The organism is Candidatus Allofournierella merdavium (assembly GCF_944382735.1).
Classification (GTDB): Bacteria; Bacillota; Clostridia; order Oscillospirales; family Ruminococcaceae; genus Allofournierella_A; species Allofournierella_A merdavium.
Genome location: NZ_CALWND010000003.1, coordinates 1 through 57,671, shown reverse-complemented (window position 1 = coordinate 57,671; position 57,671 = coordinate 1). Strand labels below are relative to the sequence as shown.

General features: G+C 67.6%; 50 protein-coding genes (1 of these 50 running past the window's edge). 31 read left to right on the top strand and 19 right to left on the bottom strand.

All coding sequences use genetic code 11. The features are described 5' to 3' along the window. The 7 genes from malQ to ACH2A7_RS02740 form a co-directional block, all read right to left on the bottom strand. Positions 1-799, bottom strand: the 5' portion of a protein-coding gene (gene malQ / locus ACH2A7_RS02770; protein ID WP_394959848.1) for a 4-alpha-glucanotransferase. 680 nt of this gene lie to the left of the window's left edge; 799 of the gene's 1,479 nt are visible here — the first part of the coding sequence; it begins with the start codon at positions 797-799; its stop codon lies off the left edge, out of view. Beyond that, on the bottom strand, positions 796-1,644 hold the full coding sequence (locus ACH2A7_RS02765; protein ID WP_394959845.1) for a carbohydrate ABC transporter permease: 849 nt from the start codon (positions 1,642-1,644) through the stop codon (positions 796-798). Before ACH2A7_RS02765 ends, malQ begins: the two co-directional genes overlap by 4 nt. Then, positions 1,641-2,492 carry a carbohydrate ABC transporter permease gene (locus tag ACH2A7_RS02760; protein ID WP_394959843.1) on the bottom strand — a complete coding sequence of 284 codons (852 nt, stop codon included), beginning with the start codon at positions 2,490-2,492 and terminating at the stop codon, positions 1,641-1,643. The genes ACH2A7_RS02765 and ACH2A7_RS02760 overlap by 4 nt, the downstream gene beginning before the upstream one ends. Before the next feature lie 84 nt (positions 2,493-2,576). Further along, the gene (locus ACH2A7_RS02755; protein WP_394959841.1) at positions 2,577-3,905 is read right to left on the bottom strand and encodes an ABC transporter substrate-binding protein; all 1,329 of its coding nucleotides are present in this window, start codon (positions 3,903-3,905) and stop codon (positions 2,577-2,579) included. Positions 3,906-3,975: 70 nt separating this feature from the next. After that, positions 3,976-4,983, bottom strand: coding sequence for a LacI family DNA-binding transcriptional regulator (locus ACH2A7_RS02750; protein WP_394959839.1), 1,008 nt, complete (start codon positions 4,981-4,983; stop codon positions 3,976-3,978). A gap of 324 nt (positions 4,984-5,307) precedes the next feature. Further along, the gene (locus ACH2A7_RS02745) at positions 5,308-5,961 is read right to left on the bottom strand and encodes a hypothetical protein (protein WP_394959837.1); all 654 of its coding nucleotides are present in this window, start codon (positions 5,959-5,961) and stop codon (positions 5,308-5,310) included. Continuing rightward, positions 5,958-6,308, bottom strand: a complete 351-nt coding sequence (locus ACH2A7_RS02740; RefSeq protein WP_394959835.1) for a hypothetical protein — start codon at positions 6,306-6,308, stop codon at positions 5,958-5,960. Before ACH2A7_RS02740 ends, ACH2A7_RS02745 begins: the two co-directional genes overlap by 4 nt. A gap of 467 nt (positions 6,309-6,775) precedes the next feature. Between ACH2A7_RS02740 and ACH2A7_RS02735 the strand changes: the two genes are divergently transcribed. Beyond that, positions 6,776-7,378: a hypothetical protein gene (locus ACH2A7_RS02735; protein ID WP_394959833.1), complete on the top strand. Its 603-nt coding sequence runs from the start codon at positions 6,776-6,778 to the stop codon at positions 7,376-7,378. A gap of 68 nt (positions 7,379-7,446) precedes the next feature. Here ACH2A7_RS02735 and asnS read toward each other — a convergent pair whose 3' ends face one another. After that, positions 7,447-8,832, bottom strand: a complete 1,386-nt coding sequence (gene asnS / locus ACH2A7_RS02730) for an asparagine--tRNA ligase (RefSeq protein WP_394959831.1) — start codon at positions 8,830-8,832, stop codon at positions 7,447-7,449. A 429-nt stretch (positions 8,833-9,261) separates the two neighbouring features. On the opposite strand from asnS, the gene ACH2A7_RS02725 reads away from it, so the two are divergent. Next, positions 9,262-10,086 carry a hypothetical protein gene (locus ACH2A7_RS02725; RefSeq protein ID WP_394959829.1) on the top strand — a complete coding sequence of 275 codons (825 nt, stop codon included), beginning with the start codon at positions 9,262-9,264 and terminating at the stop codon, positions 10,084-10,086. A gap of 4 nt (positions 10,087-10,090) precedes the next feature. Here ACH2A7_RS02725 and ACH2A7_RS02720 read toward each other — a convergent pair whose 3' ends face one another. Then, a complete protein-coding gene (locus ACH2A7_RS02720) occupies positions 10,091-10,870 on the bottom strand; it encodes a hypothetical protein (protein ID WP_394959827.1) in 780 nt (259 codons plus the stop codon). Between the two features lie 206 nt (positions 10,871-11,076). On the opposite strand from ACH2A7_RS02720, the gene ACH2A7_RS02715 reads away from it, so the two are divergent. The 15 genes from ACH2A7_RS02715 to ACH2A7_RS02645 all read left to right on the top strand — a co-directional run bounded on the left by ACH2A7_RS02715 (position 11,077) and on the right by ACH2A7_RS02645 (position 28,632). Beyond that, the gene (locus ACH2A7_RS02715; protein ID WP_394959825.1) at positions 11,077-13,035 is read left to right on the top strand and encodes a hypothetical protein; all 1,959 of its coding nucleotides are present in this window, start codon (positions 11,077-11,079) and stop codon (positions 13,033-13,035) included. Between the two features lie 79 nt (positions 13,036-13,114). Beyond that, a complete protein-coding gene (locus ACH2A7_RS02710) occupies positions 13,115-14,191 on the top strand; it encodes an ABC transporter substrate-binding protein (protein WP_394959823.1) in 1,077 nt (358 codons plus the stop codon). A 34-nt stretch (positions 14,192-14,225) separates the two neighbouring features. Further along, positions 14,226-15,209 carry a FecCD family ABC transporter permease gene (locus ACH2A7_RS02705; protein ID WP_394959821.1) on the top strand — a complete coding sequence of 328 codons (984 nt, stop codon included), beginning with the start codon at positions 14,226-14,228 and terminating at the stop codon, positions 15,207-15,209. Continuing rightward, entirely contained in the window at positions 15,193-15,969 is a 777-nt protein-coding gene (locus ACH2A7_RS02700; RefSeq protein WP_394959819.1) for an ABC transporter ATP-binding protein, read from the top strand. Before ACH2A7_RS02705 ends, ACH2A7_RS02700 begins: the two co-directional genes overlap by 17 nt. A gap of 99 nt (positions 15,970-16,068) precedes the next feature. Beyond that, a complete protein-coding gene (locus ACH2A7_RS02695; RefSeq protein ID WP_394959817.1) occupies positions 16,069-17,469 on the top strand; it encodes a uracil-xanthine permease family protein in 1,401 nt (466 codons plus the stop codon). Positions 17,470-17,577: 108 nt separating this feature from the next. Beyond that, a complete protein-coding gene (locus ACH2A7_RS02690; protein WP_394959815.1) occupies positions 17,578-18,369 on the top strand; it encodes an FAD binding domain-containing protein in 792 nt (263 codons plus the stop codon). Between the two features lie 3 nt (positions 18,370-18,372). Further along, the gene (locus ACH2A7_RS02685; protein ID WP_394959813.1) at positions 18,373-18,843 is read left to right on the top strand and encodes a (2Fe-2S)-binding protein; all 471 of its coding nucleotides are present in this window, start codon (positions 18,373-18,375) and stop codon (positions 18,841-18,843) included. A 46-nt stretch (positions 18,844-18,889) separates the two neighbouring features. Then, positions 18,890-21,139: a xanthine dehydrogenase family protein molybdopterin-binding subunit gene (locus tag ACH2A7_RS02680; protein WP_394960136.1), complete on the top strand. Its 2,250-nt coding sequence runs from the start codon at positions 18,890-18,892 to the stop codon at positions 21,137-21,139. After that, positions 21,132-21,728 carry an NTP transferase domain-containing protein gene (locus tag ACH2A7_RS02675; protein ID WP_394959810.1) on the top strand — a complete coding sequence of 199 codons (597 nt, stop codon included), beginning with the start codon at positions 21,132-21,134 and terminating at the stop codon, positions 21,726-21,728. The genes ACH2A7_RS02680 and ACH2A7_RS02675 overlap by 8 nt, the downstream gene beginning before the upstream one ends. Positions 21,729-21,951: 223 nt before the next feature. Further along, the gene (locus ACH2A7_RS02670; protein WP_394959808.1) at positions 21,952-22,764 is read left to right on the top strand and encodes a MurR/RpiR family transcriptional regulator; all 813 of its coding nucleotides are present in this window, start codon (positions 21,952-21,954) and stop codon (positions 22,762-22,764) included. A 162-nt stretch (positions 22,765-22,926) separates the two neighbouring features. Continuing rightward, entirely contained in the window at positions 22,927-23,640 is a 714-nt protein-coding gene (locus ACH2A7_RS02665) for an N-acetylmannosamine-6-phosphate 2-epimerase (protein WP_394959806.1), read from the top strand. Positions 23,641-23,705: 65 nt separating this feature from the next. Then, complete coding sequence (locus ACH2A7_RS02660; protein WP_394959804.1) at positions 23,706-24,785, top strand: extracellular solute-binding protein; 1,080 nt, start codon at positions 23,706-23,708, stop codon at positions 24,783-24,785. Between the two features lie 38 nt (positions 24,786-24,823). After that, entirely contained in the window at positions 24,824-25,939 is a 1,116-nt protein-coding gene (locus ACH2A7_RS02655; protein WP_394959802.1) for an ABC transporter ATP-binding protein, read from the top strand. After that, positions 25,939-27,609 carry an ABC transporter permease gene (locus tag ACH2A7_RS02650; protein ID WP_394959801.1) on the top strand — a complete coding sequence of 557 codons (1,671 nt, stop codon included), beginning with the start codon at positions 25,939-25,941 and terminating at the stop codon, positions 27,607-27,609. The genes ACH2A7_RS02655 and ACH2A7_RS02650 overlap by 1 nt, the downstream gene beginning before the upstream one ends. Positions 27,610-27,792: 183 nt before the next feature. After that, on the top strand, positions 27,793-28,632 hold the full coding sequence (locus ACH2A7_RS02645) for a sugar nucleotide-binding protein (RefSeq protein WP_394959800.1): 840 nt from the start codon (positions 27,793-27,795) through the stop codon (positions 28,630-28,632). A gap of 103 nt (positions 28,633-28,735) precedes the next feature. Here ACH2A7_RS02645 and ACH2A7_RS02640 read toward each other — a convergent pair whose 3' ends face one another. From ACH2A7_RS02640 to ppdK, 8 genes are all read right to left on the bottom strand, one after another. Further along, positions 28,736-30,493 (bottom strand): aryl-sulfate sulfotransferase, encoded by a 1,758-nt coding sequence (locus ACH2A7_RS02640; protein WP_394959798.1) that lies wholly within the window; start codon positions 30,491-30,493, stop codon positions 28,736-28,738. 16 nt (positions 30,494-30,509) lie between these two features. Next, the gene (locus ACH2A7_RS02635) at positions 30,510-31,277 is read right to left on the bottom strand and encodes a sulfite exporter TauE/SafE family protein (protein WP_394960134.1); all 768 of its coding nucleotides are present in this window, start codon (positions 31,275-31,277) and stop codon (positions 30,510-30,512) included. A 456-nt stretch (positions 31,278-31,733) separates the two neighbouring features. After that, positions 31,734-32,372 carry a hypothetical protein gene (locus tag ACH2A7_RS02630; protein ID WP_394959796.1) on the bottom strand — a complete coding sequence of 213 codons (639 nt, stop codon included), beginning with the start codon at positions 32,370-32,372 and terminating at the stop codon, positions 31,734-31,736. Continuing rightward, positions 32,369-33,220, bottom strand: a complete 852-nt coding sequence (locus ACH2A7_RS02625; protein ID WP_394959793.1) for a metal ABC transporter permease — start codon at positions 33,218-33,220, stop codon at positions 32,369-32,371. Before ACH2A7_RS02625 ends, ACH2A7_RS02630 begins: the two co-directional genes overlap by 4 nt. Continuing rightward, complete coding sequence (locus tag ACH2A7_RS02620; protein ID WP_394959790.1) at positions 33,217-33,933, bottom strand: metal ABC transporter ATP-binding protein; 717 nt, start codon at positions 33,931-33,933, stop codon at positions 33,217-33,219. Before ACH2A7_RS02620 ends, ACH2A7_RS02625 begins: the two co-directional genes overlap by 4 nt. 12 nt (positions 33,934-33,945) lie before the next feature. Next, positions 33,946-34,938, bottom strand: a complete 993-nt coding sequence (locus tag ACH2A7_RS02615; protein WP_394959788.1) for a metal ABC transporter substrate-binding protein — start codon at positions 34,936-34,938, stop codon at positions 33,946-33,948. A 111-nt stretch (positions 34,939-35,049) separates the two neighbouring features. After that, the gene (locus tag ACH2A7_RS02610) at positions 35,050-35,346 is read right to left on the bottom strand and encodes a hypothetical protein (RefSeq protein WP_394959786.1); all 297 of its coding nucleotides are present in this window, start codon (positions 35,344-35,346) and stop codon (positions 35,050-35,052) included. 210 nt (positions 35,347-35,556) lie between these two features. Then, complete coding sequence (ppdK, locus tag ACH2A7_RS02605; RefSeq protein WP_394959784.1) at positions 35,557-38,190, bottom strand: pyruvate, phosphate dikinase; 2,634 nt, start codon at positions 38,188-38,190, stop codon at positions 35,557-35,559. 241 nt (positions 38,191-38,431) lie between these two features. Between ppdK and pth the strand changes: the two genes are divergently transcribed. The 11 genes from pth (at position 38,432) to ACH2A7_RS02550 (ending at position 53,896) form a co-directional block, all read left to right on the top strand. Next, positions 38,432-39,025 (top strand): aminoacyl-tRNA hydrolase, encoded by a 594-nt coding sequence (gene pth, locus ACH2A7_RS02600; protein WP_394959781.1) that lies wholly within the window; start codon positions 38,432-38,434, stop codon positions 39,023-39,025. Positions 39,026-39,226: 201 nt separating this feature from the next. Next, positions 39,227-40,252, top strand: a complete 1,026-nt coding sequence (locus tag ACH2A7_RS02595; RefSeq protein WP_394959779.1) for a WG repeat-containing protein — start codon at positions 39,227-39,229, stop codon at positions 40,250-40,252. Positions 40,253-40,512: 260 nt separating this feature from the next. Beyond that, complete coding sequence (gene mfd / locus ACH2A7_RS02590; protein ID WP_394959777.1) at positions 40,513-43,965, top strand: transcription-repair coupling factor; 3,453 nt, start codon at positions 40,513-40,515, stop codon at positions 43,963-43,965. A 90-nt stretch (positions 43,966-44,055) separates the two neighbouring features. Then, positions 44,056-44,835, top strand: coding sequence for a hypothetical protein (locus ACH2A7_RS02585; protein ID WP_394959774.1), 780 nt, complete (start codon positions 44,056-44,058; stop codon positions 44,833-44,835). Next, positions 44,832-45,320: a hypothetical protein gene (locus ACH2A7_RS02580; RefSeq protein ID WP_394959772.1), complete on the top strand. Its 489-nt coding sequence runs from the start codon at positions 44,832-44,834 to the stop codon at positions 45,318-45,320. Before ACH2A7_RS02585 ends, ACH2A7_RS02580 begins: the two co-directional genes overlap by 4 nt. Positions 45,321-45,529: 209 nt before the next feature. Further along, complete coding sequence (ftsH, locus tag ACH2A7_RS02575) at positions 45,530-47,500, top strand: ATP-dependent zinc metalloprotease FtsH (protein ID WP_394959770.1); 1,971 nt, start codon at positions 45,530-45,532, stop codon at positions 47,498-47,500. A 164-nt stretch (positions 47,501-47,664) separates the two neighbouring features. Continuing rightward, a complete protein-coding gene (locus ACH2A7_RS02570) occupies positions 47,665-49,005 on the top strand; it encodes a D-alanyl-D-alanine carboxypeptidase family protein (RefSeq protein WP_394959768.1) in 1,341 nt (446 codons plus the stop codon). Between the two features lie 194 nt (positions 49,006-49,199). Next, on the top strand, positions 49,200-50,969 hold the full coding sequence (locus tag ACH2A7_RS02565) for an efflux RND transporter periplasmic adaptor subunit (RefSeq protein ID WP_394959766.1): 1,770 nt from the start codon (positions 49,200-49,202) through the stop codon (positions 50,967-50,969). A gap of 5 nt (positions 50,970-50,974) precedes the next feature. Beyond that, complete coding sequence (locus tag ACH2A7_RS02560) at positions 50,975-51,679, top strand: ABC transporter ATP-binding protein (RefSeq protein ID WP_394959764.1); 705 nt, start codon at positions 50,975-50,977, stop codon at positions 51,677-51,679. Further along, on the top strand, positions 51,672-52,922 hold the full coding sequence (locus ACH2A7_RS02555; RefSeq protein WP_394959762.1) for an ABC transporter permease: 1,251 nt from the start codon (positions 51,672-51,674) through the stop codon (positions 52,920-52,922). Before ACH2A7_RS02560 ends, ACH2A7_RS02555 begins: the two co-directional genes overlap by 8 nt. Before the next feature lie 128 nt (positions 52,923-53,050). Further along, complete coding sequence (locus tag ACH2A7_RS02550) at positions 53,051-53,896, top strand: hypothetical protein (RefSeq protein WP_394959760.1); 846 nt, start codon at positions 53,051-53,053, stop codon at positions 53,894-53,896. 68 nt (positions 53,897-53,964) lie between these two features. Here ACH2A7_RS02550 and ACH2A7_RS02545 read toward each other — a convergent pair whose 3' ends face one another. Further along, complete coding sequence (locus ACH2A7_RS02545) at positions 53,965-54,417, bottom strand: DUF3021 domain-containing protein (protein ID WP_394959758.1); 453 nt, start codon at positions 54,415-54,417, stop codon at positions 53,965-53,967. Between the two features lie 10 nt (positions 54,418-54,427). Continuing rightward, positions 54,428-54,868, bottom strand: a complete 441-nt coding sequence (locus ACH2A7_RS02540) for a LytTR family DNA-binding domain-containing protein (RefSeq protein ID WP_394959756.1) — start codon at positions 54,866-54,868, stop codon at positions 54,428-54,430. A gap of 171 nt (positions 54,869-55,039) precedes the next feature. On the opposite strand from ACH2A7_RS02540, the gene proC reads away from it, so the two are divergent. From proC to ACH2A7_RS02525, 3 genes are all read left to right on the top strand, one after another. After that, a complete protein-coding gene (gene proC, locus ACH2A7_RS02535) occupies positions 55,040-55,849 on the top strand; it encodes a pyrroline-5-carboxylate reductase (protein ID WP_394959754.1) in 810 nt (269 codons plus the stop codon). After that, the gene (locus ACH2A7_RS02530; protein ID WP_394959752.1) at positions 55,846-56,676 is read left to right on the top strand and encodes a Cof-type HAD-IIB family hydrolase; all 831 of its coding nucleotides are present in this window, start codon (positions 55,846-55,848) and stop codon (positions 56,674-56,676) included. The genes proC and ACH2A7_RS02530 overlap by 4 nt, the downstream gene beginning before the upstream one ends. A gap of 115 nt (positions 56,677-56,791) precedes the next feature. Continuing rightward, a complete protein-coding gene (locus ACH2A7_RS02525; protein ID WP_394959750.1) occupies positions 56,792-57,571 on the top strand; it encodes a TSUP family transporter in 780 nt (259 codons plus the stop codon). Positions 57,572-57,671: the final 100 nt, after the last annotated feature.

Below are 57,671 nucleotides of genomic sequence, written 5' to 3'. Positions count from 1 at the left end.
CGTGGTGGTAGTCCCAGTCGTAAAGGGGGTTGCCCCACAGCTGGCCGTCGGCGGCAAAGGCGTCCGGCGGGCAGCCCGCCACCGCGGACATCCGCCGGTCGGCCGTCAGCTGGAACAGCTGTGGCCCGGCCCAGACGTCCGACGAGTCGGGGGAGACGTAGATGGGGATGTCGCCGATGATGGCCACGCCCTTTTCATTGGCGTAGGCCTTGAGGGCGGTCCACTGCCGGTGGAAGAGGTACTGCACGCCCTTCCAGTAACGCACCTGCCCCGCCAGCCGCTCGGCGGCCCGCCGCAGGGCCGAAGGCTCCCGCAGGCGCACCGGGTCGGGCCAGTCCAGCCAGCTTTTCTGGCCGTTTTCACCCTTCAGCGCCATGAAGAGAGCATAGTCCTCCAGCCAGAAGGCATTTTGCTCGCAGAAGGCCGCCAGCCCCTCGTCCTCCGGGTCCAGCCGGTCCACCGCCCGCTTGAGCAGGGCGTGGCGGCCCCGGTAGAGCGCGCCGTAGTCCACCCTGCTTTCGTCCTCGCCCCAGGCAAAGACGTCCGCCTCGCCGGGGGCCAGCAGGCCGTCCGCTTCCAGCAGGGCGGGGTCGATGAAGTAGGGGTTGGCCGCGAAGGCGGAAAAGCTCTGGTAGGGGCTGTCGCCGTAGCCGGTGGGGCCGATGGGCAGGATCTGCCAGCAGCTCTGGCCGGCGGCCTGCAGAAAGTCCACAAAATGCCGCGCCTCTTTGCCCAGCGTGCCGATGCCGAAGGGGCCCGGCAGGCTGGACAGGGGCAGCAGGATGCCCGCCGCTCTCATCCCTTCACCGCGCCGGCCACGACGCCCTCGATGATGTACTTCTGGCAGGCCAGGTAGAACACGATCACCGGCAGGATGGTGAGCAGGATGCAGGCCATCATGGGGCCCATCTCCACCCGGCCGTAGCTGCCGCGGAAGTACTGGATGAGCATGGAGATGGTGCGGTACTTGCGGATGTCCAGCACCAGGGTGGGCAGCAGGTAGTCGTTCCACACCCACATGGCCTGGAGGATGGCCACCGAGATCAGGGTGGGCTTGAGGATGGGCAGCACCACCAGGCCGTAGGTCTGCAGCGGGTTGCAGCCGTCGATGGTGGCGGCCTCCTCGATCTCCAGCGGGATGCTCTTCACAAAGCCGCAGAACATGAACACCGCCAGCCCCGCGCCGAAGCCCAGGTAGATGATGCAGATGTTGTAGGGGGTGTTCAGCTTGAGGCTGTCGGCGGTCTGGGCCAGGGTGAACATCACCATCTGGAAGGGCACCACCATGCTGAACACGCACAGGTAGTAGATGGCCTTGGAGACCGGCCCGTGCACCCGGGTGATGTACCAGGCGCACATGGAGCAGCACAGAAGGATCAGCGCCACCGAGGAGACGGTGATGAACAGGGTGTAGAAAAAGCTCTGCAAAAAGCCTTGGCTCACCACGGCGGCCACGAAGTTGGCGGCGCCGGCAAAGGTGTCGGCGGTGGGCAGCTGGAACACGGTGCTGGTGCTGATGGCGGTCTCCATCTTGAAGGAGTTGATCAGGATCATGAACACCGGGTAGACGTACAGCACCGCCAGCACGGCGAACACCAGGGTAAACGCCATGTTGAGGGAGTTTTTGGCTTTCAGGCTGTTCATTGCTGCACCTCCTTGGAGCGGGTGGCCTTCAGCTGCACCAGCGCGATGACCACCACCACGATGAAGAACACCACGGCCTTGGCCTGGCCGATGCCCTTCCACTGGGGCCCGGAGCGGGCGTAGAAGGTGTTGTAGATGTTCAGCGCCAGCATCTCGGTGGCGTGGTTGGGCTCGCCGCCGGTGAGGGACAGGTTCTGGTCAAACAGCTTGAAGCTGTTGGTGAGGGTGAGGAACAGGCAGATGGTGATGCTGCTCATCACCATGGGCAGCTTGATCTTCACCAGGGCCTGCCAGCTGTTCGCCCCGTCGATGGCGGCGGCCTCCAAAAGGTCCGGCGAGATGTTTTGCAGCCCGGCGATGTAGATGATCATCATGTAGCCCACCTGCTGCCAGGCCATCAGGATGATGAGGCCCCAGTAGCCGGCGGAGGTGTTCAGCCCCAGCAGGGGCTTTTCCACGATGCTGAGCACGCAGTTGATGAGGATCTGCCAGATGTAGCCCAGCACGATGCCGCCGATGAGGTTGGGCATGAAGAACACCGTGCGGAAGAGGTTGGTGCCCTTGATGCCCCTGGTGAGCACCAGGGCCACCGCGAAGGCCAGCAGGTTGATGGACAGGGTGCTCACCACCGTGAAGGCCACCGTGAACCAGAACGAGTGCAGGAACGTCTCGTCCGAGAGGGCGGTCACATAGTTGGAGAGGCCCACCCACTTGGCGTTGTTGACGGTGGTGAACTTGCAGAAGGACAGATAGATGCCCTCCGCGAAGGGAACGATAAACCCGATGGTGAAGGCCGCCAGCGTGGGCAGCACAAACAGCGGGAAGTATTTTCTCAGGGTCTTTTCCATGCCGCGAAACTCCCTCCTTCCAGGGTGCGGACCGGAAAAATGGGGGAGCGAGAGGCTCCCCCATTTTCAGGTCGGTCAGGCCGTTCAGCCGTTGGCCAGCTGATACTCGGTGGCCCAGTTGTCCACGAAGGCGGAGACCACGTCGTCCCAGCTGCCGGTGCCGGCGGCGTAGGCGGTGAGGGCGGTGCCCAGCATGTTCTTCCACTCCTCAGAGGGCATGGTGGTGAAGTTCCAGGACACAGGGGTCTTGCCCGCAGCGGTCATGGCGGCGTCTTCCTTCACAAACAGGTTGGGAGACTCCTGCGCGGCCTTGAAGGGGATGACGAAGCCCATGTCGTTGGCCATGGCGGTGGTGCCTTCCTCGCTGGTGACACACCAGTTCATGAAGTCCAGGGTGGCCTGGATGTCCTCTTCAGGAGCCATGTTGTTCACGCACCAGTAGTTCTCGGTGCCGGTGCACAGGCCCTGGTTGGCCTCGTCGCCCACGCCGATGTAGATGGGGATCATGGCCAGCTGGTCGTCGGTGTACTTGCCTTCGCCGGTCACGTTGCCGTACTCCCAGGAGCCGTTCTGATAGAACACGGCCTCGCCGGCCAGGAACTCGTTCAGGCTGTCGTCCGCGGTCTTGGCGGCCAGTTCAGTGGGGGCGCAGGTGGAGTTGTTGATGTACAGGTCCCAGATGTTCTTGTAGTTGTCCAGGTAGGTGCCCTTGATGGCGTCAGTGCTGGTGATGCCCTCGTCCTTGTACTCGAAGTAGATGGGCAGGTTGGCCAGATGGGTCTTGAAGCGCCAGTCGGAGGAGGAGTCCATGCCGGCGGAGGTGAAGGCGGCAAAGCCCAGTTCGTCCTTGCGGGCGGTGATGTCCTCGGCGACCTTCTTCAGGTCGTCAAAGCTCTGGATGTCCTCCACGGTGTAGCCGGCCTGGCCCAGCAGTTCGGTGTTGGTGATCAGGCCGTAGCTCTCGATGACGTAGCCGATGCCGTAGACCACGTCGCCCTCCTTCAGGGCGTAGTCCTCGCTGGTCAGCTGGCCGTAGATGTCGCTGCCGGCCAGGTCATAGCAGTAGTCCTTCCAGTTGGCCAGGCCCACGGGACCGTTCACCTGGAACAGGGTGGGCGCCTCGGACTTGCCCATCTCGGCCATCAGGGTGGTCTCGTAGGTGCCGGAGGCGGCGGTGACCACGGTCACGGGCACGCCGGTCTGCTCGGTGTACAGGGCCGCCAGGTCCTGCCACTGCTGATCCTGCTCGGGCTTGAAGTTCAGGTAGTAGACCTTGCCGGCCGCGGCGGGAGTGCTGCCCGCGGCGGAGGCGGGGGTGCTGCCGGAGGCGGGGGTGCTGCTGGGGGTGCTGCCGCAGGCGGCCAGGCTCAGGGCCATGGCGGCGGCCAGCACGAGTGCAAGTGCCTTTTTCATATGTGTTCTCCTTTTTTCTTGTGCCCCTTGCGAGGACGGTCAAAAAACAAAAGCGGACTTTCCGCTTCGCTTACGTTGTTATGCCGCGCACCGAACCTCCCGGCGCGGGGGCGGCCTGCAGCAGCACGGTGGCGGCGGGTTTGCGCCGTTCCACGCACTGCAAAAGCAGCCGCACGCTGGTGCGGGCGATCTCGGCCGCCGGCTGGCGCATGGTGGCCAGCTGAGGGTTGTAAAAGCGGGCCATGGGGATGCCGTCGAAGCCCAGCAGCGAGATGTCGCCGGGGATGGCAAGCCCCGCGTCCAGAATGGCCCGGGCCGCGCCGATGGCGGTGACGTCGCTCATGGCGAACACCGCCGTCACCCGGTCGCCCGTTTCCAGAAACGCCTTCATGGCGGCGTAGCCGCCGTCCATGCTGAACTCGGTCTGCACAAAGCGGGCCGGGTCGAAGGGGATGCCGTGAGCAGCCAGGCCCTGCCGCACCCCTTCCAGCCGCATCTTGCCGGGGCTGGAGCGCTCGGGGTCGGTGCCCAGCACCAGAATGTCCCGGTGGCCCCGCGCGGCCAGGTAATCGATGGCCGCCGCGCCGGCGGCCCGGTCGTCCACCCCCACCATGGAGAGGTTGGGGAAGTGGAGTTCGTCGCTCACGGTGGTGGCCAGCACACAGGGCAGGTCGATGTTCGAAAAGCCCGCCTGGAAGTTGCGGCTGTCGCCCCCCAGAAAGATGATGCCCCGGGGCTTGAGCTCCCGGCACACCCGCTGGGCGGCGGCCACCTCGTCGGCGGTCTCGCCCACATACTCCACCACGCCTTCGTAGCCCGCTTCGCCCACCAGCCGCTGCAGTTCCACCAGCATGCCCGCGAAGAACAGGTTGGAGGTGCCGCGCACGATGAAAGCCACGCTCTTGGCCTGCTGGCGCTTGAGCTGCCGGGCGTTGGAGTTGGGCACGAATCCCTTTTCCGCCACGATGGCGGCGATGCGGCGCTTGGCCTCCTCGCTCACGTCCGGGTGGTCGTTCAGCGCCCGGGAGACGGTGCTGATGGCGTAGCCGCTTTCCCGGGCAATGTCCTTGATGGTCAAATCGGCTGCGCCTCGCTTCCCCCGGCGGTATGTACAGTGAAAAAACGTTGCCGGAAACGTTCCCAAGCAAGTTCATTATAGCCTGCGCCGCCGCCGATTGCAAGGGTTTCAGGGCGTTTTCATCAGTATGCAAGTTTACGATGAAAAAATATTGTGCAAAGTGACGCAAAAAGGGCGGGAAGGCTGTCATATCGCTGTAACCATTGGGGGAAAAGGCCATGGCGCGGCCCAAAGGCCGCGGAAAAAACGCCGCCGGGGTCAAAAAAGCCCCCCGCGGCGGGAGCGGAGCGGCCCGGGCGCGGGGAGCAGGCGGCGCAAGAGGGGTCAACTCCGTTTGCCCCTGCGGCGGCAAAGCAGGAAGACCAGGCCGGCCAGCGCGCCCAGGCCCAGGGCGGCCAGGGCCGGGGCGGGCCGGGGGACGGGCTGGCCGCCGGCGGGCCGGGCCGGCAGGGCGGGCGTTTCAGGGCTGCCGGCCGCCGCGCCCAGTTCGCCGCAGGCGATCACATAGTGGGAGAAGTGGGGGGTGGTGAAGGTCACCTGCCGGGCCTCCTCGTCGTAGCGGCGTTCACAGCGGGTGGCGGCGCCGTCCTCCGCCAGGTGCCACACGGCCACCTCCCCGGCGCTGCGGCCCTCCTCCAGGATGTAGGGCAGCGTCACCGAGACGCTGCCGCCGGCGAAGTGGGAGATGGTCTCGCCGCCGCTGTGGAGGGTGAGTTCGTACACCGGCATGCCGCCCGCCGCGGCGGCCTGGGCGCCGGGCAGTTCCTCCGCCGCCCGGCAGGCCACCCGCAGCACCAGCCCCTCCCCGGCCTGTTCCACAACGGCGGAGAGGGCGGCGGGGTCAAAGGTGATCCGGGCCAGGTCGGCGTCCAGGGTGAGCACCCCGCCCTCCGCCTGGGCCAGGGGGGCCAGGGCCGCCGCCGGCAGGCTGATCTCCAGGGCCCGGGCACTGGCCTGGGTCTGCAGCTGCACCGTCACGGCGGGGGTGCCGCCGCCTCCAGCGCCTGCCGCACGGTGTCCGCCAGATGGCTCTCCTCCAGGGCGGCTGTGGCGGTCTCCTCGGTCACCGACGTCTCCACCGGGGTGGTCACATGGACGGGCGGCGCCGGGTCAGCGGTGGGTACGGGGGTGGCCGGGGGCGTGCTCTCCGCCGGAAGGAAGACGCCGTTGCCCAGGTCCAGCAGGCCGGCCTGCCCGGCGCCGGTCACGGCGGCGCTGCCACCCTCCGCCCAGATCGCCGCCAGGCCGGTGACGTCCCGCTGCGCCAGCGTCAGGGCGTTGCCCGGCGCAAAGGCCAGGGTGGCCCCGGCCTTGTCCACGTTCACGCCGTACCAGGAGCGGGGGCCCGCCGGCGGTTTCGGGCGCCGCCCCTCCGTCCTCGTCCGGGGCGGGCCGGGCTTCCTCGTCCGGGCGTTCGTCCGGGCCGGGCTGCGGGTCGTCCCGCTCCAGGCTGTGAGCGGCGGCCTCCGCCGGCACGGCGGGCGGGGCCTCTTCCAGCGCCGCCGCGGGCAGGGCGCCGAGGGCCAGCGTCAGCGCCAGAAGCAGGGCGGTGAGTCTTTTTTTCATGGGTCCCTCCTGTGGGTCCGGGGCGAAAACAGGCGCTTCGCCCCCCCTTGTGTTGTACGCAAACAGTATACAGGCACCCGGGCGTTTTGCAACAAACAACCAAAAAAAGGGAGGAACGGGGGAAAAAATACGGCGGTCAGTCTGGGCAAACCGGACAGACGAGGCGTATAATCGTATCAGGAAGAGACCCCTCACAGGGCAAAATGGAAGGAGAAGAGGAAAAACCATGAAAAAGATGCTGCTTGCCCTCTGCGCGCTGGCGGCCGCCCTCTCGCTGGCGGCCTGCGGCGGTGCGCCCGCGTCCGGCCAGGCGCCGGCGTCCCCGCCCGCTTCCGGGCCGGCCTCCGGGTCGGCCTCTGAACCGGCCTCCGGGGCGGCCTCGGAGGAGGCGGCGGACTACACCGCCTACACCCTGCAGTTCGACGTGCCCCCGGACTTTGCCCAGATGGAGGAGCCCCCCGAGGGGGTGAGCGCCATGTTCCAGACGGCGGACGGCTCCAGCATCAACCTGGTGATCTATGACAACGACGGGTCCCTGGCCTCCGACGTCACCCAGGACGCCATTGTGTCCCTGCTGGAGGGGAGCCTGGAGCAGATGGGCGTGGAGGCCCAGGTGCTGGACCCGGTGTTTGAGACCGGCAAGCTGGGCGGCGTGTGCCCCTACTATCGGATCGACTACACCGTTGTGATGGGCGATGTGGTGATGGGGCAGACGATGCTGGGCATCAATGCCGACCGGGCCTACACCTTCACCTACACCGACATGACCGGCGACTGGGGCCAGATCTTCGCGGATGCCGTGGCATCCATCACCCCGGTGGCCCAGTAAAAAACGAAACAAGCGGCGGCCTCGCGCACTGCGAGGCCGCCGCTCTTTGTCATTTTGTCCGCTTTGGCTCAGAAGCCGCCGGCGGTGCGGGGGTAGGGGATGACGTCCCGGATGTTGGGGATGCCGGTGAGGTACATGATGAGCCGCTCGAACCCCAGGCCGTAGCCCGCATGCTGCACGCTGCCGTAGCGGCGCAGGTCCAGATACTGCTGGTAGTCGGCCATGCTCATGCCCAGCTTTTCCATCTTGGCCAGCAGCAGGTCCAGCCGCTCCTCACGCTGGCTGCCGCCGATCAGCTCGCCCACGCCGGGCACCAGCATGTCGGCGGCGGCCACGGTGCGCCCGTCGTCGTTGGCCCGCATATAAAAACTCTTGATGGCGGCGGGGTAGTCGGTCACGAACACCGGCTTGCGGTACACCTGTTCGGTGAGGAACCGCTCGTGCTCGGTCTGCAGGTCGGTGCCCCACTCCACCTTGTACTGGAATTTGTCGTTGTTCTTCTCCAGGATCTTTACCGCCTCGGTGTAGCTTACCCGGGCAAAGTCGGCGTTCACCAGGGCGGTGAGCCGCTCCACCAGGCCCTTGTCGAAGAACTGGTTGAAGAAGACCAGCTCGTCCGGGCACTGCTCCAGCACATAGCCGATCACATATTTCACCATGGCCTCGGCGTTGTCCATGTAATCGGACAGGTCGGCAAAGGCCATCTCCGGCTCGATCATCCAGAACTCGGCGGCGTGGCGGGGGGTGTTGGAGTTCTCCGCCCGGAAGGTGGGCCCGAAGGTGTAGATGTTGCCGAAGGCCATGGCCATCGCCTCGCCCTCCAGCTGGCCGCTCACCGTCAGGTGGGTGGAGCGGCCGAAGAAGTCGCGGCCAAAGTCCACCGCGCCCTCCTCGGTGCGGGGCACATCGTTCAGGTCCAGGGTGGTGACCCGGAACATCTCGCCCGCGCCCTCGCAGTCGGAGCCGGTGATGAGGGGGGTGTGCACATAGACGAAGCCCCGCTCCTGGAAGAAGCGGTGGATGGCATAGGCGGCGGTGCTGCGCACCCGGAAGGCCGCCGCGAAGGTGTTGGTGCGGGGGCGCAGGTGGGGCATGGTGCGCAGGAATTCCACGCTGTGCCGCTTTTTCTGCAGCGGATACTCCGGCGGGCAGCCGCCCAGCAGTTCCACGCTGTCGGCGTTCACCTCCAGGGGCTGCTTGGCGCCGGGGGTCAGCACCACCCGGCCCTTCACCCGCATGCTGGTGCCCACGCCGGCCTTGGCCACCTCCTTGTAGTTTTCCAGCTTGCCGGCCTCGAACACCACCTGCAGGTTCTTGAAGGCGGAGCCGTCGCTCAGCTCGATGAAGCCGATGTTCTTGGAGTCGCGCACGGTCCTGGCCCAGCCGCAGACGGTCACTTCGGCGCCGTCGGCGGGGGGGCAGGAAAACAGGTCTTTGATGATGATGCGTTCCATTGTTCCTTATCTCCTTTACAAAGCGGTTTTTGCCCTTTGCTCACGGTGAAAGAGCAAAAAAAGACCGGCAGCCGGAATCGTCCCTTCCATTAGGACGAATCGCTGCCGGATCCGCGGTGCCACCTAACTTGCCGTTCGCACGGCCCCTTTTCCGCTCATACAAGCGTCGCGGCTTAACGCGCCGCCCACGACACGCCCTACTGCCGCCGGGGCGGGTTCGGGGGTGCAGCTCCAAAGTGTTCCTTCCGCCGGGCGCCGGGCGGGGCTCGCACCGCTCCCCGCTCGCTGGGCCGCCGCTGGCCGGCGTACTGCTCTTTTTCACAGCTGTTGGTGCCAGTTTACCCCTTTCGCCGGCCCTTGTCAAGGCCGTTTCGCCGCATTTTTTCGCCGCAGCGGCGGTATGCTATCAGCAGAAGGGGGGGCGGCGGCATGAAAAGGGGGACGCGGCGGGCCCTGGCGGCCCTGGCGCTGGCGGCAGCGGCGGCGGTGGAGGCGGCGGTGTGGGTGTGCCGCGCGCCCCGCTTTGCCCACGCCTCGCCCGATTACCCCATGGTGGACCTGACGGGGGTGGTGGCGCGGGCCGAGGCGGGCCGGCCGGACTACCGGCTGCTCCTTGCCCAGACGGGCCTGGGCAAGGGGGCGGTGGACGCGCTGCTGGAAACGGGCCGGGGAGAGGAGCTGTTTGACTTTCAGGCCCGGTACTTCGCCCCCTGCCAATGGGAGACGGTGAAGGGGGTGGCCATTGTGCGCCTGGAGGTGAGCGGGAGCGAGCTGCGCTTCGCCCCGCTGGAAAAGGGGGACGTGCTGCTCACCCCCTCCAGCCGGTGCGGGGGCTGGCGCAACGGCCACGCGGCGCTGGTGGTGGACGTGGAGGAGGGGCTGGTGCTGGAGGCCTACAGCCTGGGCCAGCCCAGCCGGCTGAGCAGCCTTTCCACCTGGCAGGACAAGGCGGCCGTGGCGGTGCTGCGCCTTTCGGGGGTGAGCGCCGAGCGCCGGGCCGCCCTGGCGGACTGGGCGCGGCAAAACCTGCTGGACCTGCCCTACGGCCTTTTCTCGGGGCTGCCCTGGCTGGGGGAGACCGCCCGGCCCCCCGCCACCCAGTGCGCCCATCTGGTGTGGTGCGCCTTCGCCGCCTTCGGCTACGATATCGACGGGGGCGGCTGGCCGGTCACCCCCCGGGACATCTCCCTCTCGCCCCTTTTGGAGACGGTGCAGGTCTGGGGCCTGCCCCAGGGGGCGCGCTGGCCGTCGTGAGGGCTCACCCCGCGGCGGCCTTTTTGCGGGCGTGCAAAAATACCGGCAGGTAGCACAGCCCCACCAGCGCCACTGCCAGCAGGCAGATGACCGCCAGATACGCCAGCCACTGCCCCACGCTGGTCAGGGGGATGGGCAGGGGCGGCTTGTAGGTGAAGAAAAAGTTGGTGGCGTACTCCACGCTCACCAGTTCCCCGTCCTCGTAGGTGGCGGCGGCGAACATGGAATTGAGATACAGCGAGAGCAGCGCCAGCGCCCCCAGCAGCCCCAGGGTGGAAAAATAGTGCCGGGGCCGCAGTTCCACCTCGCCGCAGCAGGGGATATAAGCCCCCAGCACCACCAGCATGGAGTGGTAGAGGAAGAACTGGTAGGCGAGGGGATGGGCAAAGGCCTGGCTGGCCGGGAGGCTGGTGGAGAAGATGGAGGGCATGGCCAGAGCCAGCACCGCGCCGATGAGGCAGGTGGGATACATAAAGGCCAGCACGGCGGTGCGCCCGCGGCCGGGGCGGGCGAAGCGGGCGTAGAAGATCAGCAGGATCTGGATGCTGCACAAATGCAGCGGCAGGTGCTGCAACTCGATGTAGGGCAGCAGCATCGACCCGTCGGCGGAGGGCACCATCTCCACCACGCTGAGCGCCTTCACCAGCTCGGAGGCGACGCTCAGCGCGCAGCAGACGCTGAGCACCCGCTGCAGCGGCGGGCGGCGCCGGCGCAGAAGCCACAGCGCCCCGGCGATGAGGGCGGCCGAGACGCCCAGCCAGAGGAAATGATAGACGGTGAACATACGCTTTCGCTCCTTTCGGCCGGCGGGGCCGGCGGGGTACAGCTTGATTGTACTATACGCGGCCTTTCGCCACAATGAAGAACGGGGTGAAATTTTTATAAAAAGAAGAAAAGCGGGGCGGGACGGTTTCCATCGCGGGGGATTTATAGTAAAATGACACCAGACGATCCGCGCCGCGGCGCGATGGGAAAGGGACGTGTGCTTTTTTGAAGAGGAACGAGATCATCTGCCGGGCGGGCCGGCTGGCGGGGCCGGCGGCGCTGTGCGCGGGGGGCCTTGTGTGGCTGGCGGCGGTGCTGGCCGCGGGGGGCGGGCCGCTGGAGCTGGCGGCCTTTGCCGGGCTGTTTTTTGTAGCGATCCTGTGCGCGGGGCGCTTTCTCACGGGGCTGGCCGCCCCCGGCCTGGAGGGCGCGGCGCGGCTGGCGGCGGCCTTCTGCGCGGGCAGCGGCGTGCTGCTGGCGGCCTGGTGGCTGCTGGGCCGGTGGGGCGCCTGGGCGGCGCTTGCCCCCGGCCTCGCCCTGGGCGAAGCGGGGGCGGCCGAATGGCTGCGGGAAAAACCCCGTCTGCGCCCGGCGCTGCCCCGGGGCCCGGTGAGCCTGCTGCAGCTTTTCATGGGGATGTTTTTGTTCTTCCACGCCTTTTGGGGGGTGCTGCCCGCCGCCACCCCCGAGCGGCTGCGGGTGTGGACCTACAACCAGGACCTGCTCTGGAGCGTGGGCAACGCGGCGGCGGCCGCCTTCGGCGCGCCCTTCCAGGATATGCGCATGGCGGGCTACACCCTCCACTACCACTTCCTCAACGACCTTGCCGCCGGGCTGCTGGCCCGGGCCGCGGGGGCCGGCGCCTGGGAGGGGCTGGCCTTCTACTGGTACGCCCCGGTGGGCCTGCTGGCCCTGGGTGCGCTGTGGGCGCTGGCAAAGCGGCTGGGCGCGGGGGAGTGGCTGGCGGCCCTGGGCGCGGGGGCGGTGTTCTTTATGAACAGCCGCTTCAGTGAGCAGCCCTTCCACCTGTTCACCAACACCAACGGCATGGGCACGGCGCTGCTGGGGCTGTGCGGCGTGCTGCTGCTGGCCGACCGGGCGCTGGAGGAGGAAAAGCCGCCCCGGGCCCTCTGGCCCTGCTTCTTCGCGGTCTGCGCCGCCCTGTGCATGATCAAGAGCACCCTGGGGGCGCTGGCCCTCTGCGCCTTTGCCGCCGCCCTGGCCGTCTCGCTGGTCACCGGCCGCCTGCGGCCCCGGATGGCGGCGCTGGCCGCCCTCTGCGCGGGGGCCTTCGGGGCCTGCTGGGCGCTGGTGTTCCGGGGCGCGGTGAACAACCTGATGTTCAGCGGCGCCGCCCGACTGGGCGAACTGCCCGAGGCGCTGGTGAACGCCTCGCTGCTGGGCCTTGTGCTCTACCTCGCGTCGCTGCCCTGGAGCCTGGCCCGCCTGCGCCGGCTCACCTTCGCCCAGCTGTGCGTCAACGCCATCGCCGTGGGCGGGCCGGCGGCCTTCGCCCTCTACACCCACTATTCCTTCTCCCAGGTCTACTTTTTGCTGGCGGCCATCCCGATGTGGTGGCTGGCGGCCCTGCCCGCCCTGGCCGCCTGCGGCCGGTGGCTGGCGGCGCGCCGCGCCGCCCTGCGCCCGCTGGCCGCCGGGGCGCTGGCCGCGGCCTGCCTCGCGGCCTTCGGCTGGCAGCTCACCGACGTGGTGCCCGAGTGCCGGGAGGGGGTGCAGGCGGCGCTGCGCTGCGCGGGCTTGCGGGTGAGCGAGCCGGCGGAGGAGAGCGTGCTCGCCGGCGACTGGCAGGCCGCCCGCTGGCTGCGGGAGAACAGCGAGGCCGGCGACATCTTCGCCACCAACCGCAACAACAAGACCCTGGCCGGCGCGGACGGGGTGTTCCATTTCTACACCGCCGCCAGCCAGCGGCGCAGCTATCTGGAATCCTACCGCTACGCGCTGGACTACGACAACGCCTACGCCGAGACCCGCCGCCGGCTGGAAGAGGTGAGCGACGCCATCTTCTTCCGGCTGAGCGAGGAGGAGGCATTCCGGCTGGCCGCGCAGGAGGGCATCGACTGGCTGCTGGTGTCCACCCGGGTGGAGGGCTGGCCCCAGTGGCAGCGCACCCCGGACTTCGCCACCGACGCGGTGCGCCTCTACCGGGTGCCCGCGGCCTCTTGACCCGCGCCGCGCCATGGGGTAGAATATCCCCGCTGAGCCGCGCCCGCCGGGCGCGAGAACGACAAGGAGTTGAATCAACGTGAAAAAGAACCTCTTCCCGCGCCTGGCCGCCCTGGCCCTGGCGCTGACCCTGGCCCTCACCGGCTGCGCGTCCGCGCCCGCCTCCGGCAGCGCTTCGGCCCCTGTTTCCTCCGCGCCCTCCGCCGGCGCCTCCGCGCCGGCGAGCGAGGCCGGGGGTCTGACCCTCACCGACCAGGCGGGCCGCACGGTGGAGCTGGCCGCCCCCGCCGAGACGGTGGTGAGCGGCTACTACATCAGCACCTACGCGGTGCTGGCCCTGGGCAAGGCGGACGCCATCGTGGGCCTGGAAAAGAAGGCGAACACCCGCTCGCTGTATCAGATGGCCGCCCCCGAACTCATCGAAAAGCCCGGCGTGGGCACCATGAAGGAGCTGGACACGGAGGCGGTGGCCGCCCTGGAACCGGACCTGGTCATCCTGCCCGCCGCCCTCGTCGACTACGCCGACACCCTGGACGGGCTGGGCATCCCGTCGCTGGTGGTGGCCCCCGAGAGCCACGAGGCGCTGGTGGAGATGATCGGCTTTTTGGGCCGGGCCCTGGGGGCGGAGGACGCCGCCGCGGCCCTCACCGGCTACTACGACGAACAGCTGGCCCGAATGGCCGCCCTCACCGAGGGTGCGGATAAGCCCACCGTCTACATGGCCTCCAACTCCAGCTACATGAGCTGCGCCCCCGCGGGGATGTACCAGAACTATCTCATCGAGACCGCCGGCGGGGTGAACGCCGCCGCCTCTCTGGAAGGGGATTACTGGACCGAGGTGTCCTATGAGGACATCCTGGCCATGGCCCCCGACGTGATCGTGGTGCCCTCCGGGGCGGAGTACACCGCCGCCGACCTGCTGGCGGACGCCCAGCTGGCGGGGGTGCCCGCCGTGGAGAGCGGCAAAGTCTACCAGATGCCCGCCGGCCTGGAGGAGTGGGATTCTCCCATCCCCTCCGGCATCCTGGGCTGCCTGTGGCTCACCAGCGTGCTGCACCCGGAAGAGTATCCCTTTGAGCAGTTCACCGCCGACGCGGCGAACTTTTACCAGACCTTCTACGGCTTCGCCGTGGACGAGAGCCTCATCACAAAATAAATTGCCCGGAAAATAAACGAAAGGGGAGAGCGCCATGAACAGCACCCGCACCCGCGTCGCGCTGGCCGGCTGCCTTGGGGCGGTGGCCGCGCTGGCCGCCGCGGGGCTGCTCACCGGCAGCTTTCCCCTTTCTTTTTCAGAGATCCTGCAAGACCCCGGCGGCCTTGCCGCCCGGGTGTTCTGGCAGCTGCGGCTGCCCCGCACCCTGATGGGCCTGGCCGGGGGCTGGGCCCTGGGCATGGCGGGGGGCGTGTATCAAACGGTGTTTTCCAACCCCCTGGCCTCGCCGGACCTCACCGGCGTCTCCTCGGGGGCGAGCCTGGGCGCCGCGGCGGCCATCGTGCTGGGCGCGGGCGGGCGGCTTTCGGTGACGCTCTGCGCCTTCGCCTTCGGCATGGCCGCCCTGGCGGCGGTGCTGGGGCTGGTGGGCGCGGCGCGCCTGGCCCGCACCGGCAGCTACCTGCTGGCGGGGGTCATCGTCTCCTCCCTGGCCGAGGCGGGGCTTATGGTGCTCAAGACCCTGGCGGACCCGGAGGGCCAGCTGGGGGCCATCGAGAGCTGGACCATGGGCAGCCTTTCCGCCGTCACCGGGGAAAAGATCGCCCTGCCCGCCGCCCTGGCGGCGGGGTGCGCCCTTTTGCTGTGGCTGGTGCGCAAGCCCATCCTGATGCTCAGCCTGGGGGAGAGCGCCGCCCGCGGCCTGGGCCTTGATCCGGCCCTCTGGCGGGCCCTGGTGCTCAGCCTCACCACCCTGATGGTGGCGGCGGTGGTGTCGGTGTGCGGCGCGGTGGCCTTTGTGGGCCTCATCGCCCCCCACATCGCCTTCTTCCTCGGCGGGCGGCGGGGTGGGCCCTACCTCGCCCTCTGCGGCCTCGCCGGGGCGGCGGTGCTGCTGGCGGCGGACCTGCCCGCCCGCCTGCTCAACCTGCCCCTGAGCATCTTCACGGTGGCGGCGGCGGTGCCGGTGCTGCTGGCGCTGCTGGTGCGCCGGGGAAGGGGAGGTGAGCAGGACGCTTGAGGTGAAGGACCTTGCCGCCGGCTACGAACGGCCGGTGGTGCAAAACGTCTCCTTTTCGGTGCAGGAGGGGCAGCTGGCGGCGGTGCTGGGGCCCAACGGGGCGGGCAAGTCCACCCTGCTGAACGCCCTGGCCGGCGGGGTGCGCAAAACCGCCGGCCGGGTGCTGGTGAACGGGCAGGACTGCCTGCCCCTCTCCCCAAAGCAGCGGGCCAGGCGGCTGGCGCTGGTGGGCCAGCAGATCCCCCTGCTGCCCGGCGTGCGGGTGGAGGAGGTGCTGGAGATGGGCCGCTACGCCTGGGGCGGGCCGCTGCGGGCCGACCCGGGGGCGAAGGCGGCGGTGGCCGCCGCGGCCGCGGCCTTCGGCCTGGAAAAGCTGCTGCACACCGACTGCGCCGCCCTCAGCCAGGGCCAGCGGCAGCTGGTGCAGCTGGCCCGGGCCATGGTGCAAAGCGCGCCGGTGCTGCTGCTGGACGAGCCGGGCAGCGCGCTGGACTTTTCCAACACCCACCGGCTGTTCCGACTGCTGCGGGACCGGCTGGCGGAAGGGGGACGGTGCGCGGTGGCGGTGCTCCACGACCCGGCGCTGGCCCTGCGCTATTGCTCCCCGGTGCTGCTTTTGCGGGAGGGCCGCGTCGTGGGCCGCCTTGAGCCCGGGCGCTGCGCCGACGCCGAGGCCCAGGCGGCGCTGGCCCGCCTCTACCCCGGCATCCGGGTCAAAGCGGACAAGGAAACGGGGCATTGGCTGTGCACAATTGAATAAAAGGGAGAAGTTTGCCGCCTGCCCGCGAAAAGGGATGGATTTTTCGCGGGCAGGCGGTATAATTGCTCTGTTTGCGGAAAAAAATGGAGGAGGAAAACGGTGGAAAAGACAACACAATACGTCACCCCCTATGAGTTTGAGGGCCGGCTGCCCCAGGCCCAGGCGGTGCCCCTGGGCCTGCAGCATGTGCTGGCCATGTTCGTGGGCAACCTGACGCCCATCCTCACCATCACCAACCTCTGCGCCGCCGTGGGCGACGGGGCGGAACTGGCGGCCCTTCAGGTGGGCCTTTTGCAGAACGCCATGCTGGTGGCCGGCATCGTCACCCTGGTGCAGCTTTACGCCGTGGGCCCGGTGGGCGGCAAGGTGCCCATCATCATGGGCACCAGCTCCGGTTTCATCGGGGTGTTTCAGAGCGTGGTCAACGTGATGAGCGGCGGTGTGGCCGCCTACGCGGCCATCATGGGCGCGTCCATCCTGGGCGGGCTGTTCGAGACGGTGCTGGGCGTGTTCCTCAAGCCCCTGCGCCGCTTCTTCCCGGCGGTGGTCACCGGCACGGTGGTGCTGTCCATCGGCCTGTCCCTCATCGGCGTGGGGGTGGGCTCCTTCGGCGGCGGCACCTCCGCGGCGGACTACGGTTCGCTGGAGAACCTGCTCATCGGCCTGGCGGTGATGGTGGCGGTGCTGGTGCTCAAGCACGGGGCCAAGGGGCTGGCCAGCTCCTCCTGCATCCTCTTCGGCATCGTCTTCGGCTACATCCTCTGCGGGGTGCTGGGCCTGGTGCTGCCCACCACCGGCGTCACGGCCGAGGGGGTGGAGTACACAAAGGCCTGGGTGCTCAACTGGGATAAAGTCCTGGAGGCCGACTGGTTCGCCGTGCCCCGGCTGATGCCGGTGAAGCCGGTGTTCGATCTGCGGGCCATCCTGCCGGTGCTGGTGATGTTCATCGTCACCGCCGTGGAGACGGTGGGTGACATCTCCGGCGTCACCGAGGGCGGCATGGGCCGGGAGGCCACCGACACCGAGCTGTCCGGCGGCATCATCTGCGACGGCCTGGGCTCCTCCTTCGCCGCCCTCTTCGGGGTGCTGCCCAACACCTCCTTCAGCCAGAACGTGGGCCTCGTCACCATGACCCGCATCGTCAACCGCATGGCCCTGGCCTGCGGCGCGGTGTTCCTGGTGCTCTGCGGCCTTTTGCCGAAACTGGCGGCGCTGGTGTCCATCATGCCCCAGAGCGTGCTGGGCGGCGCGGCGGTCATCATGTTCTCCTCCATCGTGATGAGCGGCATCCAGCTCATCACCCGGGAGCCCCTCACCCCCCGCAGTATGTCCATCGTGTCGGTGGCCCTGGGCCTGGGCTACGGCCTGGGGGCCAACAGCGCGGTGCTGGCCGGCCTGCCCCAGGCGGTGCAGCTGGTGTTCGGCGGCTCGGGCATCGTGCCCGCCGCCTTCGTGGCCATCGTGATGAACCTGCTGCTGCCCAGGGAAAAACAGGCGTAACAGCGCTGTCCGCAGCCCTCTGCCGCCCCCGGCCGCGCCGGGGGCTTTTTTTGCGGGGCGGGGATATGCTACAATAAACACGAAAATTCACCACAGGGAGGAACCGCCGTGCTGACCATCAAACACTATGCCCGGCCCCAGACCGTCCCGGAGGCCCTGCGCCTGCTGCGGGAAAAAAAGAGCAACGTGGCGCTGGGGGGGATGCTCTGGCTGAAACTGCAGGATAAAACCGTGGACACCGCCGTGGACCTGGCGGGCCTCGGCCTCGACGCCATCGAGGAGACGCCCGAGGGCTGGCGCATCGGGGCCATGGTCACCCTGCGCCGGCTGGAGACCCACACGGGGCTCGCCGCCTTCACCGGCGGAGCCATGGCCGAGAGCGTCAAACACATCGTGGGGGTGCAGTTTCGCAACCTTGCCACCATCGGCGGCAGCGTCTTCGGGCGGTTCGGCTTCTCCGACCCCCTCACCCTGCTGCTGGCGCTGGACGCCCGGGTGGAACTGGCCGAAGCCGGGCGGATGAGCCTTCGCGACTTTGCGGAGTCGGACATCCGCAAGGACATCCTGACCCATATCTTCATCCCCGGCGGCAAGGTGGAAGCGGTCTATCTCTCCCAGCGCAATTCCGCCACCGATTTCCCCACCCTCACCTGCGCGGTGGCGCGCCGGGAGGGGAAAGTGGCCTGCGCCGTGGGGGCCCGCCCCGCCCGGGCACAGCGCTTTGACGACGAGGCGGGGCAGCTGGCGAATGGCGTGAACGAAGAAAGCGCCGCCGCCTTTGCCGAGACGGTCGCCCGGCGGGCGGTGTTCGGCTCCAACACCCGGGCCTCGGCGGAGTACCGGCGGGAGGTCTGCCGGGCACTGGTGCGCCGCGCCGCGCTGCAACTGGAGGAGGAGTGAGCCATGGAACTGAAATTTACCCTGAACGGCCGGCCGGTGGCCGCCGATGTGCGGCCGGACACCCTGCTCCTGGACCTGGTGCGCCGGCTGGGCTGCCTGAGCGTCAAGCGGGGCTGCGAGACCTCGGGCTGCGGGCTGTGCACCGTGCTGCTGGACGGCGCGCCGGTGCTCTCCTGCTCGGTGCTGGCCCTGCGGGCGGCGGGCCGCCGGGTGGACACGCTGGAGGGCCTGCAGGAGGAGGCCCGCCCCTTCGCCGAGTTCATCGCCGACCAGGGGGCGGAGCAGTGCGGCTTCTGCAACCCGGGCTTTGTGATGAACACCATCGCCCTTTTGCGGGAGAACCCCGACCCCACCGACGACGACATCCGCGCCTTTCTGGCGGGGAATCTCTGCCGCTGCTCCGGCTACGAGGGGCAGCTGCGGGGCATCCGCGCCTTTTTGAACAGCCGCAAAGGGGGTGAGGACCGTGGGTGAAGCCGATCGCCGCGCCGTGGGCGCGCCGGTGCGCAAAAAGGACGCCATGGCCCTCTTGCTGGGCAAGCCGGTGTACACCGAGGACGTGACCCCGGCGGACTGCCTGGTGGTCAAGGTGCTGCGCAGCCCCCACGCCAACGCCCTCATCGAATCCGTCGACCCCGCCGCCGCCCTGCGCACGCCGGGGGTGGCGGCGGTCTACACCTGGCGGGACGTGCCCCAAAAGCGGTTCACCCAGGCGGGCCAGACCTGGCCCGAGGCCTCCCCCTACGACCGGCTCATCCTGGACAGGCATGTGCGCTATGTGGGGGACGCGGTGGCCATCGTGGCCGCCGAGACCGAGGAGGCCGCCCGGCAGGCGCTGAAGCGCATCAAGGTGAAGTATCAGGTGCTGCCCGCGGTGCTGGACCCCCACGAGGCCCTGGACGGCCCGGTGCTGGTGCACCCGGAGGAGGACTGGAAGGCCCTCTGCCCCGTGGGGGCGGACAACCGCCGCAACCTCTGCGCCTCCGGCAGCGACGCCGACGGGGATGTGGAGAAGGTGCTGGCGGATTGTGATGTGGTGGTGGAGCACACTTATAATACCCAGGCCTGCAACCAGGCCATGATGGAGACCTTCCGGGCCTACACCGAGCTGGACGCCTACGGCCGGCTGCATGTGGTGGCCTCCACCCAGATCGTCTTCCATGTGCGGCGCATCCTGGCCAACGCCCTGGACATCCCCAAATCCAAGATCCATGTGGAAAAGCCCCGCATCGGCGGCGGCTTCGGGGCCAAGCAGACGGTGGTGGCGGAAGTGTACCCCGCCTTCGTCACCTGGAAGACCGGCCGCCCCGCCCGGATGATCTACTCCCGCCAGGAGAGCCTCGTCGCCTCCAGCCCCCGGCACCCCATGGAGGTGCGGGTGCGGCTGGGCGCGTCCAAAGAGGGGATCATCCGCGCCCTGGACGTCTACACCCTCTCGGACACCGGGGCCTACGGCGAGCACGGCCCCACCACCGTGGGCCTCTCCGGCCACAAGTCCATCCCCCTCTACACCGGCAACCTGGAGGCCTTCCGCTTTGCCTGGAATGTGGTCTACACCAACCACCAGTCCGCCGGGGCCTACCGGGGCTACGGCGCCACCCAGGGCATCTTCGCGGTGGAGAGCGCGGTGAACGAGCTGGCCGAACGGCTGGGGATGGACCCGGTGGCCCTGCGGCTGAAAAATATCGTGCGGCAGGGCCAGGCCATGCCCGCCTACTACGGAGAGACCGCCACCGCCTGTACCCTGGACAAATGCCTCACGAGGTGCGCCCAGCGCTTCGGCTGGGAGGAAAAATACCCCGTGCGGGACATGGGGGACGGCAGGGTGCGGGCCGCCGGCGTGGCCATCGCCATGCAGGGCTCGGGCATCTCGGGGGTGGACGTGGGTTCTGCCACCCTCAAGCTGGGGGACGACGGCTGCTACAACCTCACCATCGGCGCGGCGGACATGGGCACCGGCTGCGACACCATCCTGGCCCAGATCGCCGCCGACTGCCTGGACTGCGAGGTGGACAACATCGCCGTCTTCGGGGCGGACACCGACGCCTCCCCCTATGACTCCGGCTCCTACGCCTCCTCCACCACCTATGTGACGGGCAAAGCGGTGGAGAAGGCCTGCGCCCGGCTGAAAGAGCGCATCTGCGACCTGGCGGCCCAAATGCTGCGCTGCGCGCCGGAGGAAGTGGAGTTCGCCGGCCGCGCCGTGCGCCGGCTGGACGGCGGGGGAGAGGTGAGCCTGGCGGACATCGCGGGCCGCTCCATGTGCGGCAGCGACCAGGCGCTGCAGGTCACCTGCTCCCACTCTTCACCCACCTCGCCGCCCCCCTTCATGGCGGGCATGGTGGAGGTGGAGGTGGACACCAAGACCGGAGGGGTGAAGGTGCTGGACTACACCGCCGTGGTGGACTGCGGCACCCCCATCAACCCCAATCTGGCCCGGGTGCAGACGGAGGGGGGCCTGGTCCAGGGCATCGGCATGGCCCTGTTCGAGACCATCACCTACAGCGACACCGGCCGCCTGGCGGAAAATTCCTTTATGCAGTACAAGATCCCCACCCGGCTGGACATGGGCAAACTGGACGTGACCTTTGAACCCAGCTACGAGCCCAGCGGCCCCTTCGGGGCAAAATCCATCGGGGAAATCGTCATCAACACCCCCTCGCCGGCCATCGCCCACGCGGTTTACCGGGCCACCGGCGTGTGGCATCGCAGCCTGCCCATCACCCCGGAGAAGGTGCTGCTGGGCAGGAGAGGAAAAACGGATGGCTGAGCATCTCATCCTGCTGGCGGCGGGGTCGGCCCGCCGCTTCGGCGCAAACAAGCTGCTGTGCCCGGTGGCGGGCAAGCCCCTCTACGCCCACGGTCTCGCCGCCCTGCTGGCGGCGGCGAAGGCGCGCCCCGCCGCCGACGTGACGGTGGTCAGCCGCACGCCGGAAATTCTGGCGGCGGCCCGCGCCGCCGGGGCAAGGGCGGTGGACAGCCCCTTGAGCGGAGGGGGCCTCTCCTTTACCATCCGGGCGGCGCTGGATTCGCTGGAGCCGCTGGCCGCGGGCGACTACCTGCTCTTCGCGGTGGCGGACCAGCCCTGCCTCTCCGCCGCCAGCGTGACGGCCCTGCTGGAAAAGGCCGCTCCGCCCACCCTCGCCGCCACCCTCTGCGTTGGCGACAAGGTGGGCAGCCCCACCCTGTTCAGCGCGTCGCTGGCAGGCGAGCTCCGGGCGCTGGAAGGCGATTCGGGCGGCCGGTCGGTGCTGCGCGCCCTGGGCCCCGCCTGCCTGCGGGTGGAAGCGGCCGACCCGCGGGAATTGGAGGACGTCGACCGGCCCGAGCAGCTGGAACGGTTGAAATGTGTTCGGTGATTTTTGAAAAAATCAAAGAAAACCCTGCGGGGCAAACGCCCGGGCGCGCCGCCGCCTTTGCCTGCCCGGCGGACACCGCCGCCCGGGAACTGTTTGCGGGCCGCTTTGCATGAAAATGCAGAAAAATGTGAAAAAAACGTTTAAAAGTTTGCCACCGTGCGCAAAAAATGTTACTATGGGAAACAGAACCACCGCCGGCAGGCGGGAACAGGGAGGCGGAAGGATGACCAACATCTTCCACACCATTCAGGCACTGTGGCCGGAATACACCAAAACCGAAAAAAAGGTGGCGCAGTTCATCCTGGCGGAGCAGCAGAACGCCACCAACATGACCATGGCGGACATCGCCGAGGGGGCGGGCGTGTCCGAGGGCAGCGTGGTGCGCTTCCTCAACAAGCTGGGCGTCAAAAAGCTCATCGATCTGAAACTCAGCATCGCCAAGTCCGCCGAGGAAAAGCGCCCGCAGGAGGGCTCGCTCTCCGTGGCAGTGGAGCAGGAGTTCGTGGACGTGGTGCGCAACACCGCTTCCCTGGCGGACGCAGGCCGCCTGCGGCAGGCGGTGGACCTGCTGGAGCAGAGCGACCAGGTCTATTTTTTCGGGGTGTCGGTGAGCGGCATCGCCGCCGTCACCGGCGAGAACAGCTTTATCCGCATGGGCAAGCCGGTGCACGCCATCCAGGAGGGGCATATGCAGATGATCGCCGCCGCGGCCATGGGCAGCCGGGACACGGTGGTGGTGTTCTCCCTCACCGGCAACACCCGCGACACCTGTGAGGCGGCCGAGCTGGCAAAACAGCAGGGGGCAAAGATCATCGCGGTCACCAGCTATGTGAACTCCCACCTGGCCCGCATCTCCGACATCGTGCTGCAAACTTCCGCCAAGGAGGAGATCATCAACGGCGGGCGCATCACCGGCCTGATCAGCCAGATCTATGTGCTGGACTGCTTAAAGCGGGAATATACCCGGCGCAACGCCGGGCGGATCAGCCGTTTGAAGGAAAACATCGGCGAGGCGATCCTCACAAAAAAGTTTTAAATTACAATATTTTGGGCAGCCGGTTGTGGATTTAGACGAAAAATCCGCTTCCGGTTGTCTTTTTTTATGCAAAGCATTTACATTGCCCCAAGAGTGTGGTAAAGTAAAAACAGATGGAGCAAAATTTCGAAATTAACAAAGAAACTGGAGTGTTCCTTCAAAATGGAAAAAGATGAGCTGATCCAGAGCATTCGCGGGGGGCTGATCGTCGCCTGCCAGGCGCTGCCGGGCGAGCCGCTCTATCGCCCGGAGGGCGGTGTGATGCCGCTGATGGCCGAAGCCGCCCGGCGGGCGGGGGCCGTGGGCATCCGGGCCAACGGCCTGCGGGATATCCGGGACATCATGGCCCGGGTGGACCTGCCCCTCATCGGGATCATCAAGAAGAATTACGAGGGCAGCGAGGCCTACATCACCCCCACCATGGACGAGGTGGATCAGCTGGTGGACGCCGGCTGCCCGATCATCGCGCTGGACTGCACCCGCCAGAGCCATCCCGGGGGGCTCACATCCCGGCAGTTCCTCGCGCAGGTGCGGGCCAAGTATCCCCGCCAGCTGCTCATGGCGGACTGCTCCTCGTTGGAGGACGCGGTGATGGCCGCCCAGGAGGGCGCGGACTTTGTGGGCACCACCCTGAACGGCTATGTGAAGGGGGACACGCCCCTGGACGGGCCGAACTTTGAACTGGCGCGGCAGATCGTGAAACAGGTGCCGGCGCCGCTGATCGCCGAGGGCCGCATCCACACCCCCGAACAGGCCCGCGCCATGCTGGAGCTGGGCGCGCTGGCGGTGGTGGTGGGCGGTGCCATCACCCGCCCGCTTGAGATTGCCCGACGCTTCGTGAGCGAGGTGGAAAAGGCGGGCACAGCCCACGGCTGAGGGGCTTTCAACAGTATGGTACGAGCGAGAAGCGCTCGAGCTATAAACAAAGGAGGATACATACAATGAAAAAGAGGATCTTCAGTGCATTGCTTGCGGCAGCCATGGTCGTGTCCCTGGCGGCCTGCGGTTCCACCCCCGCCAGCACCGGCGGCTCCGGCGCCACCAGCGGCGGCGACGCGGCCCCCGCCTCCGGCGGCGAGGTCGTGGTCTACTCCCCCAACTCCGACACCGAGGTCAACGCGGTGATCCCCGCCTTTGAGGCGGCCACCGGCATCAAGGTGATCCTGCAGTCCATGGGCACCGGCGACGTGCTGGCCCGACTGGAGGCCGAGAAGGCCAATCCCCAGGCCGACGTGAACTGGGGCGCGGTGAACATGGCCTACTACACCGAGCACCCCGACCTGTACATGGAGTATGTCTCGCCCAACGACGCCAACCTCCCCGAGGCCTACCAGAACTCCACCGGCTACTTCACCAACACCAAGCTGTCCGGCAGCGCGGCGCTGCTGTTGAACCTGGACGTGTTTGAGGAGATCGGCCTCGATCCCAACGAGTTCACCGGCTACAAGGACCTGCTCCGTCCCGAGCTGAAGGGCCGCATCGCCATGGGCGATCCCACCGCCTCTTCCAGCGCCTGGGCCGAGCTGACCAACATGCTGCTGGTCATGGGCGACGAGCCCTACGACGAGAAGGCCTGGGAGTTCGTGGGCCAGTTCGTCGACCAGCTGGACGGCTCCATCCTGTCCTCCTCCTCCCAGATCTACAAGGCCACCGCGGACGGCGAGTACGCCGTGGGCGTGTCCTATGAAGATCCCTGCGTGGGCCTGCTGGAGGACGGCGCCACCAACCTGAAGGTGGTCTACCCCGAAGAGGGCGCGGTGTGGCTGCCCGCCGGCGTGGCCATCGTGGCCGGCTGCAAGAACGAGGAGAACGCCAAGAAATTCGTGGACTTCCTCATCTCCCAGGAAGGCCAGGAGTGCTATGCCGACACCTCCATCCGCCCCGTGCTGACCAGCGTGGAGAACACCAGCCCCAACATGCCTCCCTTCTCGGAGATCAACGTGGCCTATGAGGACATCGAGTACTGCGCCGAGATGCAGCCCCAGTGGCAGGAGCGCTGGATGGAACTGGTCACCGGCTGACGCAAACCGACACGGAATCTGAGATCATGGAGAGAGAAATGAGTGTTGACATTCGGATCAAAAACGCGGTCAAGCGCTATGGCGAGAACACCGTGATCAAGGATCTTTCCGTGGAGATCAAGGAGGGTGAATTTTTCACCCTCCTTGGCCCTTCCGGATGCGGAAAGACCACCCTTCTGCGGATGATCGCCGGCTTCAACTCCATCGAGGGAGGCGACTTCTTCTTTGGGCAGCGCCGCGTGAACGACATGGACCCCGCCAAGCGGAACATCGGCATGGTGTTCCAGAACTACGCCATCTTCCCCAACATGACGGTGAAGGACAACGTGGCGTTCGGCCTGAAGAACCGCAAGGTGCCCAAGGACCAGTGTGAAAAGGAGACCGACGAGTTCCTCAAGCTGATGCAGATCGACGAGTACCGCGACCGCATGCCGGAGCGCCTTTCCGGCGGCCAGCAGCAGCGCGTGGCCCTGGCCCGCGCGCTGGTCATCAAGCCGGACGTGCTGCTGATGGACGAACCCCTCTCCAACCTGGACGCCAAACTCCGGGTGGAGATGCGCACCGCCATCAAGGAGATCCAGAACCGCATCGGCATCACCACCGTCTACGTCACCCACGACCAGGAGGAGGCCATGGCGGTCTCCGACCGGATTGCCGTGATGAACGGGGGCGTGATCCAGCAGATCGGCCGCCCGCGCGACCTGTACCAGCGGCCGGAGAACCTGTTCGTGGCCACCTTCATCGGCCGCACCAACGTGCTGGATGCGAAGCTGGAGTGCGCGGGCGGCAAGGGCACCCTGACCTTTGCCGACGGGCACACGGTGGAACTGGACAACATCGACCCGGCGGCGGTGAGCCAGCCGGTGAAGGTGTCGGTGCGCCCCGAGGAGTTCGTCATCCAGCGGGACGCCTCCGCCCCCGGCGTGAGCGCCACGGTGGACGACAGCGTCTTTTTGGGCCTGAACACCCACTACTTCGTCCACCTGGACAGCGGTGAAAAGGTGGAGATCGTGATGGAGTCGGAGATCGAGCAGTCGGTGCCCAAGGGCACGGCCATCAAGCTGGCGGTGAAGACCCACAAGATCAACGTCTTTACCGCCGACGGCGCCCACACCCTCACGGTCAACGAAAACCGTCTTGAAGGGGTGGTGTGATGAAAGGCCGGCTCAGCGACGGGCGGGCGAAGCCCCGCCGGGACGTCTGGATGGCCATCTCGGTGGTCATCCTGGCGCTCTACGCACTCTTCATGATCTATCCGCTGTTCATGCTGCTGCGCAACGCAGTGATCGGCAACGGCGGCCAGTTCACACTGGAATACTTCGTCAAATTCCTCTCCAAACAATACTATCTGGGCACCATCCTCAACTCCTTTGCGGTGAGTATCAGCGCCACCATCCTGACCATGGTCATCGGCGTGCCGCTGGCGTACTTCTACAATATGTATGAGATCAAGGGCGCCCGCTTCCTGCAGATCATCATCATCCTGTGCAGCATGTCCGCCCCCTTCATCGGGGCCTATTCCTGGATCCTGCTGCTGGGGCGCAACGGCCTGATCACCAACTTCATCAAGGACCTGACAGGCTTCCAGATGCCCAGCATCTACGGCTTCGGCGGCATCCTGCTGGTGCTGTGCCTGCAACTGTATCCGCTGGTGTTCCTGTATGTGTCCGGCGCGCTGAAAAACGTGGACAACACCCTGCTGGAGGCCAGCGAGAACATGGGCTGCACCGGTGTGAAGCGGTTCTTCACCGTCATCATCCCGCTGTGCGCGCCCACCATCATCGCGGCCATGCTCATGGTGTTCATGCGGGCCTTCGCCGACTTCGGCACCCCGCTGTTCATCGGCGAGGGCTACCGCACCTTCCCGGTGGAGATCTACAACTCCTTCATGAGTGAGACCGGCGGCGACACCCACTTCGCCTCGGCGGTGGCCGTGATCGCCATCATCATCACCGCCATCATCTTCCTGTTCCAGCGGTTCGTGAACAGCAAGTTCCAGTTCACCATGAACGCGCTGCACCCCATCGAGCGCAAAAAGGCCAAGGGCGTGCGGGGTGTGCTGATCCATGTGTTCTGCTACGGTGTGGTCACGGTGGCCTACGCGCCCCAGCTGTATGTGATCTACACCTCCTTCCAGAACACCTCCGGCAAGCTGTTTGTGGAGGGCTACTCCCTGGCCAGCTACACCGACGCGTTCTCCAAGCTGGGCAACGCCATCCCCAACACCTTCCTCATCGGCGGTGTGGCGCTGTTCATCATTGTGGCGCTGTCCATCCTGGTGGCCTACCTGGTGGTGCGCCGCAGCAACGTGGTGAGCAAGTTCATCGACACCCTCTCCATGGTGCCCTACGTCATCCCCGGCTCGGTGGTGGGCATCGCCCTCATCATGGCCTTCAGCAGCGGCCCCATCGTGCTGGTGGGCACCGCCACCATCATGATCGTGGCGCTGGTCATCCGCCGGAATTCCTACACCATCCGCTCCTCGGTGGCCACCCTGCAGCAGATCCCCATGTCCATTGAGGAGGCGGCCATCTCCCTGGGCAGCACCAAGATGAAGGCATTCTTCAAGGTGACTATGCCCATGATGTCCAACGGCATCATCTCCGGCGCGCTGCTCAGCTGGATCTCCATCATCACCGAGTTGTCCACCGGTATCCTGCTGTACAACTGGCGCACCACCACCCTGACCATCCAGATCTACACCTATGTATCCCGCGGCAGTTACGGTGTGGCGGCGGCCATGGCCTGTGTGCTCACGGTGATGACCACCATCTCCCTGCTGCTCTTCATCAAGTTCTCCAAGAACAAGAACATCACCTTCTGACAAACACAAAACAGCGCCCCTGTCCCGGGCATCGGGACAGGGGCGCCTTTTGTGTGCCGGCGGCCCGCAAAAAAGAGGCGGCCGGCCGCGACGACAGGGGCCGCCCCGCACGGAAGGGGCGCCGCGGCAGCACAGACCGCCGTTTTGTGCTATAATGGCACAAAGGGAAAGGCGGGGATGGGGATGAAGCGAGTGCTGGTCACCGGCGCGGGCGGCTTTGTGGGCGCCCGCATCATGGCGCAGCTGGGCGGGCGGCTGGAACTGGTGGCCGTCCCCGCCGGCGCGCTGCGCACAGCGGGAGAGCGGGAGGTGGAGCGGTTGGTGAAAACGGCCGCCCCCGACGCCATCCTGCACACGGCGGCCATCTCGGACACGGGATACTGCCAGCAGCATCCGGAGGAGTCCTTTCGGGCCAATGTGCTGGTGCCGGTGTGGCTGGCCAGGGCGGCCCGGCGCGCCGGGGCGAAGCTGGCGGCCTTCAGTTCCGACCAGGTCTACGCCGGGCTGGAGGGCCCCGGCCCCTTTGACGAAACAACGCCCCTGCGCCCCGCGAATGTCTACGGCCGCCACAAGCGGGAGGCGGAACTGCGGGTGCTGGAGGAACTGGACACGGCGGTGCTGCTGCGGGCCACCTGGATGTACGACCTGCCGGGGGGCGGGCTGCCCATCCGGGGCAACCTGCCCCTCAACCTGCGGGCGGCGGCCGCCGAGGGCACAAAACTCGCCTTTTCCACCCAGGATGTGCGGGGAGTCACCTGGGTGCGGCAGGCGGTGGAAAACCTGCCCGCCGCCCTGGATTGGCCGGGGGGCGTGTACAACTTCGGCAGCGAGAACAGCCGGGACATGTATGCCACCGCCCTGGAGTTCTGCCGGCTGCTGGGCCTGGACCCGCCGCCGGTGGAGGCGGCGGACTGGGCCCGGTGCCTGGCCATGGACGGGGGCAGGGCCCGGCGGCTGGGGGCGGCGTTCGACGACACGGCGGCGGGCTTTGCCCGCTGCCTCGCCGCCCTTGGTCCGCAATGAGACAAAGAGAAAGGGCCGGCGCGCCGCCCTCCCGAGAGGGGAGCGGCGCGCCGGCCCTTCACCGCGGGGGACGCCTTTTTTATGAAAGGCGTCCCCCGATTTTTTAATCGCAGAACCACAGGGGCATCTCGTACTTGAAGGTGCGGTAGTTCTGCATGGTGCACTCGTAGGCGTATTGCCGGATGAGCACGCCGCTTTGGTCGTACTCGCCGAACACCATGGCCACGCCGCTGTTCACCGTCCAGTTGCCGCCCTCGCCGCAGAGGGAGCCGTTGGACACGATGCTGGAATAGGGCACCTCGAAGCTTTCCTCCAGCGAGAAGGTGCGCTTGTTTTCGTCGATGCGGTAGATGTACACCTGGCTGGCGACGTCGGTGTCATAGAGGCCGGTGCCCACGCTGTCCGCCACCGGCAGTTCCAGGTCGCGGCTGTTGATGGACCAGTAGTTGTTGTTGAAAAGGGACAGGTAGTACACCCCGTCCTGCCCGCCGTCGGCGTAGTACTCCACGCAGTGCTGGCCGTACTGGGGCACAAAGTTGCCGTCCTGTTCCAGGCAGGCGTCCGCGTAGGCGGTGTCCGCCCAGACCCGCTGATCCCCCGCCAGCCAGTCCAGCGCGGGGGCGCCGTGGAGGTCCGCCACCTTCAGGATGGCGGAGGTCTCCCGGGAGGAGAGGATGAGGCTGTCGGCGCCGGGCAGGTACTGCAGGCTGTTCAGGTGGATCCAGTCCCGCTCGCCCGCCTGCCAGAAGAAGTCGTCGTCGGCGCCCACCGGGCGGGTGACGTCGTAGTAGTCCTTCAGCAGGACGCTGAAATCGATGAGTTCGGTCACCTCGCCGGTGACGGTGTCGATGGAGAGCAGCCGGTCCTCCACCGCTTCGCACCCCCGCTCCTCCGCCAGGGCCAGCACCTCGCCGTCGGTCCCCAGGCCGATGTCGTGGTGCAGGTCGTAGTTCCCCAGGTCGCACACCCAGGTCACCCGGCCCAGCCCGTCGATGCGGGCCAGCTTGGAGGAGGAGATGCAGGTGAGGATCTCGTCGCCGCAGAACAGCAGCCGGTCCAGCCCGTAGCCCTCCAGCACCATCTCGTAGCGCAGCACCCCGTCGTTGTCGAAAAAGAAGCCGTAGCCAAGGTAGCCGTTCACCCGCATCATGGCGAACAGCCCGTCCGCCTGGGCGGCGTCGGATCCGCCCTCGGTCACCTCCAGCCGGGTGGCGTAACCCGAGCGGGCCTCGGGCATCTCCACCGAAAAGCGGATGGTCTGCCGGGTGTTGCCCCAGCTGCCCTCCACCGTGAGGGTGACCTCGTTCACCTCCCCCGGCACCAGGCCGATGAGCTGGAATTCGTGGGTGCGGGTGTACTCTTTGCCGGAGATGTCCGCCGCCCGGGCGGTGAAGTCCGCCAGCCCCTCCACCCGCACGGTGTAGCTCACCGCGGTGGCAAGTTCGGTCTCAAAATAGAGGTACAGGCCGTTGCTGCCGGTGCCATAGGGGTTCAGGATGGCCAGGGGCATGGAGGCGGTCCACTCCAGGTCGGCGTTGTGTTTCAGTTCCTCCACCACCTGCCGCAACCGCTGCTGCACCTCCAGGTCGTAGTAGGTGAAATCCTCCTGCCCGATGTCCTGAGGCACCAGCTGCAGGGCTTTCAGCCCGCCGCCCAGGTCCGCCTCGGCCAGATCCACCTGCCACTGGCTGCTTTGGGCCACCACGTCGCCGGTGGAAAAGGTCCAGTCGGTGCGGGCGGCCTGCTCCCGGGCGGTGAAGGCCTTGGCCACCTGCACCACCACCAGGGGGGTGAGGAATGCCAGCATCAGCAGCACCGCGCCGGCCAGGGCCAGCCATTTCCAGTTGAACTTGGTCTTCATGGGGAGTCCTCCTGTTTTACACCAGATTCAGCACCAGCAACAGCAGCCCCACGGCCGTGAGGATGGCGCCGGTGAGGCGGTTCAGCAGCAGGGGCGCGGCCCGGGTGGCGATGCGGGCGGCCAGTTGGGCCCAGAGGAGGGTGAACACCACACACAGCGCCAGGGGGATGGGGTCGGGCGCGCTGCCCAGGGCAAAGTGGCTCACCGCGCCCAGCAGGGCGGAGAAGGTCATGATGAAGACGCTGGTGCCCACCGCGGTCTTCAGTTCGTAGCCCAGCAGGAAGGTGAGCACCATCAGCATCATCATGCCGCCCCCGGCGCCGAACACCCCGCACACAAGGCCCACCGCCCCGCCGCCGGCGGCGCTCACCCACACCGGGCGTTTCGCCGCGCCGGGGCCGCCGCTGTTCGCGGGCGCCAGGATGGGAAAGAAGAGAAACCGCAGCCCCAGCAGCAGGGCCATCACCACCGAAAAGCCGCCCAGGGTGGCGTCCGGCAGGAAGGTGGACAGCCAGCTGCCCGCCAGCGTCATGGTCAGCACGCCGGCCATCATCACCAGCCCATGCCGGATGTCGATGGCGCCGCTTTTGGCATAGGTGCGGGCGCTGGCGGCGCTGGCCAGCACATCGCTGGCCAGGGCGATGCCGATGGCCTGGTAGGCGGGCATGCCCAGCAGGGTCACCAGCATGGGGGTGATCACGGTGGCGGCGCTCAGCCCGGCAAAGCCGGTGCCCAGGCCCGCCCCCGCGCCCGCCAGGAAACAGACCAGGATCTCATACAAAATCGCGCTCAAAACAGGGAACTTCCTTTCAGGGAGGATGTGTGGGGTAACTCCACGATACCAGAGACGGCTTAACCGGGGCTAAAGGCGGCGCGGCCCCGCGCAAAACAAGGCTGCCGGCGCGGCCCTTCCGCCGTCATGCTCACAGGGCGATTATACCACGCTTTCGGATGCATGGCGAAAAAAGTTTGGGACAAAAAGAGAGGCTCCGCCCAGAAGGGGAGCCTCGGCAGGGGAAAACAACCCCGGCGCGCCGTTTTTGCTGGTGCGCCGGGGTGTTGCGGTTTATTCAGTGCGCCCTGCAGGCGCCCGCGGGACTACCGTGGGCGCCTGATGGCGGCCCGGGCGGCGGTGTTCGGTGCGAACGGTCGCGGCGGGCGGAACGGGTCGCGCCGCTGCGCGGGGGTGCGGGGGCGCGCCCCGGCGGATGGGAATGCTGCCCGTGGCCTTTTTGCGCCGTCAGAGGGCGGGGTCCAGCAGCCGCGCGGCGGTCAGCCGGCCAGAGGGGATGCCGTCCTGCTCACTGGCCTCAAAGGTCCCCTGCACCGTGACGGTGGTGTCCGGGTCGGGGCAGGCGTCCGGGTCGGAGAGGAAAAGTTCGAACCCCTGGGCGCAGCAGCCGCCGGCGTCGGCAACGACGCAGGCCAGGTGGCGGACCCCCGTCTCCGGCTCCTCGTACAGGATGAACCGGCCCCGCATCCGCACGGTCTTGCCGTTGTAGGCCTCCGGGGACATGACCATGTTGAAAATCTCGGAATAGGCGGCCACAGCGCTCAGGGGCGTCAGGTCCACATCGGCGGGCGCAGCGCTCTCCGGCACGCCTTCCGCGGCGGGGGCGGGCTCCTCCGCGGTCGGCGGAGAGCCGGGCGGGGGGTCTGACGGCGCGGGCTCCTCCGCAGTCGGAGGAGCGGGTTCGGGCGGCGCCGGGGCCGCGGGCGCGGGGCGGAGGGATTGCTCCATAGGCGGGGCGGGCGCGGGGGTGGGCGCGGCGCTGGCGGCAGGGGGCGGCGCGGCGCCCGCCGCGGGCGTTCGCCCGCAGGCACAGCACAGCGCGCCCAGCCACACAGCCAGCAGCAGGGCACAGGCGGTTTTGCTCATGCGGCACCTCCCCGCATCCGCCCCACTGCCCAGAAGAGCGAAAAGGCCGCCAGTTCCACCGCCACAACGGTGGCTCCCACCGGCGTGCCCGCGAGAACGGCGGTGAGGATCCCCACCGCGGCGCAGGTCACCGACAGCGCCGCGGCGCCCACGGTGACGGCGCGAAAACTGCCGAACACCTGCATGGCGGAGACGGCGGGAAAGACCACCAGCGCCGAGACCAGCAGGGAGCCCACCAGCCGCATGGACAGCACGATGACCGCCGCGAAGAGCAGCGCCATCAGCAGGTCCAGCCGCTTTGTGCCGACGCCCGCGGCCCGGGAAAAATCCTCGTCGAAGGTCACCGCGAAGAGTTTGTTGTAAAACAGCAGGAACAGCGTTACCACAACAGCCGCCGCCCCGGCGCACAGCCACACCTCCGCCGGGGTCAGCGTCAGGATGGAGGTGGACCCGAAGAGGGTGGTGCACACGTCGCCCGAGAGGTTGGAGGACGCCGCGAACAGGTTCATCAGAAGGTAGCCGGCGGCCAGCGATCCGACGGAGAGGATGGCGATGGCCGCGTCCCCCCGCATCCGGGCGCTATGGCCGGAGCGCAGCAGCAGGACGGCGCAGACCATCGTCAGGGCCAGGGTCAGGGGCATCCGGTCGGCCAGCCCCGCCACCGCGGCCACGGACATGGACCCAAACGCCACATGGGAGAGGCCGTCCCCGATGAAGGAGAGGCGCCTGAGCACCAGGGTGACCCCCAGCAGGGAGGAGCACAGCGCGATCAGCACGCCGGCGGCCAACGCGCAGCGGACAAAGGGGTAAGACCAGTAAAAGGCGAGTTTCGCGAACAGCGCGGTCACAGGGCCTCGCCTCCCTCTGCCTGCCCGGCGAAAATGGCGGGGCCAACGCGCTGCCGGAACGCATCCGGGGACCCGCAAAAGGGGGCCTCCCCCAGATGCAGCACACGGCTGGCGTGCCGGAGAACGGCGTCTGTGTCGTGGGAGATCATGATCACGGTCATGCCCTGCTGCCGGTTGAGCCGGCCGATCAGGTCGTACAGCCGGGCGGCCGCCTCCGGATCCAGGCCGGCGGCGGGCTCGTCCAGCAACAACAGGCCGCGGGCGGCGCACAGCGCCCGGGCCAGCAGCACCCGCCGCTGCTGGCCGCCGGAGAGGGCCCGGTAGCAGCGCCCCGCGAGGTGGTCGATCCGCAGCTGTTCCATGGCGTTTTGGGCCAGCCGTTTTTCCGCGCTGTTGTAGAAAGGGCGAAGCCCGCAGCGCCCCTGGCAGCCGGAGAGCACGACCTCCCGCACCGAGGCGGGAAAATCCCTCTGGGCCGCCGTCTGCTGGGGCAGATAGCCGATCTCCCGCCGGTGCAGCCCGCCGCCCAGCCGGACGCTGCCGCCGAGGGGCGGCAGCAGGCCCAGAAGGGTCTTCGCCAGCGTGGTCTTCCCGCGTCCGTTTTCCCCGGTCACACAGAGAAAATCGCCGGCAAAGACCTGAAGGTCAAGGCCCTGCAGAACGGGCCGTCCCGGATGGCCTGCCGAGAGATCGGTGCAGATCAGTTGTACCATGGCGCACCTCCCTCACCGCAGGGCCTGCCGCAGCACCCGCAGGTTCTGCTCCATCACGGCCAGATAGGTGGCGCCGTTCTCCACGTCCCGGGCGGTGGTGCCCTGCATGGAGTCCAGTGTCAGCACCGCCAGATCCTTCGCCCGGGTGCTGCGGACCACCGTCTCCGCCAGGCCGTGACCGCCCCCCTCGATGGTCAGCACACAGGTCAGCCGCAGTTCGTCGGCTTTGCGGGCCAGGAAGGACACCGTCTCGAAGCTGGCCTCGCTCTCGGCGGAGCAGCCCGCGAAGGCGGCGTAATAGTCCAGCCCGTAGTCCTCCGTGAGATAGCGGAAGGGGAAACGGTCGGCGAACAGAAGGGTGCGGACCGCGGCGCCGTCCACCGCCTGCCGGTATTCGCCGTCCAGGGCGTCGAGCGCCTCGGCGTAGGCGGCGGCGTTCGCGCGGTACTCGGCGCCCCGGTCGGTGTCCAGCTGTGCCAGCGCGTCCGCAAGGCGCTCGCAAAAGAACCGGGCGTTTTTCAGCGAGAGCCACACATGCTCGTCCCGCTCCGGCCCCTCCCCGGCCGCCTCGTCCCCCTCCGCCGCCGGTTCCGGCTGCATCCCCGGCTTGCACTCCTCGGGCAGGGCGCTGTCCTCCAAAAGGTCCAGCAGACGGATGACCTTTCTGCCCGGCGCGTCCGCCTGGCGCAGCGCGTCGTCCACCCATCCGTCCGATTCGCCCCCCACGCAGACGAACAGGTCGCAGCCGGAAATGCGCGCCAGGTCCTCCGCCGAGGGCTGGTAGCTGTGCAGGTCCACGCCGCTGTCCAGCAGCAGGGTGAGTTCTGTGCCCTCCGCGGCTTCGCCCAGGATCTGCCGCACCCAGTCATAGGCGGGAAAGATGGTGGCCACGATGCGCAGCCGGGGGGCGCCGGCGGCCCGGCCGCCGGCGGGGGCGTGCCCGCAGCCTGTCAGTAGCCCGGCCGCGGTCCCCAGGGCAAGGAAAAAAGCGAGTATTCTTTTCATGGAAGGAACCTCCGAATGACATGATTGAAAAATGGGCGCAAAAAAACAAGGGAGGGGCAACGCCGAACAGGCCGGCTGTGAACAGCCGGCTGCCTCCCTTGTTTGCGCTTGTCAATTCGAAAGTTTTACCTTGTGTGTGATCAGGGTGGCGGGCCGCAGCGGCGGGCGCACCGAAAGCCGCGGCGGGCCCAAAAGCCACGCCGCCGCCCCGGCGGCCGGCAGTGCGGCGCCCGCGGCCAGCGCCAGCGTTTGCAGCGCCTCTTCGCAGGCCTCCAGCTGGGCGCAGACGGGGCAGCCGTGGCCGGAACAGTCGTGGCCCGCCTCCACGGCGAGAAAAACCACCGAGCCGAGTATGACGAACAGCACCGCCGCCGCGATCAGCCACGACAGCACGCGGGTCTTTTTCATCATGCTCGCCTCCTTTCGCTCTGTCCGGCGGGCCGCGCGGGGGATGAGCCGCAGGCCCGCAAACCAGCATACCCGAGCCGGGCCGGCTTGTCAACATGCCCCCCGCCCCCTTGCGGGTGAACCGGGCAGAAGAAAACCCCGGCGCACCGCGAAAAGCGGTGCGCCGGGGTGTTGCGGTTTATTCAGTGCGCCTTGCCGGCACCCGCGGGATTACCGGGGGTACTTGATGGCAGCCTGCGCGGCGGCCAGACGGGCGATGGGCACACGGAAGGGAGAGCAGGACACATAGTCCAGGCCAACGCGATGGCAGAACTCCACGCTGGTGGGGTCGCCGCCGTGCTCGCCGCAGATGCCCAGGCCCAGGTCGGGGCGGGTCTGACGGCCCAGCTTCGCGGCCATCTCCACCAGCTTGCCCACGCCCTTCTGGTCCAGGTGAGCGAAGGGATCGCTCTCGTAGACCTTGTTGTCGTAGTAGTAGCTGAGGAACTTGCCCGCGTCGTCGCGGCTGAAGCCGAAGGTCATCTGGGTCAGGTCGTTGGTGCCGAAGCTGAAGAACTCGGCCTCGGTGGCGATCTCGTCGGCGGTGAGGGCCGCGCGGGGGATCTCGATCATGGTGCCCACTTCGTACTTCATGTCAACACCGGCGTCGGCGATCAGCTTGTCGGCGGTGGCCACGACCACGTCCTTGACAAACTTCAGCTCCTTGACCTCGCCCACCAGGGGGATCATGATGTGGGGAACGATCTTCAGGCCGGTCTCCTTGGAGACGTTGATGGCGGCGTTGATCACAGCGGTGGTCTGCATCTCGGCGATCTCGGGGTAGGAGACGGCCAGACGGCAGCCGCGGTGGCCCATCATCGGGTTGAACTCGTGCAGGCTGTTGATGACGTTGTGCAGCTCTTCCACGCTGATGTTCAGATCCTGGGCCAGATCCACGATCTCCTCCTCCTTGGTGGGCAGGAACTCATGGAGCGGGGGATCCAGGTAACGCACGGTCATCGGGCGCTCGCCCATGACCTTGTACATGGCTTCGAAGTCACCCTGCTGATAGGGCAGGATCTTGGCCAGAGCCTTCTTGCGCTCTTCCACGGTCTTGGCCACGATCATCTCGCGCATGGCCTTGATGCGGTCGGCCTCGAAGAACATATGCTCGGTGCGGCACAGGCCGATGCCCTCGGCACCGAAGTCAACGCCCTGCTTGGCGTCGCGCGGGTTGTCGGCGTTGGTGAACACCTTCAGCTGACGGGCAGCGTCCGCCCAGCCCATGAACCGGCCGAAGTCGCCGCTGATGGAGGCGTCCACGGTGGGGATGGCCTCGCCGTAGATGTTGCCGGTGGAGCCGTCGATGGAGATCCAGTCGCCCCGCTTGTAGGTTTTGCCGGCCAGGGTGAACTGCTGCTTGTCGTAGTCCACCACGATGTCGCCGCAGCCGGACACGCAGCAGGTGCCCATGCCGCGGGCAACCACGGCGGCGTGGCTGGTCATGCCGCCGCGCACGGTCAGGATGCCCTGGGCCACGGCCATGCCCTCGATGTCCTCGGGGCTGGTCTCCAGACGCACCAGAACGACCTTCTTCATCTCGCCGCTCTCCACGCACTCCTTGGCGTCCTCAGCGGTGAACACCACCTGGCCGCAGGCAGCGCCCGGGCTGGCGGCCAGGCCCTTGCCGATGACCTCGGCCTTCTTCAGGGCCTCGGCGTCGAACTGGGGATGCAGCAGGCTGTCCAGCTGCTTGGGCTCCACGCGCAGCACGGCCTCGCGCTCGTCGATCATGCCCTCGTCCACCAGGTCCACGGCGATCTTCAGGGCGGCGGCGGCGGTGCGCTTGCCGTTGCGGGTCTGCAGCATGTAGAGCTTGCCATCCTCGATGGTGAACTCCATGTCCTGCATGTCCTTATAGTGGTTCTCCAGCCGGGTGGCGATGTCCACGAACTGATCGTACACGTCGGGCATCTGCTCCTTCAGGTGCGCGATGGGGGAGGGGGTGCGGATGCCGGCCACCACGTCTTCGCCCTGGGCGTTGATCAGGTACTCGCCGAACAGGGCCTTCTCGCCGGTGGCGGGGTTGCGGGTGAAGGCAACGCCGGTGCCGCTGTTGTTGCCGCTGTTGCCGAACACCATGGCCTGCACGTTCACGGCGGTGCCCCAGTCATAGGGGATCTCGTTCATGCGGCGGTAGACGTTGGCGCGGGGGTTGTCCCAGCTGCGGAACACGGCCTTCACGGCCTCGATCAGCTGGACCTTCGGGTCAGAGGGGAAGTCGCTGCCCATCTTGCTCTTGTACAGGTCCTTGAACTTGACCACCAGAGCCTTCATGTCGTCGGCGTCCAGCTCGGTGTCCAGCTTCACGCCCTTGGCTTCCTTCATCTCGTCGATGATCTTCTCAAAGTCGCTCTTGCTCAGCTCCATGACCACGTCGCTGAACATCTGCACGAAACGGCGGTAGCTGTCGTAGGCGAAGCGGGGGTTGGAGGTCTTGGCAGCCAGGCCCTCCACCACTTCGTCGTTCAGGCCCAGGTTCAGGATGGTGTCCATCATGCCGGGCATGGAGGCGCGGGCGCCGGAACGCACGGACACCAGCAGCGGGTTGGAAACGTCGCCGAACTTCTTGCCGGTGATCTCCTCCATCTTGCCGATGTACTCGTAGATGTCCGCCATGATCTCCTCGTTGATCTGACGGCCGTCGTTGTAGTACTGGGTGCAGGCCTCGGTGCTGATGGTGAAGCCCTGGGGCACAGGCATGCCGGCGTTGGTCATCTCGGCCAGGTTTGCGCCCTTGCCGCCAAGGATCTCACGCATATCCTTGTTGCCTTCACTGAACAGGTACAGATACTTCTTGCTCAATATTCTCGACCTCCATAAAAAATTCCACGTCCCGCGGGGCGGGGTGCCCCGCCAAACGATATAGAACGCGCATAATATTATAGCAAATCGAACGCCGGAGCGCCAGTGGTTTCGGCGTTTTTGTGAATGTTTTAAGCAAAAAATTTACAAAGAAAAGGGCTTTGGGCTTGCAATGGCATAAAAAACAGAGTAACGTATACACGAACGGGCCGCGCCGCCCGAAAAAAAGGAGAGTGCAGCCATGTTTTTCAAAAAGCAGAGCGCCGGGGCCGACTGGCTGGTGGCGGGCCTGGGCAACCCGGGCAAACAATACGAGGGCACCCGCCACAACGCGGGCTTTGACGCGCTGGACTTCATCGCCCGCCGGTGGAACGCGCCCACCCCCCGGGTCAAGTTCGAGGGGCTGTGCGCCCAGGTTTCCGTGGACGGGCGGAAGGTCATCCTGCTCAAGCCCCAGACCTTTATGAACCTGTCGGGGCGCAGCATCGCCGCGGCGGCAAACTTTTACAAGATCGACCCCGCCCATGTGATCGTGCTGTGCGACGACGTGACCCAGAGCCCCGGCAAGGTGCGCATCCGGCCCTCCGGCTCGGCGGGGGGGCACAACGGCCTCAAGGACATCATCGCCCGGCTGGGCAGCCAGGATTTCCCCCGGGTGCGGCTGGGGGTGGGCGAAAAGCCGAACCCCGAGTACGACCTGGCGGACTGGGTGCTGGGCCGCCTTTCCGGCGACGACCGCAAGGCCTTCGAGGGCCGGCTGGAGGATGTGACAAACGCGGTGGAACTGATCCTGGCGGGCAAACTCCCCGAGGCCCAGAACCGCTACAACCACTGAGCCGGCAAAGAAAAAATCAAGCCGCGCGGCGCTTTGGACCCTTGGGCCCGGGGCGCTTTTTTTGCGGGCCCAAAGGCCGCCCCGCGCCGCGTTTTGCGATAAAACGACCCCGGTGGTTCGTTTTATAAACACAGGCCGGCCGCGGGCCGGCATCCGGAGAAAACACGCCCCGCCCGGCGGGGCAAAAAAGGAGGACGCGCCATGAAAAAGCGGTTCGCGGCGCTGGCTTTGACGGCGGCGCTGGCGGTGAACCTCGCCGGCTGCGGCGGAGGATTCAAGGGCATGGAGTGGGCCATCGAGCCGACGTATGAATTCGAGGCGGTGGAGCCGGTGGCGGACACCGCCACCGTGGCCGCCGGCATGGTGAGCGCCCGCCCCGGCGAGGCGGGCTACTATCTGGCCAAGACCGCCGCCGGCTGGGGCGTGCTGAACGCCGCCGACGGCACCCTGGCGGCGGACGGGGCCTTTGTGACGCAGCCCGCCCGCTGCGGCATGGGCCACCTCTACGACCCGGGCCTTGCCGAGGCGGACAAATGGTACAACTGGGAGCAGACCCAAGCCCTCGACGCCCAGCTGGAGGCCATCGGCACCAGCTTCCGGATGGAGGTGGGCCACGGCGGCGGCTCCAACCGCTTTCTGGCGGACGGGGCGGGCACGGTGAGCGCGGTGAGCTTCGGCGAGGCCAGCATGAACATCCGCCCGCTGAGCGAGATCGAGGGCCTGCCCGGCCTTATCCCGGTGCAGCAGGGGGCGCTGCGGGCCGACTGGACGGGAGAGGACCTGGCCGGCTGGTCGGACTTTGTGCTGGAACACGACGGCCGGTTCGCCGTGGCCTCCTCCGACGGCACCCTGCTCACCGACTTCGTCTATGAGGCCGCCTGCATGGGGACCGACGAGGCCATCGCGGTGTGCAAAGAGGGCAGATGGGGCTATGTGGACGCTTCCGGCAGCGAGATCGTGCCCTGCCAGTACGACGCCTTCTGGGGCGTGGTCTGGGAGTGGAACGCCGCGGCGGGCAAACAGGAGCCGGTGACCGGCGTGTATCCCGCCCCCTTCACCGAAGGCTGCGCCGTGGTGAAACAGGAGGGCGTCACCGGCGTTGTGAAAGCCGACGGCAGCTGGCTTCTGAAACCGGGCGCGGTGGAGGACGCCGCCCCCGCATACGGCGGCCTGCTCTGGGTAAAGACCGGGGGCAGATGGGGCGCGCTGGAGCTGCCCGCCTCCTGAGGCACGGCGGGGGCGCGGGTCGCGGCGGCTCTTCGGGCGGCGGGAAAAAGCCGTCCGCCCGTCGCTTCTCCCTTGCCTTCGACCCCCGTTGCCGCTACAATTAAGGATATATAGAAAAAGCGCACCCCGCCGGGCAGGGCCCGACGGGACGCTGCCTGCTGCCCCAAAACGGCGGCGGGCCGCCCGCGCGTTTGCCACCCCCGCAGGGCCCGCCGCCCTGCCCATCGCACCGGCCCCGCCGGCGGAAAGGCGCACGCCCCATGTTCGACATTTTGAAAAATACCGCGGAGTACAAAAAACTCAAAAACCACCTGGCCCGCACCGGCCCGGCGGCCCTCTTCGGCCTGCCCCCGGCGGGCCGGGCCCAGATGCTGGCCCTGCTGGCCGCCGACAGCCGCTGCCCCCTGCTGGCGGTGACGGCGGGGGAGGCGGAGGCCACCCGCATGGCGGCGGACCTCAATGCCTTCGGCCTTGCGGCGGCGGTGTTCCCGCCCCGGGACTTCCTGCTGCGGCCCATCGAGGGGGCCGGGCGGGAGTATGAGTATCGCCGGCTGGCGGTGCTGGGCGATCTGGTGGGCGGCCGCCTTTCGGCGGTGTGCGTGCCCGCCGAGGCCCTTTTGCAGTACACCATGCCCAAAGAGGAGTTCTGCCGCAACACCCTCACCTTAAAGCCGGGGCTGGAACTGCCCCTCACAACGCTGGAGGAGCGGCTCTTTGACGCGGGCTACCACCGGCGGGGCCAGGTGGAGGGCCCGGGGCAGTTCAGCGTGCGGGGCGGCATCGTGGACATCTGGCCCCCCGAGGCCAAAAGCCCCGCCCGGTGCGAGTACTGGGGGGACGAGATCGACATCCTGGCCAGCTTCGACGCGCTCAGCCAGCGGCGGGACGGCACGCTGGAAAAGCTGTACATCAGCCCGGCCCGGGAGGTGCTGTTCGGCTCGGCGGCGGATACCGCCGCCGCCCTGCGCAGCGCCCTGGCAAAGGAGAAGGGCCGCCGGGCCGCCGCGATGGAAAAGGCCATGGCGGCGGACCTTGCCCAGCTGGACGCGGGCCTTGTGCCCGAGGCGCTGGACAAATACCTGGGCCTGCGCTATCCGAAGCCCGCCACCCTGCTGGACTACTTCGATTCGCCGCTGCTGGTGCTGGAGGAGCCCAGCGCCATCCGGGAGGCCCAGAAGGCCACCGCCTTCCGCCGCGGCGAGGAGCTGAAGGGCCTCTATGAGGAGGGGCTGCTCTGCCCCGGGCTGGACACCCTCTACGAGGACATGCCCTTTCTGCTGGCGGCGGCCCAGAAGAACGCGAGCCTGTGCTGCGAGAACTTCGCCCGCACCCTGCCGGGGCTGGAACTGACCGAGATCATCAACGCCCCCGCCCACGCCCGGCCCCCCTTCTCCGGGGAGGTGGCGGCCCTGGAGGAGGACCTGCGCCCCCTGGTGGACCAGGGCTACGCGGTGGACGTGCTGGCGGGCACCCAGCGGGCCGCGGCGGCCCTGGCCAAGGACCTGGTGAACAAGGGCTTTCGGGCGGGCACCGCGCGGGACATGGTGGCCAGCCCCGGCGCGGTGGCGGTGCGCGCCGGCCACGCCAGCGCCGGCGCCGAGTATCCCTTTGCCCGCTACGCCCTCTTCACCGGGCGGCGGGCGGGGGAGGGCGAAAGGAAAAAGCCCGCCCGCAAACGGGACAAAAACGCCCTCTCCAGCCTCACCGACATCGCCCCCGGCGACTTTGTGGTGCACCAGAACCACGGCATCGGCATGTACACCGGCATTCAGCGGCTGGAGGTGCAGGGGGTGGTGAAGGACTACCTGAAGCTGCTCTACGACAAGGGCGACACGCTGTATGTGCCGGTGACCCAGCTGGACCTGCTCAGCCGCTACACTGCCCCCGGCGACGGGGAGAAGGTGAAGCTGGCGAAGCTGGGCGGCCAGGAGTGGACCCGCACCCGCCGCAAGGTGAAGGCCGCCGCCGCCGAGATGGCCCAGGAGCTGATCGCCCTCTATGCCAAGCGCCAGCAGGCCCGGGGCACCGCCTTCCCGCCGGACGGCGACTGGCAGCGGGACTTCGAGACCCGTTTTGAGTACGACGAGACCGACGACCAGCTCGCCGCCGCCGCCGAGATCAAGAAGGATATGGAGAAGCCCTGGCCCATGGACCGTCTGCTCTGCGGCGACGTGGGGGTGGGCAAGACCGAGGTGGCCCTGCGGGCGGCCTTCAAGTGTGTGATGGGGGGCAAGCAGTGCGCCATCCTGGCCCCCACCACCCTGCTGGCCTGGCAGCATTACAGCACCATCCTGGCCCGGATGGAGGCCTTCCCGGTGCAGGTGGGGCTGCTCTCCCGCTTCCGCTCGAAAAAGCAGCAGGAGGAGACCGTCAAGGGCCTGCGGGCGGGCACGGTGGACATCGTGGTGGGCACCCACCGGCTGCTCAGCGACGACGTGAAGTTTCACGATCTGGGCCTGGTCGTCATCGACGAGGAGCAGCGCTTCGGCGTCAAGCACAAGGAAAAGCTGAAAAAAGCCTTCATCGGGGTGGATATGCTCACCCTCTCCGCCACCCCCATCCCCCGCACCCTGAACATGGCCATGAGCGGCATCCGGGACATGAGCACCATCGAGGAGCCCCCGGTGGAGCGTCAGCCCATCGAGACCTATGTGATGGAGTACGACCCGGTCATCCTGGCGGGGGCCATTAAAAAGGAACTGGCCCGGGGCGGGCAGGTGTACTACCTGCACAACCGGGTGGAGAGCATCGAGGCCACCGCCGGCATGGTGGGGCGGATGGTGCCCGGCGCCCGGGTGGGGGTGGCCCACGGCAAGATGACCGAGGAGCAGCTGGGAAGGGTGTGGCAGCAGCTGCTGGACGGCGAGATCGACGTGCTGGTGTGCACCACCCTCATCGAGACCGGGGTGGACGTGCGCAACTGCAACACCCTCATCATCGAGGACGCCGACCGCATGGGCCTGGCGCAGCTGTACCAGATCCGGGGCCGGGTGGGCCGCTCGGGCCGCAAGGCCTACGCCTACTTCACCTTCCGGCGGGACAAGGTCCTCACCGACGTGGCGGCAAAGCGGCTGTCCGCCATCCGGGAGTTCACCGCCTTCGGCTCGGGCTTCCGCATCGCCATGCGGGACCTTCAAATTCGCGGCGCGGGCAGCCTTTTGGGCCAGAGCCAGCACGGCCACATGGAGGCGGTGGGCTACGACCTCTACATGAAGATCCTGGCCGGTGCGGTGGCCCTGGCCAAGGGCGAGGCCCCCCCGCCCGACAAGGCGGACTGCCTCATCGACATCACGGTGGACGCCTACATCCCCGAGAGTTACATCCCCGAGGCGGCGGGGCGCATCGAGGCCTACAAGCGCATCGCCGCCATCGAGACCGCCGCCGACGCCTCCGACGTGCTGGACGAACTGATCGACCGCTACGGCGACGTGCCCAAGAGCGTGTCGGGCCTGGTGGACATCTCCCTCATCCGGGTCACGGCGGCAAGGGCGGGGGTGTACGAGATCGGCCAGAAGCGGGACACCCTGCTGCTCTACTCCGACAAGCTGACCCCCGCCGCCATCAAGGCGGCCACCGCGGCCCTGCCCGGCCGGGTGATGGTGAACGCCGGGGCCAAGCCCTATCTGGCGGTGCGGGTGGACCGGGGCGAAACGCCGCTGACGGCCCTGCGGGCGGTGCTGGAGGCAATGCTGGAGAGCGGCCAAAACGATTGAAATGCCGCCGGCCGGACGATATAATAAAGAAAACGCCGCTTTTCAGGCGGCCGGCGCTTGCGGGCGCCGAAAAAGGGGAGATTCACGGCGATGAACATTCTGTGCTCCAATTGCGGCCTGCGCTACGACCCCGCGGTGAACAACGGCATCTGCCCCCACTGCGGCCGCTACAACGAGGCTCCGCCCGAGGCCCGGCAGGCCGCGGCGGCCCCGGCCTATGACGAGCTGCCCCCCGACCCGGCGCCGGAGGAGCTGTGGGCCCCGCCCGCGCCGCCCCGCCGGCGGGTGAGCCGGGCGGCCCTGGTGCTGCTGGGGATCTTCCTGCTGGCCTTCGCCGCCGAGTGCGTGGCCTTCCCCCTGGTGAGCAGCGGCAGCCGGGCGGTCCAGGCACAGGCCGCCTATGTGCCGGATGCCGTGCGGGAGGCCGCGGCCCAGAACGAGGCCTTTGCCTTCGGCCCCGGCGGGCGGCAGGTGACGGTGGGCGCCGCCCAGCGCCTGACGGACCTGCGGGGCGTGGAACAGGGCGCTGTGGCCGTGCGGGTGTGGTGTGAGACCAAAAAGATGGACGGCTACCAGTCCGCCTGGGCCACCGACCTGTTTTTGCAGGCGGGGGAGATCTACTATCCCGCCCTGCAGATCTACGACCTGGAAAGTTTTTACCCCGAGCTGGCGGCCGGCGCCATGGACCCCTATGACCTGCAGGGCAGCGCCATGAGCGAGGGCTGGCTGTACTTTGTGGTGCCCGGCGAGGCGGCAAAGTACACCCTGTGGTTCCAGTCGCAGGCCCTTGACCGGAACTACGACGTGAGCGAAGTGACCATGACCGGCGTGCCGCTGGCCGTGGAGGAGGGGAGCGTGAGCGGCGAATGAACCGGCAGAACACCCGGCCCGGCTATCTTGTCTGGGCGCTGGCGGCGCTGGCCCTGGCGGCCGCCGTGGCCCGCTTCGCGGTGGGCATGCGCCAGCTGGACGACGTGCGCTACGCCGCCGACTGGAACGTGAGCGCCGGGGAGATGACCGTGCAGGCCATCGACACCCCGGAATGGGGCGACAGCTTCTACGACTACTACCAGGTCAGCTTTGAGCTGACCAACCACAGCCAGCGGCCGGTGGACCTGGAGGAGTACGCCTTCACCGCCACCCCCGAAAAAGGGGACAAGTGGTCCGCCCGCTTTGACGCCCCCTGGGACAGCGAGGCCGCCTATGCCCTGCGGCCCCAGGTGCCCCAGGGCTGCACCGTGCCGGTGAGCCTTACGCTCCGGGTGGACCCGGAGGAGGTGGACGGCGGCGCGCTGGACGTGGCCTTTGAGGACTACGCCGGCGGCATCCCCCTGGGGCGGATCACCCTGCCCTGAGCCGGCAAGAGAATCCCGTTGCGGCCCCCGGCCGCCCCGCGGCGCGGGGCGCGGCCGGGGGCCGCTTTTTCGCCGCAAAAAGATTTTTGGTCTGTTCATACTTTCTTCATATCAAGAGGATATGCTATAAACATGAAAAAAAGGCGGCTTGCCGCCATCCAGCCCCGCCGCGCCCCGGCGGGGGAAAATACCCGAAAAGGTGGTGTTTTATGAATACCCACGGGCCGAAAAACCAAAACAAGGTGCTGCTGTATTACGCCATCGGCGCGCTGGTGGCGCTGCTGATGTTCAACTGGCTGGTGTTCCCCCAGATGATGCGGGGCGCTGTGACCGACGTGACCTACAACCAGTTCCTCAGCGACCTGTCCGCCGGCAGCGTGGTGGCCGTGGAGGAGGATTCCTCCGCCGGCACCATCACCTACCAGATGAAGGACGAGAACGGCAAGGACCGCATCTGCCAGACTGCCATCGTGGACGACCCCGACCGGGTGGACCGCATCCTCAGCGCCACCGGCCCCGACGGCAGCCCGGTGCAGTACGGCGGGGTGGTGCCCACCCAGGCGTCGCCGGCCATGAACCTTTTGCTCGGCGTGGTGCTGCCGGTGATCATCATGGTGGCGGCGGGGCAGCTGCTCATGCGCTACATGTCCAAAAAGATGGGCGGCCCCAACGCCATGAGTTTCGGCAAGTCCAATGCCAAGATCTATGTGGAGGCCCAGACCGGCAAGACCTTTGCCGACGTGGCCGGTCAGGACGAGGCCAAGGAGGCCCTGGCCGAGATCGTGGACTTTCTGCACAACCCCGGCAAGTACAACAGCATCGGCGCCACCCTGCCCAAGGGCGCGCTGCTGGTGGGCCCTCCGGGCACCGGCAAGACCCTGCTGGCCAAGGCGGTGGCGGGCGAGGCCCATGTGCCCTTCTTCTCCATCTCCGGCTCGGAGTTCGTGGAGATGTTCGTGGGCATGGGCGCCGCCCGGGTGCGGGACCTGTTCCGCCAGGCGGCGGAGAAGGCCCCCTGCATCGTCTTTATCGACGAGATCGACACCATCGGCAAAAGCCGTGACACCGCCGGCGGCATCGGCGGCAACGACGAGCGGGAGCAGACGCTGAACCAGCTGCTCACCGAGATGGACGGCTTCGACGGCTCCAAGGGGGTCATCATCCTGGCGGCCACCAACCGCCCCGAGACCCTGGACAAGGCGCTGCTGCGCCCCGGGCGCTTCGACCGGCGCATCCCGGTGGAACTGCCGGACCTGGAAGGCCGCGCCGCCATCCTCAAGGTGCACGCCCGCAAGGTGATGATGGACGAGAACGTGGATTTCATGGCTATCGCCCGGGCCACCTCCGGCGCGTCGGGCGCCGACCTGGCCAACATGATCAACGAGGCGGCGCTGCTGGCGGTGAAGAACAACCGCCGCATCGTGCGCCAGAGCGACCTGGAGGAGGCGGTGGAGACGGTGATCGCCGGCTACCAGCGCAAGAACAAGGTGCTCAGCAAAAAGGAAAAGCGCATCGTGGCCTACCACGAGATCGGTCACGCCCTGGTGGCCGCCCGGCAGACCAACAGCGCCCCCGTCACCAAGATCACCATCGTGCCCCGCACCTCCGGGGCCCTGGGCTACACCATGCAGGTGCCCCAGGAGGAGGAGAACCTGCTCAGCCGCGAGGAGGCGCTGAACAAGATCGCCACCTTCACCGGCGGCCGGGCCGCCGAGGAACTGATCTTCGGCACCTGCACATCCGGCGCCTCCAACGACATCGAGCAGGCCACCCGCCTGGCCCGCAGCATGGTCACCCGGCTGGGCATGAGCCGCCAGTTCGACATGATGGCCCTGGAGACCACCGCCGGCAAGTACCTGAACGCCGACTCCACCCTGGCCTGCAGCGAGGGCACCGCCGAGAAGATCGACCAGGAGGTGCTGGCCATCATCAAGGAGGCCCACGAAAAGGCGATGGGCATCCTCAAGGAGAACGTCGACAAGCTGCACGAGCTGGCCGCCTTTCTGATGGAGCGGGAGAGCATCACCGGCGACGAGTTCATGGAGATCCTCAACCGGGACGCAGCCCCCGCTGACGGTGCGGCTGCCGCTGCCTCGCCGGCCGCCCCCGCCGCCGATGGGACCCAGCCCCCCGCCCCCGCCGATGGGGACGCCCCCGTGTCTCCCGGGCAGGGCGGGTGAGACCGCTGCGCCCCGTCCGGCCCCCCCTGCACCGACCTCTTTTCCCGCCGCCCGCCAGGGCGGCGGGATTTTTTGTTGTAAGCCCGCGCGCCTTCCCGTATAATGAATGAAAGAAAAGGCGGGGGCGCGCCCCGGCCCAAAACATACCCGGAGGAACAAAGGACTTGAAACGCAGGATACTTTCGTTCGCGCTGGCCCTGGCGGCCGCCCTCTGCTTTGCCCTGCCCGCGGCGGCCGGGTGGGAGCCGCCCGCCGGCGCGGTGAACGCCGAGGCGGTGTATCTCTACAATCTGGACACCGACACGGTGGTGTACGAGAAGAACGCCCACGAGGTGCGGGCCGCAGCCAGCCTCACCAAGATGATGACCGCCCTGCTGCTGGCGGAGAGCGGGGCCGACCTGGCCCAGAGCTACACCATCCCCGAGAGCCTGGCCGCCGAGTTCGACCGTATCCAGGCGGAGAACGGCTCGGACGCGGACCTGAAAATAGGGGAGACGGTGACGCTGGAGAGCCTGCTCTACGCCTGCCTGCTGCCCAGCGGCAACGACGCGGCCAGTGCCATCGCCTGTTACCTGGGCGGCGGCGACCTGCAGGCTTTTTTTGACCGGATGAACCAGCGGGCGGCGGAACTGGGCTGCGAGAACACCAACTTCGTCTGCGCCCACGGCCTCTACGGGCTGGAATACGGCAACCGCACCACCGCCTACGACATGTTCCTCATCGCCCGGGCCTTCCGGGAAAACGAGACGCTGATGGAGGTGGCCTGCCAGACCGGCTACTGGATGCCGCTGACCAACCTCCACACCGTGCCCGAAAGCGCCGACGCCCCGGCGGGCGCGGCCTATTACATCACCACCACCAACGTGATGCAGCGGCCGGACCAGGAACTCTACCGCTCCTACATTCGGGGCATCAAGACCGGCTTCACCAACGAGGCGGGGCGGTGTTTTGCCTCCAGCGCCGAGTCGGGCGGCATGACCTGGCTGCTGGTGGTGATGGGCGCGCCGGTGGAACTGGCGCCGGACGGCTTCAACTATGCCTTCCACACCACCGCGAACCTCTACGACTGGGCGCTGGCGAACTTCTGGCCGGTGCAGCTGCCCAACACCGAAACGCCGGTGGTCAATGTGCCGGTGGCCTGGTGCGCCGGGGCCGAGACGGTGGGCCTCTACGCCGCCGACACCCTCACCGCCCTGCAGACCTCTGTCAGCCGGGTGGAGGTGGTGCCGGAGGGCCTGCCCGACCGGCTGGAAGCCCCGGTAAAAGCGGGGCAGACGGTGGGCGCTGCCGCCGTCTATGTGGACGGCGAGCGGGTGGGCGCCGTGGAACTGGTGGCCGGCAGCGACTGCGGCCGCAGCCTCTGGCTGTATTACCAGGAGCGGCTGGGCCTCTTCTTTGTGCCCGCCCTGCTGGGGGCGGCGCTGGCCCTGGCCCTGGTGCTGGCCCTGGCGGTGCGCGCCGCCCGGCGGGCAAAGGGACGCAGACACGCCGCCCGACCGCGGTAACACCTTCAGGACTGCCGCTGCGTCCTCCCCCCGGGGAGGACGCTTTTTGTCGCCCAAGGTGCACAGCTGTACAAAATTTTTGTGCACACCACAAAAATTTCACGATTTTTTCCGTCTGATTTCACAAAGCTCTCGTAGAATACTTCGTAGCCTCCGCCCGCTGTGGGGGAGAAGAGCGAATGGGGGAATAGCAAATGAGTAAGATCAAGATCGCCTGCGCCGGCGCGGCCGCCTTCGCGGGCCGCCACAAAAAGGCGCTCATCGCCCTGGCGGTGCTGGCCGTGGCCGCCGTGGCCGCGCTGGCGCTGCGCGGCCGGGCCGGCCGCCGCGCCGCCCTGCCCGCCGCCGGCAGCACCTATGTGCGCACCGTCACCCTGGAAAAGGGCACCCTGGAGGACTCCATCAGCGCCACCGGCACGGTGCAGAGCGCCGAGGTGTCCAACGTCACCACTGACCTGAAGTACACCGTCAAGACGGTGGACGTGCAGGTGGGCGACGCGGTCCAGGCCGGGGATGTGATCTGCACCCTGGACACCTCCGACCTGGAGGAGAGCATCCAAAAACTGCAGGAGAGCCTGGCGGACGCCAAGGCCACCGCCCAGAAGCAGTATGAAAAGGCCCAGACCAGCCTCACCGAGGCGGAGCAGAACGTCACCACCGCCTACGACACGATGAAGGAGAAGGAGTCCGCCCGGGATTCCGCCAAGAGCGCCTACGACACGGCCGCCGCCGCGGTGAGCGGCTACCAGAGCGCGGTGGACGCGGCCAACGCCGACCTGCTGACCAAACTCAACGCCCGGCAGAGCGCCCTGGCCGCCTGGCAGGCGCTGGGCGGCAGCGCCGACGCCGACGGCAACCCGGTGGACCCCGTCGCCACCCCCGCGCCCACGGCGGACCCCGCCGCCGTCACATCCGACCCGGCGGCCAGCGCCGCCGCATCCGACCCCGCGGGGACGGCCCAGACCGCGGCCCTCACCGCCGAACAGCAGGCGGCAAAGACCGCGCTGGAGACGGCCAACGCGGAATACGCGGCCGCGGACCAGGCGCTCAAGACCGCCCAGGCCAACCTGCAGACGGCCCAGTCCACCACCAACTACAACGCCCTCTCCAGCGCCTACACCCAGGCCCAGACCGCCTACGAGCAGGCCAAGACGGCCTACGACAACGCCGTCAAGACCAGCGAGAGCGCCGAGGAGACCCGGGACACCGCCCTGGACGCCTACAACAAGGCCGGCGAGAGCGATGAACTGGAAGACCTGGAGTCCCAGCTGGAAAAATGCACCCTCACCGCCGCGACCTCCGGCAAGGTGACGGCGCTCAACGCCACCGTGGGTAGCGTCATCGACGGCGCGGCGGCCACCATCCAGAACACCGACAGCCTCAAGATCGCCATCACCATCGCCGAGTACGACATCGACAGCGTGCGCGAGGGGATGCACGCCGTCATCACCAGCGACGTGATCGACGGCGAGATAGGCGGCACCCTCACCCAGATCTCGCCCACCGCCTCGGGCGGCGGGTCCTCCTCCAGCACCTTTTCCGCCGAGGTGACGGTGGACGACGCCGACAGCGGCCTGCTCATCGGCACCAACGCCAAGGTGCAGATCATCCAGTCCACCACCGAAAACGTGTTCACCGTACCGCTGGACGCCATTGAGGAAAAGGAGGACGGCACCTCGGTGATCTATGTGCGCACCGGCGGGGAGAACGGCCAGCAGACCTTTGAGGAGCTGCCGGTGACGGTGGGCGCCTCCAACGACTACTACGCCGAGATCAGCGGCAGCGAGCTGGAGGAGGGGATGGTGGTGCGCGCCGCCGCCGACCCGGAGGAGGCCACCGAGCAAGTGACCGCCCCTTCCGACATGATGATGGGCGGCGGTGAGGTGGTCGTCGCGGCCCCCGCCGACGGCGGCGCCGCGCCTGCGGGCGGACGGGACGGCGGCCGGCCCGGGATGGGAGGCTGACGGGTATGCAGCAGCCCATCATCGAGATGCACGGCATCATCAAGCGCTACTACATCGGCAAGCCCAATGAGCTGGAGATCCTCCACGGCATCGACCTGGCGGTGTACCCCGGGGAGTTCGTGGCCATCGTGGGCGAGAGCGGCAGCGGCAAGTCCACCCTGATGAACATCATCGGCGTGCTGGACAGACCCACCGAAGGCAGCTACATCCTGGACGGGGTGGACGTGTCCAAAGCGAAGGAGAGCGAACTGTCCGCCATCCGCAACCGCAAGATCGGCTTCGTGTTCCAGACCTTCAACCTCATCGGCCGCACCAGCGCGCTGAAAAACGTGGAGCTGCCCCTGCTCTACGCCCGGGTGCCCGGCCGCCAGCGCACAAAGCGGGCCAGGGAACTGCTGGCCCAGGTGGGCATGAGCGAGCGGGCCGGCCACGAGCCCAATGAGCTCTCCGGCGGGCAGAAGCAGCGGGTGGCCATCGCCCGGGCGCTGGCCAATCACCCCTCGCTGCTGCTGGCGGACGAACCCACCGGCGCGCTGGACTCCGCCACCAGCCGCACCGTGATGGACATCTTTCACGACCTGCACCGCCAGGGCATGACCATCGTGCTCATCACCCACAGCCAGCAGCTGGCCGAGGAGTGCCAGCGCATCCTCACGCTGCAGGACGGGCGCATCGTGGGCGAGAGAAAGGGGGCGGGCCGTAGTGCTTGACAACATCCGCATGGCCTTTGCAAGCCTGTGGGCCAACAAGATGCGGGCGCTGCTCACCATGCTGGGCATCATCATCGGCATCGGCTCGGTGATCGCCATCGTCACGGTGGGCGACTCCCTCTCCGGCTCCCTCACCGACAGCCTCCAGGGCTTTGGCATCAACAACATCACCGTCAGCCTGCAGCAGAAGAGCGAGAGCGACGGCGGCGGGCGGATGTTCGGCATGGCCCAGCCCGCCGAGGAGGACCGCATCACCGACGCCATGATCGACGAGTACACCGCCGCCTACGCCGACAGCATCAGCGCGGTGTCCCTGGCCAGCAGCCTGGGCGACGGCACGGTGGGCTCCGGCGAGGACACCGCCTCCGTCTCGGTGATGGGGGTCAACGCCGGCTTTGGCGACACCAACGACCTGGAGCCCTTCTGCGGCCGGTTCATCAAGGATTCCGACGGCGAGCGGCAGCTGGCGGTGCTCAGCGACCTGGCCTGCGAGGCCGTCTTCGGCCGGGCGGACGCCTCGGTGCTGGGGCAGAGCTTTCAGGTCACGGTGGGCGCAAAGCTGCTCACCTTCTATGTCACCGGCATCTACGAGTACGACTCCAGCGGCTACTTCAGCATGACCGGCGAGGACCCGGTCACCGACCTGTACATCCCCCTGGCGGCGGCCGAGAAGCTGGGGGAGACGGGGCAAGGGTACACCAGCTTCACGGTGGTGGCCGCCGCCGGCACCGATACCACCGCCTTTCTGGACGAGACCGAGGCCTTTTTTGACAGCTTCTACACCCGCAACGAGAGCTGGACGGTGGCCGCCACCAGCATGGAGAGCATGATCGAGCAGATGACCGAGATGCTGAACACCGTCAAGCTGGCCATCAGCGCCATCGCGGCCATCAGCCTGCTGGTGGGCGGCATCGGGGTGATGAACATCATGCTGGTGAGCATCACCGAGCGCACCCGGGAGATCGGCACCCGCAAGGCCCTGGGCGCCCGCCAGGGGGACATCCGCCTCCAGTTCATCACCGAGGCGGTGGTCATCTGCCTGGTGGGGGGCGCTTTGGGTGTGGCCCTGGGGGTGGGGCTGGGCAGCGCCGGGGCGGCCCTGCTGGGCACCGCCGCCAAACCCAGCCTTTCCGCCATCGCGGTGGCGGTGGGCTTCTCCATGGCCATTGGCGTCTTCTTCGGGTATTACCCGGCCAATAAAGCGGCCAAACTGGACCCCATCGAGGCGCTGCGCTACGAGTGAGCGCCCCCCTCTTGCCAGATGTGATATAATTATAGTAGGAACCGCCGCGGAGCTTGGAAAATGCGCAGGCCCCGCGGCGGGCCGTGTTCACGGCATCGGACACAGGATTCAAGGAGGAGCGATTCAAGATGGGAACTGCGCATCACGGAAAACAGTTTTTCGGCGGGCTGCGGGCGGCCGCCCTGGCCCTGGCGCTGGCGCTGGTGATGACCGGCTGCGGCGCGAAACCGGTGGAGGTGGACCCCACCCCCTATCTGACGGTGGAGTTCGCCGGCATGAGCGGCGAGGGCACCGCCAGCTGGACTTTTGACGGCGACGGCTTTGCCGCTTCCTGCGGCGACGGCGTGAAGGACGCGGCGGGCCTTGCCGCCTGCGTGAACGGCAGCCTGGACAAGGCGGAGGGCCTGTCCAACGGCGACACGGTCACCTTCCAGTGGGCCTGCGACGCCGACACGGCCAAGACGACCCACAACGCCATCCTGGCCCCGGAAAACGCCACCTTCACGGTGGAGGGGCTGGACGAGTGGGTGAGCGCCCTGGATCAGATCGGCCAGGCCGACTGGGATACCATGGCGGCCGCCGGTGAGGACGCCCTGCGCCAGCGGGAGGGCGAGGGCATCCTCTCCGCCGACTGTCTGGGCGGCTATATGCTGGTGCGCACCGACTTCAGCAGCGAGATGGTGGACGTGCACAATATGCTCTATGTGGCCTACAAGGTGCAGGCCCGGCTGCCGGACAACAGCGTCCAGCCCTACTACGCCGCCGTGGGCTTCAGCGACCTGGTGCGCCACGGCGACGGCTCGGTGGAGACCACCGGCGACTACGGCTTTATGGCCTACGGCAACATCGACATCCAGGTGGGCGGCGATTACTACAACTTCACCGGTTTCTACAGCCTGGACGAGATGAACACCGAGTGCATCGACGGATACTCTGGTATGTACACGGTGGAGTCCAACGTGACCGAGGCGTGACCTCCGGGCAAAACACAACAAAAGCGGCGCCCTTCCCCGGCGGGGAAGGGCGCCGCTTTGCGTCCGGGTCAGTTCGGATGCCGCAGCCCCGCGTTCAGCTGCCGGGCGGTGCGCCGGGCGGCGGCCCAGCCGGCCAGCCAGAAGGCCAGGAACAGCAGGATAAACAGCCCGCAGTAGAAAAGGAAGCCCCGCAGGCTGTGCTCCATCCAGTGCGCCAGCCAGGCGGCGGGCAGCATCGCCAGCGCCGTGCCCAGAAAATACACGCCGGTCTGTTTTGCCAGGCTCCAGTCCTCCCGCCGCCACACCAGCGAAAGGGCGGAAAAGACCGCCCCGATGCCGGCGCACAGCAGCGCCTGCACCGCCACGGCGGCCGCCTCGCCGCCCAGGGCCTCGGCCAGTGAGGGCATCACCGGCAGATACTCACCGTTGCCCCAGAAAAGGGAGAGAAAAATGGTGATGGCATAGCCGATGGCAAGGCCCACCGGCGCGCCCTGCGCCGCGTAAAGAAGAACTTTTTTCATTGCAGACACCTCATATCCCAAGGATTTTTTTGATGGCGGGCACATACCGGCGGGACACATAGCTGGCCGTTCCGTCCTTCAGCCGCACGCAGATGGTGCCGGAAAGGCCGGTGTCGAAGTTCTCCACCAGGTTCAGGTTGACCAGTTCCGAGTGGGAGATGCGCACGAACCGCCGCCCCGCCAGCCGGGCCTCGGCCTCGTACAGCCGCATCCGCAGAACGTACTCGCCCTTCTCGGTCACGGCGTACACCCGGCCCGCCGCGGCGTACACCCGCGCCAGCTGCTCCGGGTCCAGCACCTCCAGCCGGCCGTTCCGCTCGCCGCATAGCAGGGGCGTGGCCTGTTCCGACAGCTGGCGCACCAGGCGCTGCAGGTCCTCGGTCATGGCGGCGGCCCGGAGGGTCAGCACCGGTTCGCCGCAGGCCGGGTCCAGGATTATCTCCAGTTTCATGGGGTTCACCTCCCTGCAATGCCATTATAGAAAAAGCGGGCGGCAAAGCCAACGCTTTTTTCACAGTCGGTCGATTTTCGCACACGGACGGCGGGGGGGCGCCGCTTTTTCCTTTGCACGGCGGGGCAAAGTGTGCTATGCTGTGCTTAATATAAGAAGGAGGGGTGTACTGTGGGATACACGTTCGGATTCATTGGCACCGGCAACATGGGCGGCGCGCTGGCCCGGGCGGCCTGCCGCCGCCGGCCGGAGCAGGTGGTGCTGACCAACCGCACGCTGGAAAAGGCGGTGGCGCTGGCGGAGGAGCTGGACTGCGACATCGCCATGGACAACGAGGCTGTGGCCCGGGAGGCCCAATATATCTTCCTGGGGGTCAAGCCGCAGATGATGGAGGGGCTGCTGCGATCGCTGGCCTCCACGCTGGCGGCCCGCGCCGACCGGTATGTGCTGGTGAGTATGGCGGCGGGCCTTTCCATCGCCCGCCTGCAGGAGATGCTGGGCTTTGCCGCGCCCATCCTGCGCATCATGCCTAACACCCCCTGCGCCATCGGCCAGGGGATGATCCTCTACGCCGCCAGCGAGCAGGTGACCGAGGCGGAGGTGGAGGAGTTCTGCGACAAGATGGCGGGCGCGGGGCGGTTCGACGCCCTGGAGGAGCGGCTGATGGACGCGGCCAGCGCGGTGTCCGGCTGCGGGCCGGCCTTCGTGTACCAGTTCATCGAGGCGATGGCGGACGGGGGCGTGGCCTGCGGGCTGCCCCGGGCCAAGGCGCAGGAGTACGCCGCGCAGACCCTGGCGGGGGCGGCGGGCATGGTGCTGGTCACCGGCCGTCATCCCGGCCAGCTGAAGGACGAGGTGTGCAGCCCGGGGGGCAGCACCATCGCCGGGGTGTACGCGCTGGAACAGGGCGGCGTGCGCGCCGCGGTGATGGGCGCCGTGGTGGCAAGCTGGAAAAAGAACGGGGAGCTGGGAAAACAATGAGCGGTCTGGACATTCGTCTCGTGGGGCTGGACGTCGACGGCACCCTTTACAACAGCGCGCGGCAAATCACCCCCCGCTGCCAGCAGGCCATCCGGGACTGCATCCGGGCGGGCTGCATGGTGGTGCCCGCCACCGGGCGGCCCTGGGGCGGCCTGCCGCGGGAGTTCACCTCCATTCCGGGGGTGGACTGGGCGGTCACCGCCAACGGGGCCACCCTGGTGGACCTGGCCGCCGGCAAGGTGGCGGAGCGGCACTGGATGAGCCGGGAGGACTGGTTCTTCGCCTGGGAGGTCACCTCCGGGTTCGACCGGGTGATGGATCTGTTCCTGGGCGGCTGGGGCCACAGCAATGCCGACCAGCTGGACCGGGCGGAGGAGTGGGCGCCGCCGGGCATGGCGGATTACATCCGCGCCAGCCGCCGCACCGTGGAAGACGTGCGGGTGCTGGCCCGGGAACAGGAGTACATAGAAAAAGCAAACCTGTTTTTCACCGATCCGGAACAGCTGCGCACCGCCTGGCGGCTGCTGGAGGAGAGCGGCCGTTTCGCGGTGAGCAGCAGCAGTGCGGTGGGCATCGAACTGAACGCGAAGGGCGTGGACAAGGCCGAGGGCCTGTTTTCCCTGGGCCGGCGGCTGGGCATCGCCCCGGAGCAGATCATGGCCTGCGGCGACTCGGGCAACGACCTGCCCATGCTGCGCCGCGCCGGGGTGGGCGTGGCCATGGGCAACGCGTCCCCCGCGGTGAAGGCGGCGGCCCGTTTTGTCACCGACACAAACGACAACGACGGCGTGGCCCGGGCGCTGGAGCGCTTTGTGCTGGGCCGGTAACCGGAAAAAGGCGGCCCCGCGGGCGGGCGGCGGGGGCTTGCCCGGCGGGGCGGATTGTGCTATCCTCTATACCGTGCGGCCCGGGCCGCAACTGTAAAACGGGAAGTGAACCCTGATGTTGGATTGGCTGCCGCTCTCACTGCCGGCAATGCTTTTTTTGTGCGCGATGGTGGGCTTCGCCGGCTTCGTGGACTCCGCCGCCGGCGGCGGCGGGCTGATCGCCATACCCGCCTACATGGCGGTGGGCCTGCCCATGCACTTTGTCTATGGCTGCAACAAGCTGTCCAGCGCGGTGGGCACCACCTTCTCCACCGCCCGGTTCTTCCGATCCGGCGCGCTGGAGCTGCAGGTGGCCCTGGCCGCCGCGGCGGCCAGCTTCGCCGGCAGCGCCCTGGCCAGCCGGGCGGTGCTGCTGCTGCCGGACGCCGCCCTCAAACTCATCCTGCTGGTGATGCTGCCGGTGGCGGCGGTGCTCATCCTCGTCAGGCGTGACCTGGCCGGCCCCGACCGGCCGGCCCTGCGCACCGGGCGCAAAAAGTGGCTGCTGGCGGCGGGCATCGGCTTCTTCATCGGCGGTTACGACGGCCTCATCGGCCCCGGCACCGGCACCTTTGCCATCCTGGCCTTCTGTGTGCTGATGGGCTACGACCTGCGCAGCGCCTCCGGCAACGCGAAGCTTTTGAACCTTGCCAGCAACTACGCCTCGGTCATCACCATGGTGGCGGCGGGCAAGGTGCTCTGGGCGGTGGCCCTGCCCGCGGCGGTGTTCGGCATCGCCGGGCATCTGCTGGGCAGCGGCATGGCCCTGAAAAAGGGCGCGCGGTTCATCCGCCCCATGATGCTCTGCGTGCTGGCGCTGCTGCTGGCCGATCTGGTGGTGGAACTGCTGGCCTGATAAAACAAAAAGAGCGCGGAAGCTTTGGTGCCCCCTGACAGGGGTAACTTTGCAGGTGTCTGAACCCCCGGCAGATATTGCTACGGCAGTATCTGCCGGG

Coding starts and splice junctions, on each gene's coding strand:
- ACH2A7_RS02765 (WP_394959845.1), bottom strand. CDS start 1,644: ATGAACAGCCTGAAAGCCAAAAACTCCCTCAACATGGCGTTTACCCTG.
- ACH2A7_RS02760 (WP_394959843.1), bottom strand. CDS start 2,492: ATGGAAAAGACCCTGAGAAAATACTTCCCGCTGTTTGTGCTGCCCACG.
- ACH2A7_RS02755 (WP_394959841.1), bottom strand. CDS start 3,905: ATGAAAAAGGCACTTGCACTCGTGCTGGCCGCCGCCATGGCCCTGAGC.
- ACH2A7_RS02735 (WP_394959833.1), top strand. CDS start 6,776: ATGAAAAAGATGCTGCTTGCCCTCTGCGCGCTGGCGGCCGCCCTCTCG.
- asnS (WP_394959831.1), bottom strand. CDS start 8,832: ATGGAACGCATCATCATCAAAGACCTGTTTTCCTGCCCCCCCGCCGAC.
- ACH2A7_RS02725 (WP_394959829.1), top strand. CDS start 9,262: ATGAAAAGGGGGACGCGGCGGGCCCTGGCGGCCCTGGCGCTGGCGGCA.
- ACH2A7_RS02720 (WP_394959827.1), bottom strand. CDS start 10,870: ATGTTCACCGTCTATCATTTCCTCTGGCTGGGCGTCTCGGCCGCCCTC.
- ACH2A7_RS02705 (WP_394959821.1), top strand. CDS start 14,226: ATGAACAGCACCCGCACCCGCGTCGCGCTGGCCGGCTGCCTTGGGGCG.
- ACH2A7_RS02685 (WP_394959813.1), top strand. CDS start 18,373: ATGGAACTGAAATTTACCCTGAACGGCCGGCCGGTGGCCGCCGATGTG.
- ACH2A7_RS02680 (WP_394960136.1), top strand. CDS start 18,890: ATGGCCCTCTTGCTGGGCAAGCCGGTGTACACCGAGGACGTGACCCCG.
- ACH2A7_RS02675 (WP_394959810.1), top strand. CDS start 21,132: ATGGCTGAGCATCTCATCCTGCTGGCGGCGGGGTCGGCCCGCCGCTTC.
- ACH2A7_RS02670 (WP_394959808.1), top strand. CDS start 21,952: ATGACCAACATCTTCCACACCATTCAGGCACTGTGGCCGGAATACACC.
- ACH2A7_RS02665 (WP_394959806.1), top strand. CDS start 22,927: ATGGAAAAAGATGAGCTGATCCAGAGCATTCGCGGGGGGCTGATCGTC.
- ACH2A7_RS02660 (WP_394959804.1), top strand. CDS start 23,706: ATGAAAAAGAGGATCTTCAGTGCATTGCTTGCGGCAGCCATGGTCGTG.
- ACH2A7_RS02655 (WP_394959802.1), top strand. CDS start 24,824: ATGAGTGTTGACATTCGGATCAAAAACGCGGTCAAGCGCTATGGCGAG.
- ACH2A7_RS02650 (WP_394959801.1), top strand. CDS start 25,939: ATGAAAGGCCGGCTCAGCGACGGGCGGGCGAAGCCCCGCCGGGACGTC.
- ACH2A7_RS02645 (WP_394959800.1), top strand. CDS start 27,793: ATGAAGCGAGTGCTGGTCACCGGCGCGGGCGGCTTTGTGGGCGCCCGC.
- ACH2A7_RS02640 (WP_394959798.1), bottom strand. CDS start 30,493: ATGAAGACCAAGTTCAACTGGAAATGGCTGGCCCTGGCCGGCGCGGTG.
- ACH2A7_RS02630 (WP_394959796.1), bottom strand. CDS start 32,372: ATGAGCAAAACCGCCTGTGCCCTGCTGCTGGCTGTGTGGCTGGGCGCG.
- ACH2A7_RS02620 (WP_394959790.1), bottom strand. CDS start 33,933: ATGGTACAACTGATCTGCACCGATCTCTCGGCAGGCCATCCGGGACGG.
- ACH2A7_RS02615 (WP_394959788.1), bottom strand. CDS start 34,938: ATGAAAAGAATACTCGCTTTTTTCCTTGCCCTGGGGACCGCGGCCGGG.
- ACH2A7_RS02610 (WP_394959786.1), bottom strand. CDS start 35,346: ATGAAAAAGACCCGCGTGCTGTCGTGGCTGATCGCGGCGGCGGTGCTG.
- pth (WP_394959781.1), top strand. CDS start 38,432: ATGTTTTTCAAAAAGCAGAGCGCCGGGGCCGACTGGCTGGTGGCGGGC.
- ACH2A7_RS02595 (WP_394959779.1), top strand. CDS start 39,227: ATGAAAAAGCGGTTCGCGGCGCTGGCTTTGACGGCGGCGCTGGCGGTG.
- mfd (WP_394959777.1), top strand. CDS start 40,513: ATGTTCGACATTTTGAAAAATACCGCGGAGTACAAAAAACTCAAAAAC.
- ACH2A7_RS02585 (WP_394959774.1), top strand. CDS start 44,056: ATGAACATTCTGTGCTCCAATTGCGGCCTGCGCTACGACCCCGCGGTG.
- ACH2A7_RS02580 (WP_394959772.1), top strand. CDS start 44,832: ATGAACCGGCAGAACACCCGGCCCGGCTATCTTGTCTGGGCGCTGGCG.
- ftsH (WP_394959770.1), top strand. CDS start 45,530: ATGAATACCCACGGGCCGAAAAACCAAAACAAGGTGCTGCTGTATTAC.
- ACH2A7_RS02565 (WP_394959766.1), top strand. CDS start 49,200: ATGAGTAAGATCAAGATCGCCTGCGCCGGCGCGGCCGCCTTCGCGGGC.
- ACH2A7_RS02560 (WP_394959764.1), top strand. CDS start 50,975: ATGCAGCAGCCCATCATCGAGATGCACGGCATCATCAAGCGCTACTAC.
- ACH2A7_RS02550 (WP_394959760.1), top strand. CDS start 53,051: ATGGGAACTGCGCATCACGGAAAACAGTTTTTCGGCGGGCTGCGGGCG.
- ACH2A7_RS02545 (WP_394959758.1), bottom strand. CDS start 54,417: ATGAAAAAAGTTCTTCTTTACGCGGCGCAGGGCGCGCCGGTGGGCCTT.
- ACH2A7_RS02540 (WP_394959756.1), bottom strand. CDS start 54,868: ATGAAACTGGAGATAATCCTGGACCCGGCCTGCGGCGAACCGGTGCTG.
- ACH2A7_RS02530 (WP_394959752.1), top strand. CDS start 55,846: ATGAGCGGTCTGGACATTCGTCTCGTGGGGCTGGACGTCGACGGCACC.
- ACH2A7_RS02525 (WP_394959750.1), top strand. CDS start 56,792: ATGTTGGATTGGCTGCCGCTCTCACTGCCGGCAATGCTTTTTTTGTGC.